Source organism: Blautia sp. AM28-27 (assembly GCF_003480905.1).
Taxonomy (GTDB): Bacteria; Bacillota; Clostridia; order Lachnospirales; family Lachnospiraceae; genus Fusicatenibacter; species Fusicatenibacter saccharivorans.
This window is the reverse complement of the sequence record NZ_QUJK01000020.1, coordinates 1-50,390: the sequence shown is the minus strand read 5'-3', so window position 1 is coordinate 50,390 and position 50,390 is coordinate 1. Positions and strand designations below refer to the sequence as shown.

Sequence of the window (50,390 nt, the reverse complement as noted above, 5' to 3'; positions counted from 1 at the left end):
TGCAATGTCTTAATCCAATGAACTGCTGTTTCATAGCACCACCACAGACAGGACATCGTTTTGCTTTTGATCTCATCGCTTCTTAGTAAAGCTTTGCGCCTGCAGGAATCTCATCGCTTACCATGCTCAAGTTAAGCTTCTCTTCTCCATTTACCTGAGGTACAGCTGATCAAGATGCCGAAGCGATGACACAGCCGAACGTTCTGGCAAACAAAACTTTCTGCACATCATCGGGGTAGAATTTGACCCAAAACATTACAAAGGAAAGTGACCCTGTACGACAAAAACATTATACAACAAAAAACACTGATTGGTAGACTTCATCAATATTTTTTTCTACAAATATTTTTATATTATATCATCCACACATGAAATCAAATACATAGCACTGTAAAATCAAAGTAAATATTTCGATCAACAGAACCTTTTATGACAACATCTCTTTCACACAAGTACTTCGATAATCACTTGGTGATATTTTATATCTTTCTTTAAATACTCGGTTAAACGTTCTCTGACTTTCAAATCCACTATCCAGACAAATATTTGTAATAGAATCACTCGTATTTTCCAAACGATGGCATGCATAGTTCAGCCTTGCATCGTTAAGATATTGATTAAAGTTTCTATGGAATGTTTTGGAAAAGAGTCTGGATAAAACATATTTGCTCACGCCCAGGTCTTTTGCCATCTCTTCCAGAGAAAACTTCTTCTTAAAATTTGCTGATATATAGGAAACTGTCTGGTAAATAAGATCATTGCTCCCCACACTGCTCTTTTCTACCAAATTTAATTTTCCTATGCAGCGTGCCAACACAATTTGAAGATATGCCTGTGCAACAGTAATATCCGACTGTTCTGTCTCTAAAATTGCATTTATAGCCCTATATACCTCCGGTTCAACCTTTTCCGCTTTGATGATTGGGTATTCAGGAGCCATGGATTGCATGATATCTGCAAATTTAGCTATCGTAAATGGCGATGCGATCAGATAAGTCGCTTTATTTACACCGGGTGTCAGTACCTGATAGTGATGAATAACATCTGGAAATACAAAGCCTATATCTCCTTTTTCCATATGGTATAGTTCCTGTCCGACACCAAGTTCTAATGCTCCACTTGTTACACAAACGATCTCCAGTGCATTATGAAGATGTGGTTCAATATGTTTTGACTTCCTATTTATTGCTATAATCTCCTCTTTTGTGTCAACATATTTTAACTGCATGAAATACTCCCCTTTGCAACATTTGTCTATATCTTCTTTCGATTTGGCAAGCAATCCTTTTACACCTATCTTATAATCAACTTGTAAATAAGGAAAGGAGGAATTGCAAATGAGCAACCTAAAAAAATATCTGAATGACCTTTTAGTATTCTACACTGAATATTTTGAGCATCCTTACCATGTATAAATACTAAAAGGACTATTTTGTGAAAACTGAATATTTTCTTAAGGCCATTTCACAAAAATGAAGTGGTCCTTTTTTATTTTCAAAATACAGTTCTATCACTTTATATATAGAAAAAAGCACTGTCTCATCGAGCAACGACCAGACAACGCTTTCTCCTGTCAATTCTAATTTATGTCTAATGCATCCGTTACTTCATCTGCAGCAATTCCTTTTTCTGCTTTCAGTTTTTTATTTGCATCTTCTACATTCATTCTTGAAAGTGCAAACATAATCAATACATCAAAGATTAACGGAAGCCAAAGATACATGAACTGCATCATATCAAGTGCAGACTGTGGCTGAGTTGCATTTGTTCCGACATATCCACTGAACTCAAGCATCCATCCAACAACAGCGGTTCCAATACCTCCACCGATTTTTACACCAAGAGAAGTACAAGAGTACATCGTTCCGTCAATTCTCTTTCCCTGCGTAAGATAAGTGTATTCAGAGCAAGATGCGATAACTGCATTCATATCTCCCTGCCATGGTCCCTGACCTAAGGCTGCAAGAGCTGTAAATGCCATCATCAGCGGAACACTGCCCATATATCCGGCAACAACAACAAGTGCTCTACCGATGACTGCTAAGACGTAACCTCTTAAGTTCAGTTTATACATACCTTTCCACTTACCAACTAATGTCGGTGTGAAAATCAGGGCAATGATCAGTGGAATATTTACTGCCCATGCAAATTGTCCAAACAAATTCTTATTTTTCAGTACCCATGTCATGTAATAAATGCCAGCTCCAATCATGGCACCATATAACTGCTGTAAAATATATGTTCCACAAATCATCATGTAATATTTGTTTTTAACAAGAAGCTTGAATGCCTGTACCATTCCGTACTTTTCATTATCATTCTTTACTTCTCCTTCATTAAGTTCTTCCTCCGGAAGTTCCTTAACAGAAAGTGCTGAAATCGTATTTACGACCAGACCAATGATTGCATAGATAATAGCAACCGTTCTCCATGCCGCAGCATCTCCACCACATTTATCTACAAATCCAACTGTAATCGCCTGAATCAGAAGACTTGTTGAAAATGCAAAAATAAAACGGTAAGATCCCATCTGTACACGCTCTTTGCTGTTCTTTGTAATCAGTGACGTAAGTGCTGAATAAGCAATATTGTTTGCTGTATAAAACACACCATTTAACAGTGTATAAGAAATAAAGAACCATGCATATTTAGCCGTTGTTCCAAAGCTGACTGGTACTGCAAAGCAGCAGACCAGCGTAATGGCACAACCAATGTATCCGTATAGCATCCAGGGTTTCGCTTTTCCCATTTTACTGTGTGTTTTGTCAATCATTGATCCAAAAAATATATCCGTAAAACCATCAAATAGTTTTGATACGGCAATCAGGGTACCCACGACACCTGCAGCAAGTCCTACCGAGTCCGTCAGATAGACCATCATAAAAGATGTCAGGAACGCATAGACTACATTACCTGCAACATCACCTGATCCGTATCCAATTTTGTTATACCATTTCAAATACTTTTTTTCTTCCATCGAATTTCTTTGCTCCTCATCTTCATCGCACTTAGAATCTCAATATGTCTAACCGTATGATGTCTAATTCTAATTTTTTCTCTGTTTTTGTCTGATTGCTCTGTATATCCGGACTTTACATTGCAATCAGACTATCCTTCTTTGTTTACGGGTTACATGAAACTTTATTATCCCTTTACATACGGTATCAGCGTAAACTGGAACCGGAATAATACATCATCAAATCGGTACTGATCTAATACAACTGGACCACAACTATTAGAACCAATGCCATTTAATGCGTAGTCAACACAGAATACTACACTATCTGATTCTATTAATTCATAATTATGCGTTTTCTTCTCAAGTTCTTCCTGTGTATAATAAGAAGCATTGAATGAAAATGCCTTTTCTGCGGATGCCACAATTCCATATCGGCTGTTGTTAAGCTCTACATATTCACAATCATAATGGCTTCCATTTTCCTGTGGACGGATATAGTCCTCATGTAAATCCCCTACATCTGCCCGGTACAAACCGTGGCTCGCAGCCTGATGTTTATCACAATAACTTTCCTGTGGTCCCATTCCAAAGTATCTTACAGCTGAAAGTTTTTTATCCAGGAACATCCTCACACCAAATCTCGGAAGATCCGGGAATTCATCGTCTTTTGTTACTGCAATATCTGCATCAATCTTTCCAGCAGCTTCTATTTTCCATGTAATCGTCACATCAAGAATCTTCTGTACTGTCTCTGCCACAACGGAAGCATGGCTTGTAATCTTCACACCATGTTTTCCCTGCACAACCTCTGTCGTATAGGCTCTTGTGTAAGCCTTATCATAGTGGGCTTTCTTCCATTCAGACTTGATGTACATATCGTTATCTGTTGGAGCTCTCCAAATATTTAATTCCATCGGATGGTTCAAGTATTCCCGCCCTGCGAATTTCATCTCTGTAAAGAGTGCAGTACGTTTGTCTATGGTATAAGCAAATTCACGCCCCTTGATATGAATCTGTGTATCATTTTCATTTACCTGTAATTCAGAGTCCACTACTGTTTTTGGTATCCATTTCTCTGCAAGTTTACATTTTGTATCCTCTTTACTTACCTCAATTTCATCAAATCCAAGAATATGGTCTTCATCCAACAGTGGCAATTCTTTTTTCAGATGGTAAATAAGTTTTAAATAACATTTCCCATTCTCTGGAACATTGATCTTCAGGTTTGTTTTTCCTTCCCCGTGTGGTGCCACAGAAAACTCCGGAAGTATGCCTTTGCTGATCACAAGACCATCCTGTGTCAGCTCATAACTAATCTTCACATAATCTTTCAAGTCATCAAAATCCATGTAGTTATGAAGCACCAGTTCTCCGCTTTCTTTGTTATAGGAAATAACTCTTGCCGGGCGATAAACATTCTTGTATTCCAAAAGTCCTGTATGTACCGTTCTGTCCGGATATACTAATCCATCCATACAGAAGTTGCCATCATGAATTTCTTCGCCATGGTCGCCCCCATAAGCATATATAGTCTTTCCATTCTCAGCAGTTCCATGAGCAATCGCATGGTCACACCATTCCCAGACAAAGCCGCCGCACATTTTATCATTATCCTGAATCATCTGGAAGTAATCTTCAAAATCTCCAGGTCCGTTTCCCATGCTGTGACAGTACTCTACCAAAAGGAAGGGTTTGCTTCCATCTTTATCCAGATATTCCTGAATTTCGGAAAGCGCCGGGTACATCCGGCTGTACACATCCAGATTGCTGTAATCATATGTTTCATCATAATTACGGTATCTTGCACTCTCATATTGTGTGATGCGGTCTGGATCAAAATTCTTTGTCCATTCCAGTGCTTTTTCAAAGTTGCAGCCATAAGCACTCTCATTTCCCATTGACCACATAACAATACAGAAACGGTTTTTGTCACGCTCCACCATGAGTTTTACGCGATCAACGATTGCTTCTTCCCATGCCGGATCATCTGCAATCATCTCATTCCATCGTTTGAACCGATTGTAATCGGTGTCTTCTTTTCTGTAGATCATAAATGGACCATGAGCTTCAATATCTGCTTCATCTATCACCATGAATCCATACTTGTCACACATTTCATAGAAAAATGGTGCGTTCGGATAGTGGCTGGAACGGATCGCATTAAAATTATGCTGCTTCATTAACGTAAGATCGGTTGTGAGCTGTTCCAGACTGATTGTAAATCCAGTAACCGGATCGGAATCATGTCGATTGACACCACGGAATTTAATCTTCTGTCCATTTAGGTAAATGACCTGGTCTTTAATCTCTATCTTTCTTAATGCAATGTGATCTACAATTACTTCATTCTCTGTTTCAAGAATCAGTTTATATAGATATGGATTTTCTGTATTCCAAAGTTCCGGACTTGCAATTTCTAATACAGCTGTTCCTTCTTCAGCAATACTTCCTAGTGCTACAACTGCTCCGTTTCTATCTTCAATCGAAATTTTTACATTTAAGGGAAAGTAGAATTTCATTTCAATTTCTACTTTCGCAAGCATATCCTCAATTCTTGTTTTAATATGATAATCACTGATTGCCTGTTTTGGGCGTTTCAAAATGTACACATCCCGGAAAATACCACTCATACGGAATTTGTCCTGATCTTCCAAATAGGAACCATCACACCATTTCATTACCAACACTGCCACCGTATTCGTTCCATCCTGAAGTACATCGGTAACATCAAACTCACTGGTCATATGTGAAACCTGGCTGTATCCTATGTAAGAGCCATTGATCCATACATAAAAGCAGCTGTCTACTCCTTCAAAGTTCAAAAAAGCTTTTGATGCTTTCTCATCTCTGCTGTACTCAAAATTATGTACATAAGCTCCACACGGAATATCCTGTGGCACATATGGTGGATCAAACGGAAACGGATACCGGATGTTTGTATACTGGTGTGTATCATATCCTGCCATCTGCCATACACTTGGAACCTGAATCTCATCAAAATTTTCTGTATCATAATTCTTCTCAAAGAAAGAATCCTGAATGTCATAGATGCTGTTAAAATACTGGAATTTCCAAGTTCCATTCAATAACTGCATACGATCTGATTCTTCTCTGTGTTCCACCAAGTTATCCATTCTTTTGGATGCCGGAATATAATAGGCTCTGGCTGGCATTGTGTTTTCGTGCAGTACGCTTAGATTTTCATAATAACGTGGTACGATCATAAATAACTCTCCTCCAATACATATACTTTTTTGTTCTTTGTTTCCCTAAAGCAAACCTTATACTTTACTTTTTTGTTTACGTTCCTTAGTTATGCTATATATATAGCTTATCCTAATCCGCAAAATATGTCTATAAATTGGATTAGACAAAATATGCACTAAATGATACAATGATAAAAAGTGCGAAAAGAGGTGCTGTCCTATGTACTTGAACACCGGTTATTTGAACCACTCACATATGGATTTCAAAGACAAAAGTCGTCCGCTGATTGTAGGTAGCTGTGGTACTTACCGTCTTTCCAGACATCCCAAACTTCCTACCTACCGTCCAAGGGGTCGTCTGGATTATCAGATTATATATATCACTGCTGGTTGTGGGCATTTTCATTTTGATAATGTAAATAACGAAACGATTGTTCCAGCCGGCAACATTGTACTGTACAGACCGAAAGAACTTCAGAAATATGAATATTACGGAGAAGATAAGGCAGAAGTATACTGGATTCACTTCACAGGAAGCAATGTGAAAAATATCTTACGTCAATATGGGTTTCCGGATAAAGAACGTGTCTTTCAAGTGGGTACATCTAATGAATATGAACAAATTTTCAAACGTATCATTATCGAGCTCCAACGCTGTCAAGACAATTATGAGGAAATGCTTGTCCTTTTGCTACGTCATCTTCTGATCAGTTTCCACCGGGAACTGACAAGAGAGCACATATTAAAAAATGAATATCTTGATCATGAGATGGATAATGCTGTTACCTTTTTCAGTGAAAACTACAATCAAAATATCAATATTGATGATTATGCTGCCTCACGAGGCATGAGTGTCAGCTGGTTTATCCGAAATTTCAAAAAATATACCGGTTCTACACCAATGCAATTTATTGTGGGAATCCGCATCAACAATGCTCAGATGTTACTTGAAACAACAACTTATTCCATCAATGAGATTTCTAAGATTATCGGATATGATAACCAGCTTTATTTCAGTCGGCTTTTTCACAAGTTGAAAGGATATTCGCCGAGAGAATACCGAAAGCTGAGAAACAAATTCTGAAATCCACAAAGAGGATACCACCGAATTATCAAAACAATGATTTGTGATATCCTCTTCTCACTTTTGCTATTCTTATTTTACAAACTCAGCCGAATAATAATACATATACTCATTATCTGTATCTATGTATTCTCCTGTAATGTCCTGTATCGGCAACGAACTCACTCCTTGTTCGCCATAGATCAGTGCTGCCAATCCTTGCTCTGTTCCGTACTCTATCGTGCTTTTGTTCTCTATAGAGGTCGCAGATCTTCCATAATATTCTCTGTTTGCAACACCTTTCAAGATTGGCGTTTCTGTCATATATTTTGAATATTCATCTGCTACAATAAGCTTTGCAGTAAAATTATCAAAATCCGGAGTGATGACGATCAATCCATTTTTTGCAGATTTCACGTCCTCATAGGAAAGTTCCAAAACTCGTTTATGAGAAACTCGTTTTCCAGAATGATATTCTGACAAGTAAACGTATAATGCTTGAAATGTATCTTTTGAATTGTATCGAAACATCATGGTTCCATCAATTCCGGACAACAATTCAGCCGTTTTCATTTCTACACTATCCGGATCTACTGCTTCTATATAATTTTGTGGTTGCCGCAATTTATTACATACCATGATTCCAAGAGTAATAGCAAATACTCCCACAGCAATAAGAAGTACAGCAATAATCTTCTTTAAATAACGCTGTTTATGACTACTATCTTTTGATATCTGTATCAGTGTATCTTCCGATTTTTTTTCTACATTAGTTACCTCAATATCTTCACCTGCCAAAAATTCATTTAGACTGATGCCTAATATTTCACATAATTCTAAATACACAGACACATCTGGTAAACAAATCCCACGTTCCCATTTGGAAACTGACTTATCACTCTTACCCAGTTTCTCAGCAAGCTGTTTTTGAGTCATACCAAGTTTTTTTCTTTTTTCTGCAATATAGCTTCCGATTTTCACAAGGTCCATAAATACTTCCCCCTTTCAGAATTATAGTATCTATTTTGTCCCAAAAAGTACACCCCTTAATGGTAGAATCGTATTATATAGGCAGAATCTCATCCAATTTCATAAAATAAAAAGGACGCTGTATGCTCTCGTTTCTTTCGGGGCTGCAGCGTCTTTTCTGCTTTCACGGCTCGCGCAGACCGCAGGGCAGTCAAACAGATTTTTCAGCAGACATAGTTTAAGCCCGATCGATTGTTTTTTCTCTCGACCGGGCTTTTAATGAATTTCCAGTAATTTCATTTTATACACCTACTGCTTTCATTGATTTCGGGGTATTTCGTTATGTTCCTTTTGGACCGTACCTCCTGGATTTTTTTGTTTTTATTTTTTCCCTATGGGCCTCTGCCTTTCATTGGAATCATCTCCTTTAGGTTCTATATGTAAACTCTTCAGAGATTTTTTTGATGTTCAGATTAACTATGCCATTGGACTGTACCTCTTACTTTCTTAGATTTCGTCTTGATGTTTCTTTTTCGTTTTTATTTTTGTTCTCTTTTCTTTTGTTGATCTTATATTAACTCATCTTCTCCATTTTGTCAATACTTTCTTTTAATTTATTTTACATTTTATTATTTTCAGAATATTATGACATCAAGATCGAAAGATCAGAAACCTGATGCAGTCTCACTTACAAAGAGGCGGCCGCAGGCTTTCGCAAAATTCAACCCCCGGCTTTTTTTGACCCACCGCAGGGCGATCCTGCTCCCTCCGGAACTCCACAGAATCTTCTTTCCAAAAGAGTAGAACGAAAGACTCCGCTGTCTTTGCCTTTCGCAAAGTCCAGCGGAGCATTTTTCCCATATTCTTTCTTCTCTTCCTAATTTTTTATTTGCAGAGTTCTTCGGCCAGTGCCTCGATCTCTTTTACGTTCTCTTCCTTCACAGCGGACATTACTTTTACATTATTCTCTGTCCAGGTGATATTTTTGCTCTTCTCAAACATGCCCTTCATCACTTTTGCTGCGGTCGGTGCCCAGCTTCCGTTTTCGATCAGACCGATGGTGCGGTTCTGGAAGCTGCGCTCTGTCAGACGGTTGATGAAATCCTGCATGAACGGGTAAATGCCTGCATTGTAGGTCAGCGTTGCGAGAACCAGCTTACTGTAACGGAAAGCATCCGCTACGGCGGCGGACATATCGTCTCTTGCCAGATCGTAAATAACAACATTCGGACAGCCTTTTTCTTTCAGCTTAGCCGCAAGCAATTCGGCAGCTTTTTTTGTATTGCCGTAAACAGAAGTATAGGCAACCACAACGCCCTCTTCTTCCGGACGATAAGAAGACCAGATATCGTATTTTTCAATGTAGTGGCCAAGATTTTCCGTCAAAACCGGACCGTGCAGGGAACAGATTTTCCGGATATCCAGCGTACCTGCTACTTTCAGGAGCTTCTGTACCTGCAAACCGTATTTTCCGACAATACCGATAAAATAACGGCGTGCTTCGTCATCCCATGGTTCCTCGCGGTCGAGTGCACCGAATTTTCCAAAACCGTCTGCTGCGAACAGAACCTTGTCCGTGCTGTCGTATGTAACCATAACCTCCGGCCAGTGTACCATCGGAGCGAACACGAAGGTCAGAACGTGTTTTCCGAGCGTAAGGGACTCACCGTCCTTTACTTCCAGTTTCCTTCCGGCGAGATCCATCTTTTGGAAAAAGTTTTTCATCATGGCAAAGGTTTTTGTGTTTGCAACAACGGTTGCTTCCGGATATGCTTTTACGAAGTTTTCAATATTCGCAGAGTGATCCGGCTCCATATGCTGTACGATCAGGTAATCCGGTTTTCTGCCATCCAGTGCTTTCGCAACATTTGCCAGCCATTCATCCGCAAAGTTTGCATCTACGGTATCCATAACTGCCGTTTTTTCATCGAGAATTACGTAAGAATTGTATGCCATGCCGTTCGGCACTCTGTACTGACCTTCAAAAAGGTCTACCTGATGATCGTTGACTCCCGCGTAGATAATATCCTCTGTAATCTTCATAAAAATCCATATCCTTTCCATCTTGTTTTTTCCTGCCCGGAACCTGCTCCGAACCGTATATTTTTATATTATCCTATGATGGAGAAAAAAGCAAGTAAAAATAGTAAAGATTACTATTTTTACTTGCTCTCCTCCGTTTACACACACGATATCCCTTTTCCACAGCTTGCAAATCATCACAATACTTCTATTTTACAGGCATGTTCTTTTGTTTCTTTATCATAACTGATTCCAAACGCCAGTATGCGCCCGGTATATCGTTCCCTTTCCGCCATCTTTCCCTTGAACCGCAAAGCATATTCTTTCTCTTTAATCTGCGCAATCGCTTCTTCCGGTGTATGATCTACCATAAGTTCCGTTCATAACAGTTCTGTATTTATCGTATGGTTCCCTGCTGTTTAAAAACTGTCCCATGTTTTACGGCCTCCTTCTTATGCTACATGTGCTTTCAGAATCTTTCTGTGCTTGATTTTGTGAGATGCTTTTCCGTCAGTCACAAAAGCAAGTGCAGAAAGATTTTAAGAGTACATGCTGATACTATGAGTATAGTCTTTTTCTGTGGGAGGCGCAAGAATGGAATCCCGTTTCTCACTTCTTATTTATTTTCCGGGAAAACAATCTCTTTCTCTGGTACGCCTTCTGATTTGATGACGTAGCCGTCAACATCATCAAAATGAATCTTGTACTGATATTCGCTTTCACGTCCCTCTTTTGCGTCATCGGCATCAGCGTAATAGGTAAGGCGAATTTCGAAAGTATTTTTGTTTCCTTCGCGCCAGGACTCATCGCCGATCAGCCAGTCGTTTTCGAGGTTTTTGTTTCTTTTCAGCAGCACCTCGGCGTACTGCTGTGCGCCGCTCCAGATTCCTGTGTTTTTGTACCGGTTCTGCATGGTGTTCTGATACTGCCACAGTGTTACAAACATGATCGTCGCCATAATTGCCGTGAAAAGAACGGTTTTGTATTTCTTTTCTTTTTTCTGTCTCTGCCGGCGGATACATCGAATGGTTCCGATCATCATCATTACCAGAACAAACAGATACCACAGGGTCCAGAAGATCTGCTCTTTTCGTTCCAGACCGCCGGGAATGAATTCTGCCAGCTGATCGCCCCAGACGAAATTTACCAGGGATGCCAGAATGCCGATAGACAGAATGGATGCTGCCCCATAGACTTTCCGGCTTTCTTCATCATCGAGGTTCTGGAAGAAATACCACAGCGATACAAACGCTGCTGCCACCAGACCGCCTAGAATCAGGCCGCCGCCCACGTTTACGATCTTTGCCGCCCACGCTGCCGCTGCCACACCGATCACCAGAAATCCCGCGATCACGTTTGCGTTCCGGTCCTGTTTTTTCTGCTGCCTTGAAATATCACCTGCGTTCTGCAGCATTTCGGCCACCTCCTTCTGAGTATACTGAATTTCCGGCGCCGCCTCTTCCTTCGCCTTCTCCTGCCGTTCGGAGCGCATCAGTTCCAGCACAGAAATCCCAAGTGCCTGAGCCAGCGGCTCAATCGTCTGGATATCGGGAAAGCCAAGTCCGGTATCACATAGTTAAAGATATTGGTGTCATTTAATCAATTTTGCCGATAAAGCGGTAGAAGATTTCTACCTCCTGTTCCCGGCTTCCGTCCTCACCTTTGACCGCTTCATGGACAACGATTTTTTCAATCAGCGTATTCAAAAGTTCGGCGGTCAGTTCTGTTGGATTGACGCACTCTTTCATCAAGGCAATCCATTTTTCTGCGTCTGCGGCGTTCTGGCTTTCAGTGGCGATAGCGGATTGAAGCTGTTCAATCTTTGTGTCCAGTTCAGCCTGTTCGCTCTGGTACTTCCCGGACAGCATAGAGAAGTTGTATTCTGTGATACGCCCCGCCGCCCAGTCCTCATACATCCGGGCAAACAGGGTATCGACTTCGGCTTTCCGCTTCTCCGCTTTGTTCAACTCTGCGGCTTGCTTCTTTCTTGCGGCGGCCTGTCCCTTGTCATTGGCATTTAACAGCCGCTTCAAAAGCCGTTCTTCATCATGCTGTACCAGCCTCGACCAGTATTGCAGACGGGAGAGGACATAGGCGTAAAGCACATCATAGCGGATATAATGCATGGAGCATTGGCGTGTGCCCTGTCCGTACTTGCTACAATGATAATGGCCGTAAGGCTTGCTGTTCTGCCTGTTCTCCCCATAGGACAGCGACCAGCCGCAATCCGCACATTTTACCAATCCGGAAAAAATCTGCGTCGTACCATCCTTGCACTTTCTGCGGCGGTTTGCTATCTGCTCCTGTACCTGCCGGAAAACCTGTTCGCTGATAATCGGCTCCTGCGTGTTCTCTACCCGCACCCATTCACTTTGGGGCTTGCGTATCCTCCGCTTGTTCTTAAAGGAAATGTTTGTTTCCCGGTAGTGGATGGTATGGCCGATATAGGTTTCGTCTTTCATAATGCTCTTGACCTGGGCTATCGTCCATGCGTAGCTTTTTTCCTCTGGCGCACCCGCATAGATGTTTGCAAAAGTCCCGTCACGCTGGAAATTGATAAATCCCGGTGTGGGAACCTTTTCCATAATCAGTATTCTTGTGATACTGGCCGCCCCTCTGCCATGAATGGCAAGGTCAAAAATCTTCTCCACTATCCAGCGGGTTTCCTCGTCGATTATCAGCTTGTTTTTGATTTCCGGGTGTTTCCTGTACCCGATGGGAGCATAGGCACCGATACGCTGTCCTGTGGCAAACTTCGCTTTGAAAGCGGCCTTTACCTTGCGGCTCGTATCTTTCGCAAACCATTCATTAAACAGGTTTTTGAACGGGACAAAATCGGAAAGCCCTTTCTCTGTGTCCTCATTCTCCGCAACGGCGATGTAGCGCACCCGTTTTTCCGGGAACAGAAATTCCAGATAGTAGTCCATCATCACATGTTCCCGCCCGAAACGGGAAAGGTCTTTCGTGACAATGCAGTTTACTTTTCCGGCTTCCACATCGTCCATCATGCGCTGAAAATCCGGGCGTTCAAAGTTCGTCCCCGACCAGCCATCGTCCACATACTCACCGACTACATGAAGTCCCTGTTCCTTTGCGTACTGTTGCAGGATTGTCCGCTGTGTTTCAATGCTTACGCTGTCACCATAGTTTTCATCGTCCCGGCTTAATCTCATATAAAGCGCCGTGTTGTAAATCGTAGTATTGTAAGGTTGTTTCACCGTTAAAAATCCTCCTTCTTAAAGAAACAACCCACGCTTGCAACGGTGTACAAAGGGAACATAATAAAAAACTTAATAATGGACTGCCAATCTTACACAAAGTACCGCCCAAACGAGACTACGGGCGGTATTTTTGTATCATGGCGGAGAAAGGAGGAACTTCCCACGGGGGCTTGACTGAAAAGTTGAGCCCCTTTTTTCATGCCGTGTGTCCAGCAAAGCTGGACCACACTAGCCGGTGTAAGTCCGGTCACGGTAATCGCCAGTGAGCCGTGTAGCTAAACTCGGTGCGTTGCAGTAATGCAGGGTACTAAGCGAGTGGATAAAGTAACCTCGGTAAGAGGGGCGAGCAATTATGCAGACCGTAACATAAAGTGAATTCTGCCGTATCGTTAGAAAGGTCTCTGAAAAGAGAGCAAAGGGAAGCTGAACCTTGGGCGTATGGGTGAAAGCCATGGAACGTGCGAAGAAACTGGAAAGCAGCACGGAGGAATCCCTCGGTATATAGGAAACGGTATGTATGAAAAGTGTGGTTCGGAACTGGAGAGACCCTACCCATCACCGAAAGGTAAAAAGAAAGCGTATAAGCTTGGCGAAATCGTATTTCTGATGGGAGGGAGTCGGAGAGGAACATAGTACCAATAATGACTGTGCAAGAAAACGCAGTCTATGGGAAGGTTCCTTGCTTCATTCATGTTTGTAGAGAGGGTAAGAGTGAGAGAATGTCATGCAGACTAACAACTCCAAGGAAAAAGTTCGACAACTTCAAAACAAACTATATCTGACAGCCAAGAAATGTGATAGCCGAAGATTTCATGCACTTTACGATAAGGTATATCGTGATGATGTACTTTTTGAAGCATGGAAACGGGTAAAAGCTAACAAGGGTTCCAGTGGTGTAGATGGTATCGGAATCGAAGATATTGAAGAGATGGGAATTGAAAAATACCTGTCAGAAATCAAATCGGAACTGATGGATGGAAAGTATAAACCATCCCCAGTAAAGCGAGTTATGATACCAAAACCAGACGGAAGTGAAAGACCTCTTGGAATACCAACAGTCAAGGACAGAATTGTGCAGATGGCTACCAAGATAGCAATAGAGCCAGTATTCGAAGCTGACTTTAGAGATTGTTCCTATGGATTCCGACCGAAAAGAAGTGCCAGGCAAGCACTGGAAGTGGTAAGGAAAGCGTGTAACAACAAGGGCTATTATGTAGTAGACGCAGATATTGAGAAGTTTTTTGATAACGTAAACCAAGATAAACTGATGAAACTGGCAGAGCAGAGAATATCAGACCGTAGGATATTGAAGCTGATAAGACAATGGTTAGTATCAGGAGTATTATACGGAAATGTACTGACAATTTCCGAACTGGGAACAAGCCAAGGTTCAGTTATATCTCCGTTATTGGCAAACATCTACTTAAATACACTGGACAGACTGTGGGAAAAGTATGGACTTACTCACGGTATTCTTGTAAGGTACGCAGATGATACAGTCATCATCTGCAAGAATAAGAAAAATGCAAATCACGCACTGAACTTATTGCAGTACATCATGGCAAAACTGGATTTAAAGCTACACCCAGTAAAAACAAAGATTGTCAGCATGTGGGACGGAAAAGAGGGATTTGACTTTCTTGGAATGCACCACAGAAGAATGACAACGGAAACAAGCAAAGGACAATTGTATAAAGAAACTTATCAGTACCCGAGCAGGAAAGCCATGAAGAAGATGAAAGCAGAAATCAAAAAGAATGTAAACGGTCGAAGTCTGTTAGTTGCAAAGGAAGAGGATTTAATAAAGAATCTAAATCCGAAAATCATAGGTTGGAAGAATTATTATTCCACCAAAACAAATGAGACATGGATGCAGGAATTAGACTGGTATATTATCTGCACCTTTACAAGATGGTATAACAAGAAACACCAAAGGCGTAAACATATGTCAAGAGTGGGATTTGTTAGAAATAGCATTTACGAAAAAGGATTAAAGAAAATGGCTAGAGCATGACGTAATGCTGTAGAAAGAAGAATGTCGGAAAGCCGTGTGAGGGAGAACCTCATGCACGGTTTGATGAGGGGCGGATGAAATTTTCATCCGCCTACTCTACAAAAAACAGGAGGTAAATGCTTATGGCAGATGATAAAACCACAAAAACGCCGGAACAGCCGGTAACGGATAGCGGGCCGGGCAAGGAAACGCCTCCCGCTCCCCCAAAAGAGCCGGAGAAGGTTTCCGTTTCTCCGGAGCCGGAAAAAAAGACGGAACCGGAGGTAAAGAACCCGCAGGTTTCCGTCTATAACTTCGCTGAAATTATGAAGGAAAAGAAGGTCGAGGAACGGGCGGCAGCTCCCAGCGGGGAAAAGCCTGCCCCGGCAAAAACGGAAAAACCGGAAAAGCAGCCGGAGGCTCCGAAGAAAGCGGAGGAAAAACCCAAAGAGCCGGAACAGCCGAAGCGCCGGGGCCGTCCCCCGAAAGCAGATAAGGACAAGGCCGCAACCCCGAAGCCCAAAGCTCCCGCACAGAAACCGGAAAATGCGGTCAAAAAGGAACCGGAGAAAAAAACGGCGCCAACGGTACAGGCCGCTCCCGCTCCGAAGGAACCCGAAAAACCGAAGGATGCACCACGCCGGGGCAAGGAACAGATCGTCTATATCAAGCTGAACGAGCTTCACGCCTTCAAGAACCATCCCTTTGAGGTTCGGGATGATGAAGAAATGCGGGCCATGGTGTCCAGCGTCAAGGACAAGGGCGTGACCCAGCCCGCTATCGTCCGTCCCCGTGAGGATGGCGGCTATGAGATCGTGTCCGGCCACCGCCGCCAGAAGGCCAGCGAGCTTGCCGGATATGCGGATATGCCCTGTATTGTTCGCAATCTGACGGACGATGAAGCCATCACGCAGATGGTCGAGGACAATCTCAACCAGCGTGAAGAAATCCTCCCCAGTGAGCGGGCCAAAGCCTTGAAAATGCAGCTTGAGGCCATCAAGCACCAGGGCTCCCGCACTTCGGGCCAGATTGACCCGAAGGACGCAGGAAAACGCTCCAACGAAATTGTAGCCGAGCGCAATAAGATGGCCGTCAAACAGGTGCAGCGGTATATCCGGCTCAATGAGCTGGTTCCCGACCTGATGAAGCTGATGGATGAAAAAAAGCTAGGCTTTACTACGGCGGTGGAGCTTTCCTATATCGGCAAGAAGAACCAGAACTATATCGCCGTCGCCATTGATAGCCAGCAGTCCTCGCCTTCACAGGCGCAGGCAAAGCGTATGCGTGAGCTGGACGAAAAGAAGCTGCTCAACGGGGATGTGATCGACGGCATTATGATGGAGGACAAAAAGGAGGTAGACAAAGTGATTTTGACAGGTGCGGAACTGAGCAAATATTTCGGCAAGGAAACTACGCCGAGGGAAATGAAGGACCAGATCATCAAGCTGCTGGACGACTGGAAGGGCCAGCAGAAGGAACACGAAAAACCGGAGAAGAAAACCGAACAGGAAAAGTAAGCCCAAACTTCGGGTCAGCATGGCCCGAGGATTGCGGGGCTCTGCCCCGCGCCCCGAAGCTCTGGAGATATAAATGATTCCCCGTCGCCAGTTATTCCGTAGCATAGCCGGGAAAATCAGTCAAGGGCAGCGCCGCCGCAGGCGGTGCCAGAGGCACCCTTGACGGATTTCTCCCGGTTATGCTTTTTCCCGGTCAAGCGACGGGGATATAAATTCTCCAGAGCCGTTCCCCTTCCCGGGGGAAGGGGCGGAGGGGTTGGGCGATACCTTGCTTTTCCCTAAACCAAAACAGAAATGGAGGCTCAACCAATGAAACGACCTTTAGCATACCTGACCGCCGCATGGAGCGGCGAGCCGGATGTTGATATGGAGCTGGCGGCCCACTACTGCCGTCTTGCTTATGAGGCGGGCTTTTCCCCAATCTGCCCGCTCTTGTATCTGCCGCTGTTTTTGAATGACAGCGTTCCCGAGGAACACAAGGCCGGGATTGATATGCGCCGGGATATGCTGCGGCGCTCCCACACCCTGATCGTCTGCGGCAGCGCTGTGGACGAGGATGTAAAAAATGATATTGCGGTTGCCGGACGGCTGGGCATTGCGGCGACAACGCTGGAAGGGGTGCTTGCCGTGAAGGGACACGGCACCCCGGGCCATGCCGGACATTAAGCTGGGGAGCCTTTTTGACGGGATCGGCGTGTTCCCTCTGGCTGCTTCACGGTGCGGTATCCGTCCGGTATGGGCCAGCGAGATTGAAAAAGCGCCCATCTCCATAACCAAAAGGCACTTTCCCGATATGGCGCATTTGGGAGATATTACGAAGGTGGACGGCGGGAAAATCCCGCCGGTCCATGTGATAACCTTCGGCTCTCCCTGTCAGAACCTTTCTCTGATCGGCAACCGCTCCGGTCTTGCCGGGGCAAAATCAAGCCTGTTCTATCAGGCGTTTCGTATCATACAGGAAATGAGGGATGCTACTGATAACCTATATCCAGCTATCGCTGTTTGGGAAAACGTCATGGGAGCGTTTTCTACAAATGACCGGATGGACTTTAGAGCCGTCCTATCCGCCTTCTCGGACACCGAAGTTCCAATGCCTCCTTCGGGAAGATGGGGAAACGCCGGAATGGTGCGAGGGGGAACGCCTGATGTGTGCTGGCGGCTCATGGACGCCCAGTATTGGGCAGGCTCCCGAAGGCTGGCACGAAGGCAGCGGATTTTCGTCGTGGCGGATTTTGGAGGCAGACGTGCCGCAGACATACTATTTAAGCCCCGTCCAATGCTCCCACTTCCTCCGCCTTGCGGAGAGGGCGGGCGGACCGCCGCCGAAGGAGATCGAACAGCTTCTTTTGAAACAGGGCGGCAGATACCAGTCACCCACCCCTTTCAGTGCTTCCGTATGCGGGGAGCGGCAAAAAGGCAGGAAGAAACGGCCTTCCGAAACAGCTTCGGATTACCAACTGACCCTTTTCCCACTCTTTTAGCCAGTGATGTAACGCCCTTTGCCTTCTGGTATGAGGGCGACCCGAAGGGCGGCTGTATCCGTTTTCTGACGGAAACGGAAAGCGAACGGCTGATGGGGCTGCCAGAGGGCTGGACAAAGTACGGGGCGGACGGCGTGGAGATCCGGCCTCTGCAACGCTACAAGGCACTGGGAAACGCGATTGCCCTCCCTTGCGCCGATTACATTATGGCCGGGATTTATGAGGTGCTGGCTGACCGGGCCGGAAAGGAGGAATGAGCCCATGTTTGAAGCCTATATAACCAATACAGCCCTATACCCCTTAATGGGGATTGAGGTAGGGACAACGGTACATTTCCCCATGACGACACAGGAGTTGCAGGCCGCCCTTGCCAAAATCGGGATAGACGGGAAACGGTACAGCGAAGTGTTCTTTACCAGCTTTGACAGTGATGTGCTGGGGCTCTACGATTATCTCTACGAATGTGAGAACATCGACGAGCTGAACGAGCTGGGCCACGCCCTGCTGGAAGTACGGGATAAGGGCGGACTGGAAACCTTTGAAGCCGCTCTTGTCTTGGGAAACCACACAAGGAGCGTGAAGGATTTGATAAACCTGACGCAGAACCTTGACCTTTACCGCTTTTACCCGGATATTTCCGATGATGAAGGGCTGGGCCGTCTTTACGCCGACGAGCTTGGGACTATCGACATACCGGAGCACATTCAGAACTACTTCGATTATGAGGCATACGGGCGGGATGTGCGTATCAACGAGGGCGGCGTATTCGCTCCCGGTGGGTATGTGTCGGCAGTCCCGGAGGGCTTCAAGGAGTATTACCACGGGCCGCAGGACATTCCGCCGGAACACCGGATATTTGCCTATCCTGAAAAGGCCGAGCCTGTCCACTCCATTCTCGCTACACTCAAACGGTTTCAAGAAGCCCCACCCGCTCCGAAAAAGGACAAGACGGAGACTTCCCATGAAGAACGGTAAGACTTCGGGCCAGCATGGCCCGAAGCATGAAGGAGGTGCATACCATCAACTATTATCCTATCAATGAAGGGGCCGCCCGCCGGGCAAAAGAAATGAACAGCTTTTCCGACTACAAGGAAGGGAGCGCAACGGCGGAATACCGGGCAATGGTGGACAAGGCCGCCGCCATAGCGGAACAGCAGAAATCCCGGGTGGACCCCATGTACCATGAGAAGATCGACCATCTGTTAGACACCTACGCCCGCAAGCTGGCCGAAAACATGAACCAGGGCTTTGCCATTGACGCAAGGGTTCCCTCTGTGATGATCGCCGGACCTGCCAATTTCCCGGTGGGAAAGAAGGAAAAACAGAACCGGGCGCGGGACAGCAACATGGAGGAATGGCGGCATATTCAAGGGCTGCTGGATAAGATACGCAGCACCGGCATGGGCGGGATCAGCGCCGATGACCCGGCAGCGATTGAAAAGCTCCAGAAGAAGCTGGACGGGCTGGAACGCTCCCAGCTCATTATGAAGGAGGTCAACGCCTATTACCGCAAGCATGGCAAGCTGGACGGCTGTGCGCTGCTGTCGCTGGACCAGATTGAAAAGCTGAAAGCAAGCATGTCGTCAAGTTGGCGAAGCGACCCGAGGCCCTTTGAAAGCTACCAGCTAACCAACAACAATGCGGAGATCCGCCGGGTAAAGGCCCGTATCGAACAGCTTTCCAAACAGGCACAGCAGGAATTTTCCGGCTGGGAGTTCGATGGGGGTCGTGTGGAAATGAACCGGGAGGACAACCGCTTGCAGGTGTTCTTTGACGGAAAGCCTGACGCGGACACCCGGGCCGAGCTGAAAAGCAGCGGCTTTCGTTGGGCTCCCAGCGTGGGCGCATGGCAGAGGCAGCTCACAGACAACGCCATCCGGGCGGCTGACCGTCTGGAATGTATCAAGCCGCTGTCCGGCGAAAAGCCCTCCCGGCTTCAAAAGAAGCCCTCTATCTTGCAGACCATGCGGGAACAGGGCGAAAAAGTCCAGACGGAGCCGGAAAAGAAAGCTCCGTCCGGCAGAGATGCCGAGCGGTAAGCCTCGGGCCACATTGGCCCGAGGTTTTCTGTTCCCCGAGATTGTACGGGGGCCTCCCGGATAGCGGGAACCCCGACGGAAAGGAGGTTTTATGCAGGAAGAAGTAAACCAAAAAACGGTTGCCCTTTCAATCAGGACAACGAAGCTCACGGGAAAAGTGCTGGCTGCCGCTCTTGGGAAGGTAGCGCGGGCGCTGCAAAAGCACCACCGGAAGGCGCTGACCCCGCAGGGACGCCAGAGTGTAAAAAAGCTGATGAACCACTATGGCGGCAAAAGCGCCATGCCCTATGTGGGAGCCCCAAAGGATTTTGACCGGATCGCAAAGGAGTTCCATGTGGACTACGCTTTCCATAAAGTGAGCCCCGGTCATTACCTGCTGTTCTTCAAAGCCAATCAGGCGGACGCTATCACGGCGGCCTTCCAGAAGTACAGCGCAAAGGTGCTGAACAAAGAGCAGGACAAGGCTTCCATCCTCGGCCAGCTTCGGAAATTCACGGAGCAGATCAGGACGCAGGCAAAGGAAAAGCAGCGAACCAGAGAGGCGGTGAAGGACGGACGTTGAGTGACAAGATTAGAAAATATGTGCTCCCAAACCTGCCGTACCTCTTTGTGTTCTGGTTCTTCTCCAAAATCGGGACGGCATACCGGATCGCCCCCGGCACAGACTTCGGGACAAAGCTCATGGGGATGCTCGATACCTTCCCCAAAGCCTTTGAAACCTACTGGCCGGGGCTGGGAGGTATTGACCTGCTGGTGGGCCTTGCCGGTGCGGCTGGGGTGTATCTGCTGATACAGTCAAAGATCAGGCAGGCGAAAAAATTCCGGCGGGATGCAGAGTACGGCACTGCCCGCTTTGGAACAAAGGAGGATATAAAGCCGTTTGTAGACCCTAAATTTCAGAACAATGTCATTCTGACCGGGACGGAGTTCCTTACCATGAACACCCGTCCGAAGATACCCGCCAATGCCCGGAACCTAAACGCCTGTGTCATCGGATCGTCCGGCTCGGGAAAGACAAGGTTCTGGTTGACCCCGCAGCTCCTTCAAGCCCATTCCTCGTATGTGGTGGTAGACCCGAAGGGCGGCACTCTCGACCAGTGCGGGCGGTTTCTGCAACGGGAGAAATACAGGGTGCGGGTGTTCAACAGTATCGACTTTTCAAAATCCATGCACTACAATCCGCTGGCCTATATCAAGACGGAAAGCGATGTTTTGAAATTTGTTACCGCCCTGATTGCCAACACCAAAGGCGACGGCAAGGAGGGCGACGAGTTCTGGACAAAAGCAGAAACCCTCTTGTACTGTGCCCTTGTGGCCTACATCGTCTTTGAGGGGCCGGAGGAAGAACGCAACATGAATACGCTGGTGGAAATGATAAACAGCATGGAAGTCCGGGAGGATGACGAAACCTTCAAAAACGCGGTGGACTATATGTTTGACGGGCTGGAACGCCGCAGCCCCCAGCACTTCGCCGTGAGGCAGTATAAGAAATACAAGCTCGCCAGCGGCAAGACAGCCAAAAGCATCTTGATTTCCTGCGGTGCAAGACTGGCTCCCTTTGATATTCCCCAGCTTCGGGAGATCATGTCTTATGACGAGCTGGAGCTTGATAAGCTGGGGGACGAAAAATCGGCGCTGTTCTTCCTTATCAGCGACACGGACACCACCTACAACTTTTTGGTTGCCCTTGCTTTCTCGCAGATGTTCAACCTTCTGTGTGAACGTGCTGACAACACCTATGGCGGGCGTCTGCCCTACCATGTGCGGGTGCTGTGGGACGAGGCTGCCAACACCGGGCAGGTGCCGGGGCTGGAAAAAATTGTGGCCGTCATCCGCTCCCGGGAGATTAGCCTGACGCTCTTTTATCAGGCTATGAGCCAGTGCAAGGCATTGTACAAAGACCATTCCGAAACCATCATGGGCAACATGGACAGTATCGTATTCCTCGGAGGCCGGGAGGCTTCCACCCTAAAGGATATTTCGGAAAACTGGCTGGGCAAGGCCACCATCTCTATGCAGACCGAGGGCCGAAGCCGTGGACAGTCTGAAAGTTACAGCCAGAATATGCAGCGGCTTGGCCGGGAGCTGATGACCACCAGCGAGATCACCACCATGCCCGGGGATAAATGTATCTTGCAGCTTCGGGGGCTCCCGCCCTTCCTGTCCCCGAAGTATGACTTGAAAAAGCACCCGAATTACAAGTACACAGCCGAATTTGATAAAAAGAAAAACGCCTTCCGCTTGGAAAGCCTGTTCCGCCACCGGCCATTGAGACTAAAGCCGGAGGACGAATACACGGTGTACGAAGTGGATGGCTCCGACACAGACGAAGAAGCTGACCTATTGAACTTCGATGATCTGGACAGCGACGAGTTCGTGTAACTTCGGGCCATGATGACCCGAAGCGCCGCCGATGTGGGCGGCTTTTTTTGTACCCAAAACCATCAAACAAACAAAATGGAGGAACGTATATGGAATTTTTCAATCAGGCAATCGACATTCTTAAAATTCTGGTTATGGCTCTTGGTGCCGGTCTGGCGGTATGGGGCGTCATCAACCTTCTGGAAGGTTACGGGTCGGACAACCCTGCGGCAAAATCACAGGGCATTAAGCAGCTCATGGCTGGCGGCGGTGTCGTTCTGATCGGTCTTCAGCTTATCCCTCTGCTGTCCGGCCTGTTCAGCTAAGTGTCACCCGTTGTCCCTTTTCCAGAAAAGGAGCTGATGTATGGACTTTATCATCGACGCAATCGTTGAATGGCTGAAAGGTCTGCTCGTCGATGGTATCATGGGAAATCTGGATGGCCTTTTCGATAACGTCAATCAGAGCGTTGGCGAGATCGCCACACAGGTAGGCACGACCCCGGCGGACTGGAACGCCGGGGTCTTTTCCATGATACGACAGATCTCTGAAACTGCCATCCTGCCAATCGCCGGGGTCATCCTCACTTTTGTAATGACTTATGAGCTGATACAGATGCTCATAGAACGCAACAACCTCCATGAAGTTGACACATGGATGTTTTTTAAGTGGGTGTTCAAAACCTTTGTGGCTGTGATGATCCTGACGAACACCTTCAATATCGTGCTGGCGGTCTTTGATGTGAGCCAGCATGTGATACAGCAGTCAGCGGGCATTATCCAGAACGGGACAGAAATCACGCCGGATGTGCTGGACAGTCTGCGGACAGAGCTTGAGGCGATGGAGTTAGGCCCTCTGTTCGGACTCTGGCTCCAGTCCTTCCTGATCCAGCTTACCATGATTGCCTTAAACATCGTGATTTTCGTCATCGTATATGGCCGTATGATTGAAATTTATTTACTCACAAGTTTAGCGCCTATCCCGTTTGCCACAGTCCCCAACAGGGAAACCGGACACATGGGGCAGAACTATTTCCGCTCCCTCTTTGCGGTGGGCTTTCAAGGTCTATTGATCTTAGTCTGTGTTGCCATCTATGCGGTGCTGATCCAGAGTATCGCCGCCGACGGCGACCCCATCGGGGCAATCTGGGGCTGTGTGGGATATACGGTGCTGCTGTGTTTTACCTTATTCAAAACAGGCAGTCTTGCAAAATCCATCTTCGGCTGCCATTAAAAGACTTCGGGCCATGCTGACCCGAAGAGGAAAGGAGGCGGTATGCCTCGGCGTTACAAACAGGGTGCGGACGGACAGCCGCACCCGGCTTTCTACGGAAAGCTCCCCGAAGAATTTTCTAAAGCAGACACCATGCGCTTTATGGTGGAAACCGATCTGAAACTGTCCGGGTGCGTATCGGCGGACACGCTGGCGGCACTCCGGGCGGAAGGCTATGACTACAAGGACGGGAACCTTGTTCCCGCCGGAAAGGAGGAAACCATGCAGGAAAAGGTTGCAAACACCACCCCGGCCGCACCGTTGAAGCTGGATGTAAGCGTGCGGGTCATCGAACCTGTGAAAAATCTGATGGGCTTTGCCAGCGTGAAATTCAATGACTGTTTTGTGGTGGAAAATCTGAAAATCGTACAGGGCAGCAAGGGGCTCTTTCTTGGGATGCCCAGCCAGCCAGACGGCAAAGGCGGCTACCGGGATATGGCCTACCCTGTCACAAAGGAGTTCCGGGAACAGCTCAACACCGCTGTTCTGCAAGCCTATGAGGCAAAGCTGGAACAGATGGCGGAGCGCGGCTCTGTGGGGCGTGCGTCCATTAGCGACCAACTCAAAGCCGGAAAAGCGGCTGCCGAACAGGCAAAGGCAGAACGGCCTCCGAAGGAAAAGCCCAGCCGCAGCGCAGAGCGTTGACCTCGGGCCATGCTGGCCCGAAGCAGAAAGGAGGCGGGAACCATGCCACGCAAACGGACGGGCTATGACGCGGCCTGCTATTACGACGGAAAACTGCTGGGCCGCTGTACCAAAGCGGACAGCGACGCCTATACCCTGTTGATGAACGCCTGCGGCGGGGAGGCCGCCCGGGTCCTGCGGGAATATGCCTATTTTTCCCCGGAACTGAAAGCCATCTTAGAAAAGGCGGCGCTCATGCAGGCGGACCGGAGCCGGACGGGCGGAATGTTCCATGCGCCGAAAAGTTCCCCGTGGGGCGAGGTGCAGAGCTGTGAAACCCTCTGTCCGGGGGTGTTTCTGGTATCTACCGCCAGCCACGGCGGAACGATGGTGGCAAATGAGGTAGCCGCCGTCCTCTCCCCAGCGGCGAAAAAGTGCGGCTTCAAGGATAAGGGCTATATCTGCTATGAGGAGGACGCACAGGAAAGTGTGGTGCTCCGGGAGCTGCTGGACAAAAAACTGTGGAACATCCCTGACCGCATTAAGGACAAAGGACAGTTTGAAGAAAAGCTCAATCAGTCCATCCGGCAGTATAATCCCGAATACTGGCGGGCAAGGCAGAGCGGACGAGAAGCCGTCGAAGCTGCCCGCAGCACAGCCCCGGCCAAAGAAGCCGCAAGATAACCTCGGGCCATGCTGGCCCGAAGCAGTAAAGGAGGTGTACCAAAATGGCCTATGTGCCAGTACCAAAAGACCTTTCCAAAATCAAGACAAAGCTGGCCTTCAACCTAACGAAGCGCCAGCTTGTTTGTTTTTCCAGCGCGGCGGCGGTGGGCCTCCCGGCTTACCTGTTTTCCCGTGGCAGTATCGGGAACAGTGCCGCCATGTTCCTGATGATCGGCCTCATGCTCCCGTTCTTCTTTCTGGCTATGTATGAACGAGACGGTCTGCCGCTGGAAAAAGTGCTGAAAAACATCATCCGCACCCGGTTCCTCTATCCCCGTGTGCGGCCTTACAAAACCGAAAACTTCTATGCGCTGCTTAGCGCCAGAAAGGAGGCGCAGCCGATTGCAAAACAGCAGAAGGGCCGGAAAGCCCGCAGGCAGAAAGCCTGAAAAGCAGGGCCTTCTCGGCCTGTTCACAAAGGGAAAGAACATTCCCACCACCGCCCAGCAGACCCTCCCTTACCGGGAAATGTACCGGGACGGGGTGTGCCGGGTAGTGGACCGCTATTACACCAAGACCATTGAATACGAGGACATCAACTACCAGCTCGCACAGTCCGAAGATCAGGCGGCCATCTTTGACGGATGGAGCGCCTGCCTCAACTACTTTGATAGCAGCCTTCCGTTCCAGCTTTCCTTCCTCAACCACCGGAGCCGCCCGGGCAGCCGGTACAGCGTGAACATCCCCATGCAGGACGATGATTACAACAGCGTCCGGTGTGAGTATGTGGAAATGCTGGAAAACCAGATCGCCAAAAGCAACAACGGCATTGTTCGCACAAAGCTCCTGACCTTCGGTGTGAACGTGGACGACCTTTCCACCGCCAGGGCAAGGCTGGAACGTGTAGAGGCGGACATTTGCGGGAACTTCAAAAAGCTGGGCGTCAAGTGCCGCTCCCTTTCGGGGCTGGAACGGCTGGAGCTTCTTCACGGGCAGCTCCACCCCGGCAGCGGCTCCCCCTTCCGGTTTTCATGGGATATGATCCCCAAAACCGGGCTTTCCACCAAAGACTTTATCGCCCCGGACAGTTTCGATTTTCGTTTCAGCCGTCTGTTCCGGGTGGGGACGACTTGGGGCGCTGCCTCCTACTTGCAGATTTTGGCCTCAGAACTCTCGGACAAGTTGCTGGCGGAGCTTTTGGAAATGGATGCGGAAATGACCATCACTCTCCATATCCAAACCGTCGATCAGGCCGCCGCCGTAAAATCCATCAAGGCCAAAGTCTCCGACATTGACAAGATGAAGGTGGAGGAACAAAAGAAGGCAGCCCGGTCAGGGTACGACATGGACATACTTCCGCCCGACCTTGTAACGTACAGCAACGACGCAAAGACCCTTCTGGAAGATTTACAGAGCCGGAATGAAAGAATGTTCCTGCTGACCTTCCTTGTGGTAAACATGGCCCCGACCCGCCGGGAGCTGGACAATGACCTGTTCACGGTGTCGGGTATCGTCCAGAAATACAACTGCACCTTGAAGCGGCTGGACTTCCAGCAGGAGGACGGTTTTCTTTCCAGCCTTCCGCTGGGTCATAACGGCATTGAGATCAAGCGTGGCATGACGACCAGCTCCACGGCCATTTTCGTTCCCTTTATGACGCAGGAGCTCCGCATGGATGGCGAAGCCGTCTATTACGGGCTCAACGCACTTTCCCATAACGTCATCATGGCAAACAGGAAAAAGCTCAAAAACCCCAACGGCCTGTTCCTCGGCGTGCCGGGCTCCGGCAAATCCTTTGCCGCAAAGCGGGAGCTTGTGAACGTGTTCCTTGCCACCCGTGACCGGATCATTGTGGTTGACCCGATGGGCGAATATTCGCCCCTTATCAAGCGGCTGGGCGGACAGGTCATCGAGATCGCCCCGGACAGCCCCCACCACATCAACCCGATGGACATTGACCTGAGCTTTGACGAGGAAAACCCGATGGCGCTGAAAGCCGACTTTATCCTGTCGCTGATGGAGCTGATCGTCGGCGGCAAGGATGGCTTGCAGCCGGTGGAGCGGACCGTCATTGATCGCTGTGTACGCCAGATGTACCGGGAACACTTGCAAAACCCGGAAACAAGCAAAATGCCGACCCTCCAAACCCTGTATGACCTGCTCTGTTCCCAGCCGGAGGGCGAGGCGGTACGGCTGGCAACTGCCCTTGAAATCTATGTGTCGGGTTCCCTTAACGTGTTCAACCATGAAACCAATGTGGACTTAAACCGCCGTCTGGTATGCCTTGACTTAAAAAAGCTGGGGGCCGGGCTTCGGACGATTGCCATGCTCATTATGCAGGACTTGGTAAACTCGCAGGTGTCCATGAATTTCCTGCGCGGTATCGCTACATGGTGCTACTTCGACGAATTTCATGTGCTGCTCCGTGACCGTCTGACGGCAAGCTATTGTGTGGCGATCTGGAAAATGCTGCGAAAAAAGGGGTGCGTTCCCAGTGCTTTAACGCAGAACGTAAAGGATTTTCTGGCAAGCCCGGAGATTGAGAACATCTTTGAAAACTCGGACTTCCTTGTGCTGCTCTCGCAGGCACAGGGGGACCGGCAGATTTTAGCCAAACAGCTTGGGATCAGCCCCCACCAGCTTTCCTATGTGACCCATACCAATTCCGGCGAAGGGCTGCTGTTCTTCGGGAACACCACCATCCCGTTTGTTGACCGCTTCCCGCAGAACACAGAGCTGTACGCCATTATGACCACCCGCCCGGAGGACAAAAAACAGGAAATGAACCGGGCATAACGCACTTCGGGCCATGATGGCCCGAGGTTTGGAAAGGAGGGATACATCATCGGAAAGAAACCGGACAAACAGAATTTTCAAAGGCCGGGGCCGACGGAGGATACCGGGGGCAATCGCCCCGGACCGGCTGAACGGGAAGGGCCTTCCCCCGCACCATCCCGACGCCTGCGGTTTGAGGACGAGGATACCGGGCAGGACAGTCCTTCGGGCCACGATGGCCCGAAGTCCAAAAGCGGCAAGTTTCAAGAGGACAGCCGGAAAAGCCGTCCCTCTGACCGCATGAGGCAGGAGGATGAAACGGGCGGGCCGCAGGATACCGGCAAGGCACAGGAGCCGGAGGGCTCCGCCGAGAAGGCCGGGAGCAAAAAGGACAAGTACCAGAAAGCACAGGCAAAAGCGGAACACGCCGGGGGAAAGCTGGGAAAGGCCCGGGAGAAACTGGACAAGACCGAGGCAAAACGGGCAGCGAAGAAGCCGCCGGGGCTTGCAAAAAAGGCAGTCCGGGGAGCCCGTACAGAAGCATGGTTCTATGTCCACAACAAGATACACGAGGTCGAGCATGAAAATGTGGGTGTGGAAGGAGCCCATAAATCCGAGCTGGCCGCAGAGGCCGGGACCCGGAAACTGACCCGCTATGCCAAACGCCGCTGGCAGGAACACCCGGCCCGGAAGGTGGCAAAGTGGGAACGGAAGGACATAAAAGCCCGGGCCAATGTGGATTTTCAGAAGATGGCCTCCGAGCACCCGGAGCTTACCAGCAATCCGCTTTCCCGTGTGCAGCAGAAATGGAAACTGAAACGCCGGTATTCCAAAGAGGCAAAGGCGGCTGCAAAACAGGGTGCAAAGGCCGCAAAGAAAACCGCTGCCGCTTCGGGAACTGCGACCCGTCGGGCGGCGCAGTTTGTGACCCGTCATCCCGTGGCGGTGCTGGTCCTGCTCCTGCTGTTGCTGCTCTGTTTTCTTGTGTCGGCGGTAAGCTCCATCTTTCCCACGCTTGGCAGCGGCCTTGCCAATGCGTTATCCGGCACCTCCTACGCCTCGGAGGATACGAACCTGCTGGGGGTGGACGAGGACTACACAGCGTTGGAAAACGAGCTGGCGCAGACGGTGGCAAACATCGAAAGCACCCATCCCGGCTATGACGAGTACCGCTATTCCGTGGACGAGATCGGCCATAACCCCTATGAGCTGGCGTCCTATCTCTCGGCAAAGTACCATGTCTATTTCCGGGAACAGGTGCAGGACGAACTGCGAGAAATCTTTGAGGCACAGTATGAGCTGACCTTGACGGAGGAAGTCGAGATACGCTACCGCACCGAAACCAGCACCGACCCGGAGACAGGGGAAACCACCACTGAGGAAGTCCCCTATGAGTATTACATTCTCAATGTGACCCTCACAAACAAGACGCTGCCCGCCGTGATCCTGCCGAGGCTTAACGAACAGCAGCGGGAAATCTACACCGTTATGCAGCAGCTCAAAGGCAACAAACCCTATCTGTGGGAAGGGATTTACAACGGCGGCGAAGATACCGGCCCCAGCTATGAGATACCCGGCGAGGCGCTGGATGACCCGGCTTTTGCGGCGCTCATGGAAGAAGCCACAAAGTACATCGGCTGGCCCTATGTGTGGGGCGGCTCCAGCCCGTCCACCTCCTTTGACTGTTCGGGCTTTGTCTGCTGGGTGTACACGGCCAGCGGCGTCCACAACCTGCCCCGTACCACGGCGCAGGGCATTTATAACCAGTGCGCTATCATTTCCCCCTCCGAGGCAAAGCCCGGCGACATTATCTTTTTCACGGGAACCTATGACAGCCCCGGCCCTGTGTCCCATGTGGGGATTTATGTGGGCGACGGGATGATGCTTCATTGTGGTTCGCCCATCCAATACGCAAACATCAATTCAAGCTACTGGCAGACACATTTCTATGCCTTCGGGCGTTTGTGAGCCAGAGGAAAGGAGTCCTTGCATGAACAAGATCGACAAGCTCGATAAGGAACTGGAAAAAGCCCGGGAGAAGGCTGCCGAGTGGCAGGCCAAAATCCGGGAGCTGGAAAAGCAGAAACAGGAGGAAGAAAACAGCCAGATCGTGCAGGCGGTGCGCTCCCTCAAATTGACGCCCGCCCAGCTTATGGCTTTTCTGAATGACCCCAAAAACAACCTTACCGCTTCGGGCCATACTGACCCGAAGCCGGAGGCACCCGAAAAGGAGGACACGGCCCATGAAGAAAACTAAATTTCGCAGGCTGGCGGCGATGGCTGCCAGCCTTTTGTGTTGCCTGATCTTTACAGTCCCGGCTTATGCACAGAGCAGCGAGCCGCAGCCGGAGACAGCTCCCTCCCCGGCAGAAACCGAAGCAGAGCCGGAAACCCAGAACCCCTTTACCCCGGACGGGACGGGAACCGTGGTGGACAACGCCACCGACGAGGATGGAAAGGAGTTCTACACCATCACCACAGCAGACGAGAGCGTGTTTTATCTGGTGATCGACAAACAGAAAACCAGCGAGAACGTCTATTTCCTCAATACCGTTACCACAGACGACCTTCTGCCTCTTGCTGAACAGGGTAAGGAACCGCCCAAAGAAGTGACCCCTGAGCCAGAGCCAAAGCCCACCGAATCGGTGGAGGAAGTACCGGAACCCAAGCCGGAGAAAAAGGACAGTCCCCTTCTCTCTCTGCTCCTGATCGGTGCGGTGGTGCTGGCCGGCGGTGGAATTGGTTACTATTTCAAGATTTACAAGCCGAAGCATGAAGCCCCGGATTTGGAAGATGATTACTGCGAATATGAGGACGGGGAGCTGGAGGAGATCGCAGAGGAACCCGAGGACGAAGATACCCCGCCATGGGAGGAAGATACGGAGGAATGAGAATGAATTTTACAAGCAGCCCTTTTGAACGAATGATGAAGGAAGTACCGCACCCCGGCTGGGACAATGACGACCCTTGTAAGGGATGCCGTTATTACAAGGAGTGCAAAGGAAAGAAAAAACAGTGCCGGAAGAAGTTCCGGGCGCTGATCGTGGAGCCCCGCCCTTCGGGCCATCGTGGCCCGAAGTCATAAATGGACGCCCGGGAGCTGACCCGTGACGAGAAGAAGAAAATCCGCACTCTGGTCACGGGGATGTGCGCCAACTATGACCGGGAAAGCGGCCTGTGCCTTCCTCTTGACTGTGCCTGCTATATGCTGCACAAGTGCTGGACAGGGGCGTACTGCCGTTACTTCCGTGAGGCTGTCCTGCCCCTTAACCCGGAGCTTCAAGCGGCGCTGACAACGGAAGGAATCTCCCCGGAACTGCGGGCCTGTGCGGTCTGCGGAAAGGCATTTTTGCCCGAGGGGCGTCAAGCCTACTGCTCCGACGCCTGCAAGGCCGAAGGGAACCGACGGAAAAGCCGGGAACGCATGAGGAAGATGCGGGAGAAAAGGCCGGGCGGCTGTTACGATTTGCCGCCTCCAAAGGCTTGACATTCCGGGCTTTTTTGAGGGTGTTTCCGGGGTGGGAATATCTTATTACATTCCTCCCCGGTCTGCCCTCTTATTTCGTAACATCCAGCACTTCGGGTCATGTTGGCCCGAGGCACAGAAAGGAGGAATCTCTTGGAGACAGTACAAGGATATGTAATTTTGAAAGCTGCCACCTTTGAAACCGGACACGGCTTTGCGCTGGGGCATAATCCGGGAGCGCCGAGCCCCTTTGTGACCTGGCAGTTTACCGAGGGGGAAAACGGCCATCGGGATTACTACTGGGGCCGCTATGGAACCAGTCAGGCGTGGGCGCAGAGGGACTTTGACCGCCGGGTGGACGACTATCAGCAGTTTTACCATGCGGCGGTCAAGCATACCGAGCTGGGACCGGAGGGCGTTTACCGCTATTATTCCACCCAGCGGCCCGTGGACATAGGAACTTACCCGAAGCCGCCGGATAACCAGCCTCTTTCCATCGTCAACTACGATGATGACAGGCGGCGTCCTGTGGCAGACGGCAGGCTGATGGCATGGGGCGAACTGACCTACGCAAAGCCGCTGACCGAAAAGCAGATGGAGGATTATGAGCTGAAACCAGCACCGGGCAATCCTGACCGGGTGCGCCCATCCATTACCGCCCGGCTCAAAGAAGGAACCAGAGGGCAGGAACCCCCGAAGGAGCCCGGCCAGAAGCGGAGCCATAAAAACCATGAGGAACGATAAAGGAGGATCGCCATGCACGAAAAAGACAACTATCTGAAAACCGCCGAGCTCTCCACAGAGCAGAACTGCAACATGATCGACGGCGTACCCAACAACACGCCCATCCCACCCACGCCCCCGGAGCTGGACGCAAAACCGCTTGATAAGGTAAAGGAACCCAAAGAGTGCCGGAAAGGCCGGGAGCTGGAACGCTGATGGAGAACCGCAAGCGGAATGTCCATCTGCACGTCATGGTAACGCCGGACGAGCTGGCAGCCATCCATGAACGGATGGCTGAGGTGGGCATTTCCAACGCCGGGGCTTATGTACGGAAAATGGCTCTGAATGGGTATATCCTGCACATCGACCTTGCGCCCGTAAAAGAGCTGATCTCTCTGCAACGGCGCTGTTCTAACAATCTCAATCAGGTTGCCATACACGCACATACCTATGGCGTGTACCCGGAGGAAATCGACGGATTGAAGCGGGACTATGAAAAGCTGTGGGGCGAGGTGTCAAAGGTGCTGCGGGAGCTCTCCGAGCTGGTGGCAAAGTAAGACGAGGGCGGCAGGCTTCCGTTGCGGGGCTTGCCGCCCTGCTCTTTTTTTACCACTTCGGGCCAGTATGACCCGAAGGTTTGGGACAGGATTTACTAATCTTTCGCAACATTTATGTCCCCGGGCAGGCATGATAAAATAGAGGTAGGAAGGATAGATAAAGGAGGTTTTGAAGATGAAAATACTGCTGAAAATATTGGTTGCTCCCTTTGCTTTAGCGTTGTCCCTTTTGGCGGCTCTGCTGGTGTTCCTGTTTGATATTTGTGCCGTCCTGCTGACGATTGCCTCTGTGATCCTGGCGGTGCTGGGTGTCGCTCTCTTTTTCACGCCGACGCCCATAGGCGGGATTGTATTTCTGTTTCTTGCCTTCATTCTTTCGCCGTATGGACTGCAAGCGGCGGCGGGCTCCCTTCTTTGGGCGCTGGACGGAGGCAAATCCGCTCTGTACCGGTTTCTGGCAAGTTAAGCAGCCTCGGGCCATACTGGCCCGAAGTCGGGGCGGTCTGAATGGGCCGCCCCTTTCTCATGGAAAGGAGGAATGATTTTTGGCTACCACAACTTTGTTACAGCGCCATGCGGGCGAAGGCGAAACGATTGCTGAGGCTATCCGGGATTGTCTGGACTATGGCAAGGACCCGGAGAAAACAGAAAGCGGAAAGTATATCTCCGCTTATGAATGTGATCCGGCCACCGTGGCGGACGAGTTCCTTTTGGCAAAGGCCAGCTATGCCGCTATGACGGGCCGGGAACAGAAGAAAGAAAATAATGTGCTGTGCTATCAGATACGACAATCCTTCTATCCGGGCGAGATCACCCCGAAGGAGGCGAACCGTATCGGCTATGAGCTGGCTATGCGCTGGACAAAGGGGCGGCACGCTTTTATCGTTACCACGCACACCGATAAGCAGCACATCCATTGTCACATTTATTACAACTCCACCACCCTTGACTGCACCCGGAAATTCCGAAATTTTTGGGGCTCCAGCTTCGCCCTTCGGCGGCTCTCTGACAGGCTGTGCCTTGAAAACGGGCTGTCCATCGTGGAGAACCCGAAGCCCCGGAGCAAGAGCAAGTATCGGAACTATGGGGAGTGGCAGAAAGACCGGAAAGGGCCGCTTTCCTATCAGGACCGACTGCGCCTTGCTATTGATACTGCGCTGGCGGAACGCCCCGCTGATCTGGACGAATTTCTCAATTTGATGAAGCGGGCCGGGTATGAGGTCAAGACGGTTCGGGGCGGCGGTATCAGCTTCCGGCTGACCGGGCAGGGACAGGAACGCTTCACCCGTCTGCGTGCCTCCACGCTGGGGGACGGCTACGACTTGCAAGATGTTCTGTCCGCCATTGAGGGCAAAGAAAAACGCCCCGGGCGCTCGGAGCGGAAAATCAGTCTGGCGGTGGATATTCAAGCAAAGCTGGCTGCCGGTAAGGGGCCGGGATATGAACGCTGGGCGAAGGTATTTAACATTAAGCAGATGGCCGCCGCTCTTGCCTATATACAGGACAATAACCTGACCGATTATGAGCAGTTGGCGAAGAAAGCCACCGAGGCGGCAGACCGTTTCCATGTTATTTCCGAACAGGTCAAGCAGACGGAACAGGCCATGAAAACCAATGCCGGGCTAAAGGCCGCAACGGTTCAGTATGCCAAAACCCGCCCAGTCTTTGAGCAGTATAAGGCGACGAAGTACAGCCGGAAATTCCTTGCGGAGCATGAGGCCGACCTTGAACTGTACCGGGCTGCACAAGCGGAAATGCGCTCTCTGCTGGGCGGGGCGAAGCTCCCTAAAATGGATGTGCTGAAGGAGGAAGGCCGCAAGCTCACAGCAAAGAAAAAACAGCTCTATGGAGAATACCAGAAGGCACGACGGGATATGCAGGAGCTCGTCACGATCAAGGCGAACATTGACACTCTGATGGGCTACACCGAGCCGGGAAGAAAGCAGGAAAAGGAGCGTTAAGGTTATGAAAATAAGGAGCAAAGCGACGCTGACACTTCGGGCCATGTTGGCCCGAAGATACGGGTTTGGGGCGAGCCCCAACAAGCCGCCTTTGTGCCACTTGTGGCCACAGAGGCATTGCTTGCCATTTAGCGGCACCCCCGGAAAGTCCCCAAAAACAAGAAAAACGAAGGCCCTTTTTACTTGACCTCCGTTTCTCTGGCTTTTTGTAGTCCCTCTGCTGTGGCCTCCATGACCGTCAATTCCTTTTCGTCCATTGTATTGAGCAGCCTGTCAATATGTTGGCGGCAGTCGCTTTCGCCGTTCTGCCTGTCAGGATAAAAGAACTGGTCTACGGAAATATCCAACAGGGTGACGATTTGGTAAAAGGTGTTCAGGCTTGGATGCTGGCCCCGGTTCTCAAAATACATGATGGAACGAGGGGTACGGTCTACGAGCTGTGCAAGGTATTCCTGTGTCCAGCCTTTCGCCTCTCTCTTGCGCTTGATCTCCCGGCCTAATGCGTGGAAGTCAAGCCGTCTGGTGTCTTGGTACATTCTCATATCACCCCTATATTATTTTACATTTCGGGTTTGACTATGAGAACGAAACACAATTTTATGTTTTGGTAGTATTTTATTGCCCGTCGGCAAGGTTGCCGATGTTACACGGACAAGGTATAATAACAGAAAGAAAATTTGAAAACTACACTTTAATCACAAAAATCTATGATACGCTATCTTTGGAGGTGTTATTATGCAAAGGATTTTAGTCGTTGAGGACGATTTTGATATTCAAGAACTTTTACAGAATTTTTTGCAAGAAGCAGGATATGAAGTGGCTACTGCAAATGATGGCATCGAGGCACTATCTTTGTTTTCGGGGCAACGATATGACTTGATTATATTGGACATTTTGCTTCCCAAAATTGACGGTTATGGTGTCTGTGAGTTGATACGAAAGCAATCGGATGTTCCCATTATTATGCTGACTGCATTGAGCGGTGAGGAAGATCAAATCAGGGGATTGGATTTGCAGGTGGATGACTATATTACAAAGCCTTTTTCTATGCCAATCTTACTTCGCAAAATTGCAGCTGTACTTCGGCGTAGCAAGCGGGGAGAAGATGAAAAGCCTCAAATCATCACTTATGGCAATTTACTTTTGAACTGTGATAGTTATGCCGCCACCGTGGATGGATCTGATTTTGAACTGACGCAAAAAGAGTTTGAAATATTGCGGGAACTGCTGACCCATCAAGGCCGGATATTGACCCGCCAGAACTTATTAGATAAGCTGTGGCGATTTGATTTTTATGGGGATGAGCGAGTTGTTGATACCCATATCAAAAACTTACGCAAGAAGCTGGGGATAGATTTCATTCAAACGATCAGAGGGGTGGGATATAAAGTTGATAAAGAAAATTAAAGGCAGTCTGTTTATAAAAGTTTTTATCACTACTGCTATCCTATTGACAGGGGTGAGCTTTCTGGTTTACTTGATTTTAGCTTGGTACACCCCGAAAACATATTCTAATACCCTTAATGCAACATTAGATGAACAAACAAAAATATTCATTTCAGAAATATCGCAAATGCCCATGGAAGAAACAGGGGGTATTTTTGATAACTTTCTTGATTATCAGAATGTAGACCGAATGGAACTGTTTGAAGAAAATGGTAATAGAATAAATCTTCCAACGGAACGAAGTGCTGATAATGATGTTGTTATAGAAACAAAGGCTTGGGGAAATGAAGATAATAATGCACCTATTATATCCAATAGTTATACGGTTTCATTTCTTGGCAAAAATACAAACTACACTTTAGTTGTTTATGGAGCGGCGGGGCAAGTAGCAGAACTGCAAAGAGCATTTCAAAAAGTGTTTCCGTTACTTGCATTTATAGTGTTTTGCGTATCACTGGTTACTGGTTGGATTTTTTCACACCTTATTACTAAACCCGTACTGAAAATAAGCCGTATTTCTAAAGAAATGTCCGAATTACAATTTGAATGGCAATTAGATGAACAACGGACTGACGAACTGGGAATATTGGCAAAGAGCCTTAACTATTTATCGCAGAAGCTCAATGTAACTTTGAATGACTTACAGGCAGCAAATAGAAAACTGGAACTTGATATAGAACATGAAAAGGCATTAGAACAAGCTCGCACGAATTTCTTTTCAGCGGTGTCTCACGAATTGAAAACGCCTATCACGATTATCAAAGGGCAATTAGAGGGCATGCTCCTTGGTATTGGACCCTATAAAGACCATGAAAGATACTTGACAAGGTCGCTGGAAATTACAAACACGCTTGAAACAATGGTGCAAGATATATTGACAATTTCGCGGTTAGAAACTGCGGGGGCCGATTTCAAGAAAGACCACTTGGATTGTGTGCAAATTATCAAAGCCTATCTGAACGAAACAGCGGATTTGATTGCAGAAAAAGATTTACAAATACACCTTGATATACTGCCATCTGCTTTCATAAACGGAAATAAGATGTTGGTAGAAAAGGTTTTTTCAAATCTAATTGGAAACGCAATCAAGTATTCCCCACAAAGAGCGGATATTTGGATTTCCGTACTTATGAAACATGAGCAGATAGTATTTTCTGTTGAAAATGCAGGGGTGCATATACCAGAAAATAGTATTCCCAGATTGTTTGATGCGTTCTATCGCGTGGAGCAGTCAAGAAGCCGAAAGACTGGAGGAAGTGGACTTGGACTGTATATTGTGCAGGAAATACTACACCAGTATGGAAGTGAATGTACGGTTTGCAATACGCAAGCTGGGGTAAAGTTCTCTTTTATAATTTGAAAGATATGGAAAAGCGGTGGGTAATCAACCCGCCGCTTTTCAACTACACATAAATCACAAACTAATCCCAAATGTATCACAAAAGGTAGTGGTATCCTTTATATATATTCAAAGAAAGGATGGTGTTTATTTTATGAGCACAAAAAAACTACTTACATTAGCTCTCGGAAGTGCATTGCTTGTGTGGGGGGGAGCTGGGTGTAGTTCATCAGTGAATATTCCTTCCGATAACAACACTACGAAAAATGTTTCCTATCAGGCACAAACCGTTTCTGATACGGAAAATGCGGCGAACGATTCTACTACAGCAGAACTGCCTGGTGGAAGTGTGGACTACTCCATATATGAACCTTACGGCTTGAGCTATGATCAGGAGAATTATTATTTTACCTATAATGGGAATGTAGTGAGATTTTTTAATGACCCCATAGCTGGAGCGAGTTTCACGAATTTCTTTTCTGGAACGGTGGATATTGAGGCAGACCGGGACGAAGAAAATAACCTTGTTGGTATTAAAGAGTGTTCCAAAGAAAATTATGACCGTCATACCCAAAAGCATAATAACTTTAATCCCACTGATACATCATTGAGTACTGTACAAAAGGGAGAATCTACTCCCCAACTTTGGCTTAAAGACTATGCAGACTATGGCATTACCTACAACGAGCAGAGCGGCGGTTGGTATTATAATAATCAGAGAATTAAGATATTATTGGACAGTGAACAGGCTGTTGTTTACACTGATGAAGAAAATGGAGTATGTGTTACTATTTCAAGGGATGGCAACCATCAAATTTCAGAAATTAAAGAAATATCTGAAACAGATGCACAATCACTCATGCTAAAGAATAATCCTATTGGAGAAGATTACACCTCGCAGGAATAATTTCTGCTTTCATAATCAGCCGAGCGATGGCAAAAGACGGAGGTGACCTGTATGAAAAAGATTCTATCACTCATTTTAACATTGTTTTGTGTATTAAGTCTTGTTGGCTGTGGGCGTTCTATGGACGACATCATAAAGAATGAGTCCAGCATTACCGGCGTTGTGGAAGAAGTTTATAACAACTCCATACTTATTTCCATCCAGACAGACGCTTACCCTTACGGAGCATATTGCGATGTTTCTTTGGATGCAGAGAACAAAGATGACATGGTTGATTTCAACATTGGTGATGAAGTCATTGTCTATTACGATGGTAACATTGCAGAGAGCTATCCATTACAGCTCAATACGGTGTATGCGATTTCTTTGAAAGATCCAGCTAACTGAAGTAAAAATAAGCGTTTTCCAGTTCTGGTACTTGTAGCGTAATTCAAGAGTAAAGACTGCCGCACGACGGCAAAAGAAAAAAAGCCGTCGTACAGCAGCCTATCAATACGCCTATTTGAAACGGCGGCTCAATTTTCAGAGCCGCCGTTTCTCTTTGGATATTCAGTAACCCCACGGCGGCCCATAGGAGGGTGTCGCCGTGTCCATCTTACTTTCTCACAATTCCCATGACCTTCACCAGCTAAAAAAAGCATAGCTCCCCCTCCGGGACAGTCTGGCTATGAAGGTACAATATATCAGTACAATTATGATAATGCAATTTCATGCGTCTGCATAGCGTCTTGCTGTGCGGGCGCATTTCTTTTGCTTTGCTTCGGGCCAATTTGGCCCGAAGTCCAGCCCCGGTGCCGTTCTCCTCCGGCCTTCGTTTCGATCACTTGTCAACACCCAACACCGAAACGGAGGTCAATATGGCTATTATCAATTTGCGGGACTATTACCCATTCTATACATCGGATTGCTTCATGGAAGTATCGGAAGAAGTTGCAGAAATGTTCAAAGAGTTTGATCGTAAAGAGGCTGCCTACCGGCTGCGTACATACCGCCACAAAGCCTACTATTCCCTTGATCGGGATGACGGGCTGGAGCATGAAGCTGTCTTTGTCGCCTTATCTCCCCATGAACTGTATGAGCGGAAAGTGACCATGCAGGAGCTTCACGCAGCGATTTCCAGTCTGCCGGACAAACAGGCAAAACGGATTTATGCTCATTTCATTCTCGGCATGACCAAACAGGACATTGCCCGGGCAGAGGGCGTCCATGAAAAAGTAGTTCGTGTCGCAATCGAGCGAGGTCTGCGGCGCTTAGAAAAAAATTTGAAAAATTCTTTGTAAGGCGTACCGATTTAGGCCGGAAAATGAAATGGCTTATGAGAGGCAAAACACTTCGGGTCACAATGGCCCGAGGTTCAGACAAGCCTCATGCAGATTGAAAATTGAATAAAAAGACACCCGGATACGAAGGGGAACGCGCTGTGTGACAGACCCGCCATGACCTCAGATTTCAAAGAATACAGTCTTTGTAAAACTGAGCGAGCGAACAGGTCCATGCCATAGGTGGGGCAAGGCTGGCTCCACCGGAACAGGCGCAGAACCCGGATACTTGCGTTTAGTCACAGTCCGAGCGTTGAAGCGGCCTTGCAAGCCGTGAGCCGTCGCAGGCAATGAGAACGCCTTGCCATCAGAATGGGGAGAGTTGAAATACTATGGGGCATGAAGCCTATGTCCGTCCGATGTGTCTGAAATGAAGTGAAAACCTATGGGGAGTCCCCGGCAATGCTGTCTGATGATAGGCCAACCGATCCGGCGCGGCTCCCCATCTTTTCAAAAAAGGAGCACTTTATGGGAAATGCGTTTGGAATGATCCCCGGCTTGGAACCGGACGAATGGAGCAATGACGCCTGCCGTGGTTATGTCATTATGGCAATGGAGGACTGCGGATTTTCAAAGAAGGATATACGGCGTGTTGTGGGGCAGCTTTATGAAGTATTCGACCTCAACAGCGTGGAGGACGCCAAAGAAAAGTACCTTTCCAGTCCTTACTGACCTCGGGCCACATTGACCCGAAGTGGAGAAAGCTCAAAGGGCGGCACCTGCTGGGTGCCGTCTTTTGACATTTCCCCACGGGACAAGTGGGAAAGGCTGGCATATACACGCACTTTCGCAAAGGAGGTTTTCAATGACGCAAGCTGTCACTTATGAACGAGAAACAAAGTCTGTCGCATTTCAAGGGAAGATCATTGTGCTGGAAAGCCTCACGCCGGTACTTCCCCCGAAGGAGAAAGAACAGCGCAAAAAAGAAATTGAGCGTTGTCTTTATGAGGTGTTCAGTAAATATGGGGACAGATTTCCCTAATCATTCGCAACATTGTTGTCCGGGGCTGCTGATGGTATAATATAGTTGTAAGGTTGGTAGCTCCATTCCAACAAGGAAAGGAGCCCAATATGGAATTTATCAGAGAAGATTGTATTTACGCAAGACAGTCAGTAGACCGCAAGGACAGTATCAGCATTGAAAGTCAGATCGACTTTTGCAAGTATGAATTGAAAGGCGGGAGCTGCCGGGTATTCAAGGACAAAGGGTATTCCGGTAAGAATACGGACAGACCGGAGTTTCAAAAGCTGCTGGGCGAGATCCGCAAAGGAAAGGTCCGGCGGGTCATCGTGTACAAGCTGGACCGTATAAGCCGCTCTATTCTGGACTTTGCAACGATGATGGAGCTGTTTCAAGAGTACGATGTGGAGTTTGTATCCTCCACGGAAAAGTTTGATACTTCGACCCCGATGGGCCGGGCCATGCTGAATATCTGCATTGTATTCGCCCAGCTTGAACGTGAGACAATTCAGAAGCGTGTCACAGACGCCTACTATTCCCGGTGCCTGAAAGGCTTCCACATGAGCGGGCAGGCGCCATACGGTTATCAGTTAGAGCCTACTGTGGTAGAGGGTATCCGCACAAAGAAAATGGTTGCCGACCCCGTAGCCGCCGACCATGTACGGCTGATGTTTGAAATGTACGCTGAACCGGAAACCTCCTTCGGAGATATTACCCGATACTTCGAGGAACATGACATAAAAATTTATGGAAAATCCATGTTCCGTACATTTCTTTCCCAGCTTTTAAGAAACCCCGTTTACGCACAGGCCGATTTGGAGCTGTACGAATTTTTCAAGAGTCAGGGCGCAGCGATTGTCAATGACGCTTCCGACTTTGCCGGAACAAACGGCTGCTATCTCTATCAGGGGCGGGATGTGAAGGAGGACAAGGACAGGTGCTTAAAAGACCAGATACTTGTTATTGCTCCCCACGAAGCACTCATTTCCTCTGACACATGGCTTAAATGCCGGAAAAAACTTATGGCAAATACCACATTCCAGCAGGGACGGAAACCGAAAAATACTTGGCTGGCCGGAAAAATCAAATGCGGGCATTGTGGGTATGCTCTGAAAGCCACCCATGTACCAAACAGCACCGGATATTTCCGCTGTACCAAACGGACGGAAAACAAAGGCTGTCCGGGCTGCGGGAAAATCCGCAAAGAAGAATTTGAGCAATTCATTTTCTCGGCCATGCAGGAGAAGTTCAAAGACTTTCAGATACTCCACGGCAGGGAGGAAAAAGTCAATCCGAAACTGACAGCCTATCAAGTGGAACTGGCACAGGTGGAGGCAGAAATTGAAAAGTTGCTGGATACGCTGACCGGAGCCAATGCGACCTTGCTTGCCTACGCCAACAAAAAAATTGAAGAACTGGACACCCGACGCCAGACCATTTCAAAGGCAATCGCCGAATTGAGCGTTGAAACCATCTCTCCCCAGCAGATAAAGAAGTTATCCTATTATCTCGACAACTGGGACAGTATAGATTTTGACGACAAAAGAAAAGCCGCCGATGGTTTGATCTCTACGATCAAGGCCACCAGCGACCGTGTTCAGATAGAGTGGAAAATCTGACATTTCCGCTCTATCGCCCCTCATTTCTATTTTATCTTGTTTGTACCCCTTGTACACCGATGTTTACAATACTTTTGCTCTATGGCAATTATATCATAAGCGTGGGCGTGTTATCAATGATGGGCTATCAGGTTGAAGCGGCTTTTTCTGCGGTATGCCGCACCACATCTACAATCAGATCACCGAGGGGCTTCCCGCCTGCGGCGAAGTGTTCGGAGATTTTTATACGGTTGTTCCCACATACAAAATACTGCGTGCCGTTCTCTGTTTGTATGACCTGCCCTGTCCGGGGCGTAAAAATATCGCTTTCGCTTTTTGCCATCCAGTGTCCTCCATATTCAGTTTTCAAGGTACAATGCCGCACAGGGGCGGCGAAAATTTCTGCTTATATCTATCACCTTTCCTTTACTGTGTGCCGCTGCTGCCGTTTCACCTGCGCCAGCACTTCCGGCGGGATACGGTCAACGAAATTGCGGAGATTGTGTAATTCGCTTTCCAGCGTTGCCCGTTCCATGCGGTCTTTCATCTTGCCTTGCTCACTGGCCTTTGCCCTTGCTTCCAGCTTTTTGTTTTCTTCCAGCAGGTCATTGATTGTGACCTTGTACTTTTTCAACTGCCCGGAGAAGTTCTCCATCTGCGGGAACCACTTTTTCAGCATGGAGAGGGCTTCCTCTTTTTTCTTTCCGGCGTTCAGCGGGTTAATGCCGTCAAGGGCGGCTTCAATGGCTCTGGCCTGTTTGGAGAGGGAAACCGCCTGTTTGAAAAGCCGGGTGGGGATATGCTTCCGGCCTGTCTTGCTGGCACTCTCCCCACGCTCCAAGTCGGGATATTTCTCCACCATATAGGCGTGAAAATCGTCCTGCCACTTCGTCAGGTTTGCCCGGTTGCCGATAATCTCCTTAGCGCACAGGCGGTTGTCCTTTGTCAGCGGAACAAAGGTCAAATGCAGGTGGGGCGTTTTCTCGTCCATGTGTACCACCGCCGACACGATATTTTCCCGTCCTACCCGGCCAATGAGGAAATCTGCCGCCCTTTGGAAGAACGCCTGTATCTCCTTTGGGGATTTCCCCTTGAAAAACTCCGGGCTGGCGGTTATCAGCGTATCGACAAACCGTGTACTGTCTTTCCTTGTCCGGCATCCGGCCTGCTCGATACGGCTCTGAATGAAGTGGTAATAGCGTCCCTCCGGCTTGACGATATAGAAATTGTATTTGCTCCGGCTTGTGTCAATGTCGGGGTTGCTGGCGTATTGTTCTTTCTGTCTTTCGTGATGGGCTTCCAGCGGCCTTGCCGGGTTGCCCTTATGCTTCTCAAACCGCAAAATTGCGTGTTGTGCCATTCTGCTCCTTTCCCCATTCCTTTCCTATCCGGGGTTTTCCACAGGGAAAATCCCGCCGGAATTATCTCTGATACGATAGGAATGGAATGGATATAAATAAATCATTTTAATCTTTGTATTTCTATATACCGTCTGGTTTTCGTACTTCTCAAGATTGATTTCCGCACTTCATAAGTACGGTTTTCAGTCCTCCGGCGTACCAGAACGGGATTTCTTGAAGTCGGTGTTTGGAACCACTTCATAGGATTTTGGGAAAATGCGGTTGGGCTTTCCACAGCCCTGCTTCTGGATTTCCACCAGTCCGGCGTATTGCAGTTCCCGCAGGGTGTTCACCGCTTTCTGCCGCCCACAGTGGAGCAGGTCAACCACTTCACAGATGGGGTAATACAGGAAAATCCGTCCGCAGTCATCCGCCCACCCATTCTTGCGGGATAACTCTGTCCGGCGCAGGATAAAGGCGTACAGAACCTTTGCCTCGTTGGACAGGGGCTTGAATGTAGGGGCTTCAAAGAGGAAATTGGGGAGCCGGGTGAAGCTGAACGCCTTTTCCGGCTGATGGATATAGATGGTATTTGTCATAGTGCGTTTTGTGGACGGTTAAAAGCCCGTTTTCCGGGGCGGACGATACTTTATACCACCTGCCCCGGTTTGGGGCTTGCGGAGCCTGATAAATCAAGGCTTTTTTCGCTCCTAACTGTCCACAGCAGACCTCCTTTTCCGTTCACTTTCTGTTTTCTGCCGCCTGTGAACTCTGACGGCACAGCCGGGGCAGTATTTTGCCCGGTTGGATTTGGGGACGAACACGCCGCCGCAGACCGCACAGCATTTCAAGTCCTTATCTCGGAAAATCTCCGCTTCCAGCGTTCCGTCCAGCGGCAAGACCGCCCAGCGGAACCACTTACAGCAGACCGAGAAAGAAATCGTCTGCGGGCAGGTGCAGGTGTCCCCATCATCAAGGACAATGCAGTTGCCGTCCTCACAGCAACAACACTCCCGGCGTATCAGGCTGGCCGCCTGTTTTCTCTGCGCCGGTGTCATGCGGTAAAGGGAACCGTCCGGCCTGCGTTCCAGTGGCGGCAAGTCTTTATAGGGGTTATCTATCATGCGTTCCCTCCATCTTGTTTTCCGTTGCCGTTTTCCCCGAAAGGATTTCCAGCTTTGGCACGCTCCCCATACTTCGGGACATTTTGTCCCGAAGTCCGGCTCCTTGCGGTGCTTCCCCAGCCGGGGTATCCCTTTTCGGACGGTCATTCTGTTTTCAAGGTGCTGTCCATCGATGAACTACCCTAAGTCTACACCTAAATGACCGCCCGTCCCGTATATCCGAAAGGTAGGAAATTGGCCTAAAAAACAGGCTATTTCCACGCTTTCGGAATTGTGGTATAATAAACATAAAAATTGGCTTTCAAGCCATAGGAGGACAATAATCTATGAAAATCGGAATTTTATGTGCGGGTGACGAAGAACTCGCCCCATTTTTGCCCTTGATAAGCAACTGTAAGATAACGGAAAAAGCTATGCTGAAATTCCATGCTGGACAGATTGATAGTGTAGAAGTTGTCGCCCTGTTTTCCGGCGTGTGCAAAGTAAATGCCGCCATAGCCGCTCAGCTTTTGATAGATGTATTTTGCGTGGATATAATTATCAATTCAGGGACAGCGGGCGGTATGGAGCCAGAACTTGAAATATTCGATACAGTTATCTCCACAGAAGTTTGTTACCACGATGTAGCGCCAGACATTTTAACGGAATTTCATCCGTGGATGAATTCTGTGTTTTTTGTGGCAGACCCAAAGCTGATAGATATGTCAAAGTCTGCTGTTGACAAGCTTTCAACTTCTGGAAAGGTAGTTTGGGGCCGTATGGTAACGGGAGAATCGTTTATAACCGATGAGAGCCGGCAAAAAATAAACGATGAATTTGCTCCCTTGACGGTTGACATGGAAACTGCCAGTATCGCTCATGTCTGCTATGCAAATGACATACCGTTTATCGCCATTCGGTGTGTGACCGATACTGAAAAACACAGCGGAGTTGATAATTTTGACAAAAACTGTGCAAAAGCATCAAGTATTGCCAAAGATATTACGGTTGCTTTATTAAGAGAAATCAAAAAGTCGTGGTAAGATTGGATGATATTTTAGAACAGAGGACAGAGGGAGGGAGAGTATGGCCCTAACTATTCAAGAACGACTAAAAGACCTGCGTGTGGAGCGCGGCTTGACGCTGGAACAGCTTGCGGAGCAGACCCACCTCTCCAAGTCTGCTTTAGGCAGTTATGAGGGGGACAACTTCAAGGACATCAGCCACTATGCCCTTATCAAGCTGGCAAAGTTTTACGGCGTGACCGCCGACTATCTGCTGGGCCGTTCTCAAACAAGAAATCACCCAAACGCCGATCTTGCAGACCTGCATTTGAGTGATGATATGATTGAACTATTGAAAAGCGGGCTGGTGGACAATTCTCTTTTGTGTGAACTGGCGACCCACCCGGATTTTCCCCGGCTCATGGCCGACCTTGAAATCTATGTGAACGGCGTAGCGGGAAAGCAGGTGCAGAGCGCAAACGCCATTGTGGACGCTGTGAGTGCAACGATTATGAAACAGCACAATCCCGGCTTGACTGACCCGCAGTTAAGGCAGCTTATCGCCGCCCATATTGACGACGACAGCTTTTGCCGCTATGTGATACAGCAGGATATAAACAAGATAGCCCTCGACCTGCGGGAAGCCCATAAGGACGATTTTTTCAGTGTCCCGGAGGACAACCCACTGGAAGATTTCTTGCAGACCGCAGAGGAAACCACCAGCCCGGACAGCGACCCGGAGCAGGCGGCTATGATGTTTATCTGCAAGCGGCTCAAACTGAATTATAAGAAGCTGTCCGAGGAAGAAAAGAAGTGGCTGAAAAAGATTGCACAGAAGTCGGACTTGCTGAAAAATCCAAAGCCACAGCGAGGACGGAAGTAAGAGAATAATAAATCAGATTATATGGAGGTATTGGTTATGAAAAAATGGTTACTGATAATTTCAGCGACTGTTATTTGCGTTGCTGCCGCTTTTTTATATTTCTTTAGTTTAACTCCCAAAGGAGATACCATTACCAGCAGAGAAAGCATACTGAACACCGCAATTTCAAAGGGGAATGAATGGACTATTGCAAAAGAACTGGAACTTGGCGGTTATATCGTGAGTGGAGCATATAGTGCAGATAATAAATCTACACTTGCCATCTTTGAACCAACAGGAAATGGAGATTACAAATTTAGTACATCAACAAACCGAAATAGTGATGAGATTATTGTTGGTGGCGTTGCAATAAACGGAGAATGGTATGATTTAATTTGGTTTAATGGTGCTAAAACAGAGTATGCCGAAATCACTTATACAATAAATGGACAAGTGCAAGATACATTGAGATACAGCACAGATGATATGGATATTATCTCAATTAAAAACCCAGAAAAAGAGTATTCCATTCATGTGGTTTACTATGACAATGATGGAAATAAGTACGAATAAATTGTTTTTCATCGAGAAAATAGCAAAGCCAGCCGAGCCAGTCAACGGTCAAGATGAACGGCGCATTTCATGCGCCGCCGTTGACAGTCCCGCCCGTCTTTGCTAAAGGGTAATCAAGGCGGGAAAGCCCTAAAATGGTTTCACACCTATTTCAATAATTGGAGGAGATAAAAATGAGATCAGAAAAGGAAGTTTATGATATTGTTTTGAATTTTGCAAAAACAGACAAACGCATTCGCATGGTTACTTTGGAAGGATCTAGAACAAATACAAATATTCCGCCTGATGATTTTCAGGATTTTGATATTACTTTTTTTGTTACGGATATGGACAGCTTCACAAGTGATGATAAATGGCTAGATATATTTGGTGAAAGGTTGATTCTGCAAAAGCCGGAAGATATGGAATTATTTCCAGCTGTAGAAAAGGGATTTTCATATTTAATGCTGTTTACTGATGATGTTAAGATAGATTTAACTTTGCTGCCGCTGGAACTGATAGACGAGTATTTTACATGGGATAAACTGGTAAAGTTACTGTTGGATAAAGACAACCGTATCGTAAAGCCGCCAATACCAACGGATATAGACTACCACTTGCAGAAGCCTACTCAAAGAATGTTTGACGATTGCTGTAATGAATTTTGGAATACTACAACATATGTAGTAAAGGGCTTATGCCGCAAAGAAATTCTTTTTGCTATTGACCATATGAATGATATAGTACGAAAAGAATTGCTTCGCATGATTTCCTGGCTGATTGGTATCAAACAGGGATTTCATTTCAGTTTGGGAAAAAACTATAAATTTATGAAGCAATATGCCCCAGAGGAATTGTGGGAACGACTTATGTCCACTTATAATATGGATTCCTATCCCCATATGTGGGAATCCTTTGAACAATGTATGGCATTGTTCCGGGAGGTTTCGTCAGAAGTGGCATGCCAGTTGGATTACCAGTATCCACTATATGATGAAAAAATCAGTAATTATGTGATTCGGCAAAAGAAAAAATATGGCATTGAAGATGATAACAAATAAAATTTTTTCAATCGAAAAAATTTATTTTGATTATTCAATTTTGAAAAACTGAATACCTCAAAATCAGAAAGAGCGCGGACAAGCACTTTGAGGGATTGACCGCCTTGTCCACCCATTCAGTGGGACGGCGGGCGGCGGTCAAGGCCGGGTGTAAACCCGTTCATTTCAGCCTTGACGGTTACCCGCTGTCCTGTTACTTTTCCGGGAGTGTAGCCACAACTTCGGGACACTTTGTCCACAAGTCGGAGCGTAGGACGATGAACGGGGGCTTTCATATACGCCCTGTCTGCTGTTGAAACCAGACCTGCGCTTACGGCTCCACGCCACACAAGCACAGCCCTGTTTTCCTGCCGCTTCAAATGCCCTTGCCCTCCCCGGCGGCAACGGCATTTTCACGGCAACGCCGACAGAGCGTATAACACACTACACTTTGCTTCGCAAAGTCGTGTGCCAAATGGGGGCGTTGCCCCCTTTGGAAACCCCCACAAGGAAAGGCGGTACGCTACCCCTCCACGGGGCGCATACCGCCTTTTCTTGTTATCCAGCCCTCCGGCTGTATCGGTTGAGCAAAAGTCAGCGTGGGAATGGTGTGGTATCTTTATCTAAGTGAAACCCCCCGCTCCCACCGGCTGACGGCTTTATCCGTCACATGAATCTTTTCCGCAAGCTCTGCCTGCGTCATCTTTTTCTCTTTTCGCATTCCGGCAATAAACCGCCCGAACTCTTTCGCTTCCACGTCGTGTCCCTTCCTCCTGCTGTTCCCGCACCGCCTCATGTTGCCCAGCGGAGCGTTTTTACAGTCTCAGAATAGGCGAAAATAGGCTGTTTTGTCAATCTACGAATCCTTTACCTGCGTTTTTACGCCAAAAAATCCCCGATTCAGCACAAAAGTGCCAAATCAGGGATCTTGTATTTTCCTGTATTTACAGCCCGATCATATTTGCAAACAATACGATCAGCGGAATGGCAATGATGGTTCTCTCCAGAAAGATCACCAGCAGTTTCCAGAAAGTGAACCTCACATGACTAAAGTCACGTGCTTCAAACCGCTTTAGGCGGCAGACAAAATATCGGCGGATACGCCTGTTTCTTAGATCTTGCGCGGATACGCGCTTCTTCCATGCCGGATACGGCAGGTCTCCACATAACAGGTAGTCCACGGTATATCTGCCTGTGTTTATGCTACTTTTTGCAGTTCCATTTCTGAAATTAAGTCTCTCAAATCCGCATAAACACATGAGGTTCTACTCTTTACTGCAGGAACTTTTGCCTCCAGCAAAGACCTTTCCGTTGCCGGTAAGGGTTTTAAATTTTCACGGATAAAATATCTTGCTCCAATATTGTACGATGCAGATAAATCACAATTATATCTCTTTCCATTCTGAAAGGTACACAGACGGTGATCCTGTATATCACGGTCAATTTTTCCAGATCCGTCAAACGCAAGCCTGCTCGTATTCCATGCACAGATTCGGGAAATCCGTATTCCTTTTCTATGTGCCTGCTGTCCGCATCGTTTCTGGATATCCCGTTTTCTCCACATCTGCAGTTTCTGCTTTTTCTTCCCGGAAAGTTTTCCTTTCATCTCCAGATATTCGAAAACAATCACATCTGCCCTATTTTCTGATGCATAGAAAACGATTTCCCTGGCAATCTTTTTACCAAGTTCTGTATTCAGACGTTTTGCATATGCCCATCTTCCCTGCACCTGGCGGGATCCATGCTCTCTCTGAAATCTTCGGATCCGTCCCAGCACACGGTACATCCGGTCTTTGTCACTGGGAAAGTTAATAAACTTTCTTCCCAGGATAGTTCCGTCTGGACGCATGATGGTACAGACTGCATCCGTATTGATGCCGAGATCCACACTGCAGATCGTTTGTTCTTTGACGGGTGTCCGGTTTAAAGCTACCTCTTCCGCATACGTAAAACGCAGAAAATATTTGTCGTGCTTTTTCTCCAACATTGGTGCCGAAGCTTTTTTGCCCGACCAGTGTTTTCTTAAATATTCCATATCCGTATG

The 50,390-nt window shown here is 48.1% G+C and carries 54 protein-coding genes and 1 pseudogene; 37 read left to right on the top strand and 18 right to left on the bottom strand.

Annotation, left to right across the window (positions count from 1 at the left end):
- Positions 1–169: 169 nt before the first annotated feature.
- The 4 genes from DW743_RS19110 to DW743_RS16050 all read right to left on the bottom strand — a co-directional run bounded on the left by DW743_RS19110 (position 170) and on the right by DW743_RS16050 (position 6,183).
- Positions 170–256 carry a helix-turn-helix domain-containing protein gene (locus tag DW743_RS19110; RefSeq protein WP_117762139.1) on the bottom strand — a complete coding sequence of 29 codons (87 nt, stop codon included), beginning with the start codon at positions 254–256 and terminating at the stop codon, positions 170–172.
- A 171-nt stretch (positions 257–427) separates the two neighbouring features.
- Positions 428–1,228, bottom strand: coding sequence for a helix-turn-helix domain-containing protein (locus DW743_RS16060; RefSeq protein WP_055227849.1), 801 nt, complete (start codon positions 1,226–1,228; stop codon positions 428–430).
- Between the two features lie 351 nt (positions 1,229–1,579).
- Positions 1,580–2,977: an MFS transporter gene (locus tag DW743_RS16055; protein WP_055227850.1), complete on the bottom strand. Its 1,398-nt coding sequence runs from the start codon at positions 2,975–2,977 to the stop codon at positions 1,580–1,582.
- A gap of 167 nt (positions 2,978–3,144) precedes the next feature.
- A complete protein-coding gene (locus tag DW743_RS16050) occupies positions 3,145–6,183 on the bottom strand; it encodes a glycoside hydrolase family 2 TIM barrel-domain containing protein (RefSeq protein ID WP_117762138.1) in 3,039 nt (1,012 codons plus the stop codon).
- A gap of 202 nt (positions 6,184–6,385) precedes the next feature.
- Between DW743_RS16050 and DW743_RS16045 the strand changes: the two genes are divergently transcribed.
- Positions 6,386–7,249, top strand: a complete 864-nt coding sequence (locus tag DW743_RS16045) for an AraC family transcriptional regulator (protein ID WP_117762137.1) — start codon at positions 6,386–6,388, stop codon at positions 7,247–7,249.
- Positions 7,250–7,321: 72 nt separating this feature from the next.
- On the opposite strand, the gene DW743_RS16040 is transcribed toward DW743_RS16045, so the two are convergent.
- From DW743_RS16040 to DW743_RS16020, 5 genes are all read right to left on the bottom strand, one after another.
- Positions 7,322–8,218, bottom strand: coding sequence for a helix-turn-helix domain-containing protein (locus tag DW743_RS16040; RefSeq protein WP_117762136.1), 897 nt, complete (start codon positions 8,216–8,218; stop codon positions 7,322–7,324).
- 864 nt (positions 8,219–9,082) lie between these two features.
- Positions 9,083–10,240: an FprA family A-type flavoprotein gene (locus DW743_RS16035; protein WP_117762141.1), complete on the bottom strand. Its 1,158-nt coding sequence runs from the start codon at positions 10,238–10,240 to the stop codon at positions 9,083–9,085.
- A gap of 176 nt (positions 10,241–10,416) precedes the next feature.
- Positions 10,417–10,590: a hypothetical protein gene (locus DW743_RS16030; protein WP_330418113.1), complete on the bottom strand. Its 174-nt coding sequence runs from the start codon at positions 10,588–10,590 to the stop codon at positions 10,417–10,419.
- Between the two features lie 245 nt (positions 10,591–10,835).
- Positions 10,836–11,633, bottom strand: a complete 798-nt coding sequence (locus DW743_RS16025; protein WP_242856465.1) for a hypothetical protein — start codon at positions 11,631–11,633, stop codon at positions 10,836–10,838.
- A gap of 181 nt (positions 11,634–11,814) precedes the next feature.
- Positions 11,815–13,392, bottom strand: a complete 1,578-nt coding sequence (locus DW743_RS16020; RefSeq protein WP_081946811.1) for a recombinase family protein — start codon at positions 13,390–13,392, stop codon at positions 11,815–11,817.
- A gap of 772 nt (positions 13,393–14,164) precedes the next feature.
- Here DW743_RS16020 and ltrA point away from each other — a divergent pair.
- From ltrA to DW743_RS15885, 24 genes are all read left to right on the top strand, one after another.
- Positions 14,165–15,454 (top strand): group II intron reverse transcriptase/maturase, encoded by a 1,290-nt coding sequence (gene ltrA / locus DW743_RS16005; RefSeq protein ID WP_117762135.1) that lies wholly within the window; start codon positions 14,165–14,167, stop codon positions 15,452–15,454.
- Positions 15,455–15,576: 122 nt separating this feature from the next.
- The gene (locus DW743_RS16000; RefSeq protein ID WP_330418112.1) at positions 15,577–16,950 is read left to right on the top strand and encodes a ParB/RepB/Spo0J family partition protein; all 1,374 of its coding nucleotides are present in this window, start codon (positions 15,577–15,579) and stop codon (positions 16,948–16,950) included.
- Between the two features lie 309 nt (positions 16,951–17,259).
- The gene (locus tag DW743_RS15995; RefSeq protein WP_003500157.1) at positions 17,260–17,616 is read left to right on the top strand and encodes a DUF7768 domain-containing protein; all 357 of its coding nucleotides are present in this window, start codon (positions 17,260–17,262) and stop codon (positions 17,614–17,616) included.
- Positions 17,603–18,688 (top strand): DNA cytosine methyltransferase, encoded by a 1,086-nt coding sequence (locus tag DW743_RS15990; RefSeq protein WP_117762133.1) that lies wholly within the window; start codon positions 17,603–17,605, stop codon positions 18,686–18,688. Before DW743_RS15995 ends, DW743_RS15990 begins: the two co-directional genes overlap by 14 nt.
- Before the next feature lie 4 nt (positions 18,689–18,692).
- A complete protein-coding gene (locus DW743_RS15985; RefSeq protein ID WP_117762132.1) occupies positions 18,693–19,406 on the top strand; it encodes an antirestriction protein ArdA in 714 nt (237 codons plus the stop codon).
- Positions 19,407–19,420: 14 nt separating this feature from the next.
- Complete coding sequence (locus DW743_RS15980; RefSeq protein ID WP_117762131.1) at positions 19,421–20,470, top strand: hypothetical protein; 1,050 nt, start codon at positions 19,421–19,423, stop codon at positions 20,468–20,470.
- Positions 20,471–20,561: 91 nt separating this feature from the next.
- Positions 20,562–21,032, top strand: coding sequence for a PcfB family protein (locus DW743_RS15975; protein WP_015567070.1), 471 nt, complete (start codon positions 20,562–20,564; stop codon positions 21,030–21,032).
- On the top strand, positions 21,029–22,852 hold the full coding sequence (locus DW743_RS15970) for a VirD4-like conjugal transfer protein, CD1115 family (protein WP_021425361.1): 1,824 nt from the start codon (positions 21,029–21,031) through the stop codon (positions 22,850–22,852). The genes DW743_RS15975 and DW743_RS15970 overlap by 4 nt, the downstream gene beginning before the upstream one ends.
- A gap of 89 nt (positions 22,853–22,941) precedes the next feature.
- Complete coding sequence (locus DW743_RS15965; RefSeq protein WP_016306504.1) at positions 22,942–23,157, top strand: Maff2 family mobile element protein; 216 nt, start codon at positions 22,942–22,944, stop codon at positions 23,155–23,157.
- A 40-nt stretch (positions 23,158–23,197) separates the two neighbouring features.
- Complete coding sequence (locus DW743_RS15960; RefSeq protein ID WP_117762130.1) at positions 23,198–24,064, top strand: VirB6/TrbL-like conjugal transfer protein, CD1112 family; 867 nt, start codon at positions 23,198–23,200, stop codon at positions 24,062–24,064.
- 42 nt (positions 24,065–24,106) lie between these two features.
- Positions 24,107–24,748 (top strand): septation protein SpoVG family protein, encoded by a 642-nt coding sequence (locus DW743_RS15955; RefSeq protein ID WP_015567066.1) that lies wholly within the window; start codon positions 24,107–24,109, stop codon positions 24,746–24,748.
- Between the two features lie 9 nt (positions 24,749–24,757).
- Complete coding sequence (locus tag DW743_RS15950) at positions 24,758–25,411, top strand: DUF7007 domain-containing protein (RefSeq protein ID WP_025543439.1); 654 nt, start codon at positions 24,758–24,760, stop codon at positions 25,409–25,411.
- Positions 25,412–25,455: 44 nt separating this feature from the next.
- Complete coding sequence (locus tag DW743_RS15945) at positions 25,456–25,842, top strand: PrgI family protein (RefSeq protein ID WP_003500106.1); 387 nt, start codon at positions 25,456–25,458, stop codon at positions 25,840–25,842.
- Positions 25,760–28,189, top strand: coding sequence for a VirB4-like conjugal transfer ATPase, CD1110 family (locus tag DW743_RS15940; protein WP_416388111.1), 2,430 nt, complete (start codon positions 25,760–25,762; stop codon positions 28,187–28,189). Before DW743_RS15945 ends, DW743_RS15940 begins: the two co-directional genes overlap by 83 nt.
- Before the next feature lie 279 nt (positions 28,190–28,468).
- Entirely contained in the window at positions 28,469–30,136 is a 1,668-nt protein-coding gene (locus tag DW743_RS15930) for a C40 family peptidase (protein ID WP_117762129.1), read from the top strand.
- Positions 30,137–30,158: 22 nt separating this feature from the next.
- Positions 30,159–30,425: a DUF4315 family protein gene (locus tag DW743_RS15925; RefSeq protein WP_117762128.1), complete on the top strand. Its 267-nt coding sequence runs from the start codon at positions 30,159–30,161 to the stop codon at positions 30,423–30,425.
- Complete coding sequence (locus DW743_RS15920) at positions 30,412–31,059, top strand: DUF4366 domain-containing protein (RefSeq protein ID WP_117762127.1); 648 nt, start codon at positions 30,412–30,414, stop codon at positions 31,057–31,059. Before DW743_RS15925 ends, DW743_RS15920 begins: the two co-directional genes overlap by 14 nt.
- Positions 31,060–31,061: 2 nt before the next feature.
- Positions 31,062–31,253, top strand: coding sequence for a hypothetical protein (locus tag DW743_RS15915; protein WP_003500082.1), 192 nt, complete (start codon positions 31,062–31,064; stop codon positions 31,251–31,253).
- Positions 31,254–31,655: a cysteine-rich VLP protein gene (locus DW743_RS15910; protein WP_055650129.1), complete on the top strand. Its 402-nt coding sequence runs from the start codon at positions 31,254–31,256 to the stop codon at positions 31,653–31,655. It begins immediately after the preceding gene.
- A 132-nt stretch (positions 31,656–31,787) separates the two neighbouring features.
- Positions 31,788–32,378: a hypothetical protein gene (locus DW743_RS15905; RefSeq protein ID WP_243004599.1), complete on the top strand. Its 591-nt coding sequence runs from the start codon at positions 31,788–31,790 to the stop codon at positions 32,376–32,378.
- A 12-nt stretch (positions 32,379–32,390) separates the two neighbouring features.
- A complete protein-coding gene (locus DW743_RS15900) occupies positions 32,391–32,573 on the top strand; it encodes a DUF4316 domain-containing protein (RefSeq protein WP_117762125.1) in 183 nt (60 codons plus the stop codon).
- Positions 32,573–32,914, top strand: a complete 342-nt coding sequence (locus DW743_RS15895) for a plasmid mobilization protein (protein ID WP_015564333.1) — start codon at positions 32,573–32,575, stop codon at positions 32,912–32,914. The genes DW743_RS15900 and DW743_RS15895 overlap by 1 nt, the downstream gene beginning before the upstream one ends.
- Before the next feature lie 175 nt (positions 32,915–33,089).
- Positions 33,090–33,380 (top strand): CD1845 family protein, encoded by a 291-nt coding sequence (locus DW743_RS15890; RefSeq protein WP_117762124.1) that lies wholly within the window; start codon positions 33,090–33,092, stop codon positions 33,378–33,380.
- A 79-nt stretch (positions 33,381–33,459) separates the two neighbouring features.
- The gene (locus DW743_RS15885) at positions 33,460–34,875 is read left to right on the top strand and encodes a relaxase/mobilization nuclease domain-containing protein (RefSeq protein ID WP_117762123.1); all 1,416 of its coding nucleotides are present in this window, start codon (positions 33,460–33,462) and stop codon (positions 34,873–34,875) included.
- Between the two features lie 179 nt (positions 34,876–35,054).
- Here the strand turns inward: DW743_RS15885 and DW743_RS15880 are convergent, their stop codons facing one another.
- The gene (locus DW743_RS15880) at positions 35,055–35,411 is read right to left on the bottom strand and encodes a helix-turn-helix transcriptional regulator (protein ID WP_025579572.1); all 357 of its coding nucleotides are present in this window, start codon (positions 35,409–35,411) and stop codon (positions 35,055–35,057) included.
- Positions 35,412–35,610: 199 nt separating this feature from the next.
- On the opposite strand from DW743_RS15880, the gene DW743_RS15875 reads away from it, so the two are divergent.
- From DW743_RS15875 to DW743_RS15845, 8 genes are all read left to right on the top strand, one after another.
- A complete protein-coding gene (locus DW743_RS15875) occupies positions 35,611–36,282 on the top strand; it encodes a response regulator transcription factor (RefSeq protein WP_117465011.1) in 672 nt (223 codons plus the stop codon).
- A complete protein-coding gene (locus DW743_RS15870) occupies positions 36,266–37,681 on the top strand; it encodes a HAMP domain-containing sensor histidine kinase (protein WP_117465012.1) in 1,416 nt (471 codons plus the stop codon). The genes DW743_RS15875 and DW743_RS15870 overlap by 17 nt, the downstream gene beginning before the upstream one ends.
- A 133-nt stretch (positions 37,682–37,814) precedes the next feature.
- On the top strand, positions 37,815–38,567 hold the full coding sequence (locus DW743_RS15865; protein WP_147345118.1) for a hypothetical protein: 753 nt from the start codon (positions 37,815–37,817) through the stop codon (positions 38,565–38,567).
- Between the two features lie 51 nt (positions 38,568–38,618).
- Positions 38,619–38,954, top strand: a complete 336-nt coding sequence (locus DW743_RS15860) for a hypothetical protein (RefSeq protein ID WP_117762121.1) — start codon at positions 38,619–38,621, stop codon at positions 38,952–38,954.
- A 470-nt stretch (positions 38,955–39,424) separates the two neighbouring features.
- Positions 39,425–39,847: an RNA polymerase sigma factor gene (locus DW743_RS15855; protein WP_117762120.1), complete on the top strand. Its 423-nt coding sequence runs from the start codon at positions 39,425–39,427 to the stop codon at positions 39,845–39,847.
- A 507-nt stretch (positions 39,848–40,354) separates the two neighbouring features.
- Entirely contained in the window at positions 40,355–40,558 is a 204-nt protein-coding gene (locus DW743_RS15850) for a hypothetical protein (RefSeq protein ID WP_117851693.1), read from the top strand.
- A 133-nt stretch (positions 40,559–40,691) separates the two neighbouring features.
- The gene (locus tag DW743_RS18185) at positions 40,692–40,868 is read left to right on the top strand and encodes a hypothetical protein (protein WP_015553872.1); all 177 of its coding nucleotides are present in this window, start codon (positions 40,692–40,694) and stop codon (positions 40,866–40,868) included.
- A gap of 89 nt (positions 40,869–40,957) precedes the next feature.
- Complete coding sequence (locus tag DW743_RS15845; RefSeq protein WP_005927564.1) at positions 40,958–42,466, top strand: recombinase family protein; 1,509 nt, start codon at positions 40,958–40,960, stop codon at positions 42,464–42,466.
- Between the two features lie 127 nt (positions 42,467–42,593).
- On the opposite strand, the gene DW743_RS15840 is transcribed toward DW743_RS15845, so the two are convergent.
- The 4 genes from DW743_RS15840 to DW743_RS15825 all read right to left on the bottom strand — a co-directional run bounded on the left by DW743_RS15840 (position 42,594) and on the right by DW743_RS15825 (position 44,909).
- Positions 42,594–42,788, bottom strand: a complete 195-nt coding sequence (locus DW743_RS15840; RefSeq protein WP_015536347.1) for a hypothetical protein — start codon at positions 42,786–42,788, stop codon at positions 42,594–42,596.
- Between the two features lie 72 nt (positions 42,789–42,860).
- A complete protein-coding gene (gene mobV, locus DW743_RS15835) occupies positions 42,861–43,805 on the bottom strand; it encodes a MobV family relaxase (RefSeq protein WP_117762118.1) in 945 nt (314 codons plus the stop codon).
- Between the two features lie 183 nt (positions 43,806–43,988).
- Complete coding sequence (locus DW743_RS15830) at positions 43,989–44,384, bottom strand: replication initiator protein A (RefSeq protein WP_117762117.1); 396 nt, start codon at positions 44,382–44,384, stop codon at positions 43,989–43,991.
- 111 nt (positions 44,385–44,495) lie between these two features.
- Positions 44,496–44,909, bottom strand: a complete 414-nt coding sequence (locus tag DW743_RS15825) for a cysteine-rich VLP domain-containing protein (RefSeq protein ID WP_117762116.1) — start codon at positions 44,907–44,909, stop codon at positions 44,496–44,498.
- A gap of 326 nt (positions 44,910–45,235) precedes the next feature.
- Here DW743_RS15825 and DW743_RS15820 point away from each other — a divergent pair, with 326 nt between their 5' ends.
- The 4 genes from DW743_RS15820 to ant(6) all read left to right on the top strand — a co-directional run bounded on the left by DW743_RS15820 (position 45,236) and on the right by ant(6) (position 48,367).
- Positions 45,236–45,931, top strand: a complete 696-nt coding sequence (locus DW743_RS15820; RefSeq protein ID WP_006426512.1) for a 5'-methylthioadenosine/adenosylhomocysteine nucleosidase — start codon at positions 45,236–45,238, stop codon at positions 45,929–45,931.
- A gap of 43 nt (positions 45,932–45,974) precedes the next feature.
- A complete protein-coding gene (locus tag DW743_RS15815) occupies positions 45,975–46,775 on the top strand; it encodes a helix-turn-helix domain-containing protein (protein ID WP_117762115.1) in 801 nt (266 codons plus the stop codon).
- Between the two features lie 36 nt (positions 46,776–46,811).
- Entirely contained in the window at positions 46,812–47,327 is a 516-nt protein-coding gene (locus tag DW743_RS15810; RefSeq protein ID WP_015541387.1) for a hypothetical protein, read from the top strand.
- 173 nt (positions 47,328–47,500) lie between these two features.
- Complete coding sequence (gene ant(6), locus DW743_RS15805; protein ID WP_006426509.1) at positions 47,501–48,367, top strand: aminoglycoside 6-adenylyltransferase; 867 nt, start codon at positions 47,501–47,503, stop codon at positions 48,365–48,367.
- A 116-nt stretch (positions 48,368–48,483) separates the two neighbouring features.
- Here the strand turns inward: ant(6) and DW743_RS18555 are convergent, their stop codons facing one another.
- From DW743_RS18555 to DW743_RS18550, 4 genes and pseudogenes are all read right to left on the bottom strand, one after another.
- Positions 48,484–48,726: a hypothetical protein gene (locus DW743_RS18555; RefSeq protein WP_044919546.1), complete on the bottom strand. Its 243-nt coding sequence runs from the start codon at positions 48,724–48,726 to the stop codon at positions 48,484–48,486.
- A 239-nt stretch (positions 48,727–48,965) separates the two neighbouring features.
- Positions 48,966–49,103: a helix-turn-helix domain-containing protein gene (locus DW743_RS15790; protein ID WP_117762114.1), complete on the bottom strand. Its 138-nt coding sequence runs from the start codon at positions 49,101–49,103 to the stop codon at positions 48,966–48,968.
- Positions 49,104–49,290: 187 nt separating this feature from the next.
- Complete coding sequence (locus DW743_RS15785) at positions 49,291–49,527, bottom strand: hypothetical protein (RefSeq protein WP_117762113.1); 237 nt, start codon at positions 49,525–49,527, stop codon at positions 49,291–49,293.
- A gap of 17 nt (positions 49,528–49,544) precedes the next feature.
- Positions 49,545–50,390 (bottom strand): annotated as a pseudogene (locus DW743_RS18550) (IS200/IS605 family element transposase accessory protein TnpB); the annotation flags it as partial.

Coding starts and splice junctions, on each gene's coding strand:
- DW743_RS16030 (WP_330418113.1), bottom strand. CDS start 10,590: ATGGTAGATCATACACCGGAAGAAGCGATTGCGCAGATTAAAGAGAAA.
- DW743_RS15900 (WP_117762125.1), top strand. CDS start 32,391: ATGCACGAAAAAGACAACTATCTGAAAACCGCCGAGCTCTCCACAGAG.
- DW743_RS16025 (WP_242856465.1), bottom strand. CDS start 11,633: ATGCTGCAGAACGCAGGTGATATTTCAAGGCAGCAGAAAAAACAGGAC.
- DW743_RS16060 (WP_055227849.1), bottom strand. CDS start 1,228: ATGCAGTTAAAATATGTTGACACAAAAGAGGAGATTATAGCAATAAAT.
- DW743_RS15925 (WP_117762128.1), top strand. CDS start 30,159: ATGAACAAGATCGACAAGCTCGATAAGGAACTGGAAAAAGCCCGGGAG.
- DW743_RS15990 (WP_117762133.1), top strand. CDS start 17,603: ATGCCGGACATTAAGCTGGGGAGCCTTTTTGACGGGATCGGCGTGTTC.
- DW743_RS15865 (WP_147345118.1), top strand. CDS start 37,815: ATGAGCACAAAAAAACTACTTACATTAGCTCTCGGAAGTGCATTGCTT.
- DW743_RS15975 (WP_015567070.1), top strand. CDS start 20,562: ATGCAGGAAGAAGTAAACCAAAAAACGGTTGCCCTTTCAATCAGGACA.
- DW743_RS15875 (WP_117465011.1), top strand. CDS start 35,611: ATGCAAAGGATTTTAGTCGTTGAGGACGATTTTGATATTCAAGAACTT.
- DW743_RS15830 (WP_117762117.1), bottom strand. CDS start 44,384: ATGACAAATACCATCTATATCCATCAGCCGGAAAAGGCGTTCAGCTTC.
- DW743_RS16055 (WP_055227850.1), bottom strand. CDS start 2,977: ATGGAAGAAAAAAAGTATTTGAAATGGTATAACAAAATTGGATACGGA.
- DW743_RS15980 (WP_117762131.1), top strand. CDS start 19,421: ATGGCCCGAAGCATGAAGGAGGTGCATACCATCAACTATTATCCTATC.
- DW743_RS15920 (WP_117762127.1), top strand. CDS start 30,412: ATGAAGAAAACTAAATTTCGCAGGCTGGCGGCGATGGCTGCCAGCCTT.
- DW743_RS15955 (WP_015567066.1), top strand. CDS start 24,107: ATGCCTCGGCGTTACAAACAGGGTGCGGACGGACAGCCGCACCCGGCT.
- DW743_RS15820 (WP_006426512.1), top strand. CDS start 45,236: ATGAAAATCGGAATTTTATGTGCGGGTGACGAAGAACTCGCCCCATTT.
- ltrA (WP_117762135.1), top strand. CDS start 14,165: ATGCAGACTAACAACTCCAAGGAAAAAGTTCGACAACTTCAAAACAAA.
- DW743_RS15850 (WP_117851693.1), top strand. CDS start 40,355: ATGGGAAATGCGTTTGGAATGATCCCCGGCTTGGAACCGGACGAATGG.
- DW743_RS18185 (WP_015553872.1), top strand. CDS start 40,692: ATGACGCAAGCTGTCACTTATGAACGAGAAACAAAGTCTGTCGCATTT.
- DW743_RS15915 (WP_003500082.1), top strand. CDS start 31,062: ATGAATTTTACAAGCAGCCCTTTTGAACGAATGATGAAGGAAGTACCG.
- DW743_RS15895 (WP_015564333.1), top strand. CDS start 32,573: ATGGAGAACCGCAAGCGGAATGTCCATCTGCACGTCATGGTAACGCCG.
- mobV (WP_117762118.1), bottom strand. CDS start 43,805: ATGGCACAACACGCAATTTTGCGGTTTGAGAAGCATAAGGGCAACCCG.
- DW743_RS15860 (WP_117762121.1), top strand. CDS start 38,619: ATGAAAAAGATTCTATCACTCATTTTAACATTGTTTTGTGTATTAAGT.
- DW743_RS15890 (WP_117762124.1), top strand. CDS start 33,090: ATGAAAATACTGCTGAAAATATTGGTTGCTCCCTTTGCTTTAGCGTTG.
- DW743_RS16000 (WP_330418112.1), top strand. CDS start 15,577: ATGGCAGATGATAAAACCACAAAAACGCCGGAACAGCCGGTAACGGAT.
- DW743_RS15815 (WP_117762115.1), top strand. CDS start 45,975: ATGGCCCTAACTATTCAAGAACGACTAAAAGACCTGCGTGTGGAGCGC.
- DW743_RS16040 (WP_117762136.1), bottom strand. CDS start 8,218: ATGGACCTTGTGAAAATCGGAAGCTATATTGCAGAAAAAAGAAAAAAA.
- DW743_RS15910 (WP_055650129.1), top strand. CDS start 31,254: ATGGACGCCCGGGAGCTGACCCGTGACGAGAAGAAGAAAATCCGCACT.
- DW743_RS15845 (WP_005927564.1), top strand. CDS start 40,958: ATGGAATTTATCAGAGAAGATTGTATTTACGCAAGACAGTCAGTAGAC.
- DW743_RS15825 (WP_117762116.1), bottom strand. CDS start 44,909: ATGATAGATAACCCCTATAAAGACTTGCCGCCACTGGAACGCAGGCCG.
- DW743_RS15810 (WP_015541387.1), top strand. CDS start 46,812: ATGAAAAAATGGTTACTGATAATTTCAGCGACTGTTATTTGCGTTGCT.
- DW743_RS16035 (WP_117762141.1), bottom strand. CDS start 10,240: ATGAAGATTACAGAGGATATTATCTACGCGGGAGTCAACGATCATCAG.
- DW743_RS16050 (WP_117762138.1), bottom strand. CDS start 6,183: ATGATCGTACCACGTTATTATGAAAATCTAAGCGTACTGCACGAAAAC.
- DW743_RS15960 (WP_117762130.1), top strand. CDS start 23,198: ATGGACTTTATCATCGACGCAATCGTTGAATGGCTGAAAGGTCTGCTC.
- DW743_RS15945 (WP_003500106.1), top strand. CDS start 25,456: ATGGCCTATGTGCCAGTACCAAAAGACCTTTCCAAAATCAAGACAAAG.
- DW743_RS15855 (WP_117762120.1), top strand. CDS start 39,425: ATGGCTATTATCAATTTGCGGGACTATTACCCATTCTATACATCGGAT.
- DW743_RS15880 (WP_025579572.1), bottom strand. CDS start 35,411: ATGTACCAAGACACCAGACGGCTTGACTTCCACGCATTAGGCCGGGAG.
- DW743_RS15930 (WP_117762129.1), top strand. CDS start 28,469: ATGAGGCAGGAGGATGAAACGGGCGGGCCGCAGGATACCGGCAAGGCA.
- DW743_RS15840 (WP_015536347.1), bottom strand. CDS start 42,788: ATGGCAAAAAGCGAAAGCGATATTTTTACGCCCCGGACAGGGCAGGTC.
- DW743_RS15940 (WP_416388111.1), top strand. CDS start 25,760: ATGCGCTGCTTAGCGCCAGAAAGGAGGCGCAGCCGATTGCAAAACAGC.
- DW743_RS15985 (WP_117762132.1), top strand. CDS start 18,693: ATGTTTGAAGCCTATATAACCAATACAGCCCTATACCCCTTAATGGGG.
- DW743_RS16045 (WP_117762137.1), top strand. CDS start 6,386: ATGTACTTGAACACCGGTTATTTGAACCACTCACATATGGATTTCAAA.
- DW743_RS16020 (WP_081946811.1), bottom strand. CDS start 13,392: ATGAGATTAAGCCGGGACGATGAAAACTATGGTGACAGCGTAAGCATT.
- DW743_RS15965 (WP_016306504.1), top strand. CDS start 22,942: ATGGAATTTTTCAATCAGGCAATCGACATTCTTAAAATTCTGGTTATG.
- DW743_RS15950 (WP_025543439.1), top strand. CDS start 24,758: ATGCTGGCCCGAAGCAGAAAGGAGGCGGGAACCATGCCACGCAAACGG.
- DW743_RS15995 (WP_003500157.1), top strand. CDS start 17,260: ATGAAACGACCTTTAGCATACCTGACCGCCGCATGGAGCGGCGAGCCG.
- DW743_RS19110 (WP_117762139.1), bottom strand. CDS start 256: ATGTTTTGGGTCAAATTCTACCCCGATGATGTGCAGAAAGTTTTGTTT.